52 protein-coding genes and 1 pseudogene (1 of these 53 running past the window's edge) are annotated in these 57,671 nt (G+C 64.5%); 34 read left to right on the top strand and 19 right to left on the bottom strand.

The window, feature by feature from the left end; genetic code table 11:
- Positions 1–535: the 3' portion of an SDR family NAD(P)-dependent oxidoreductase gene (locus DMB80_RS16430; RefSeq protein ID WP_111510839.1), read on the top strand. The gene continues 260 nt to the left of window position 1, outside the view; the window shows 535 of its 795 coding nt (coding positions 261–795); its start codon lies beyond the left edge, outside the window; it ends in the stop codon at positions 533–535.
- Between the two features lie 16 nt (positions 536–551).
- The gene (locus tag DMB80_RS16425; protein WP_111510838.1) at positions 552–773 is read left to right on the top strand and encodes a ferredoxin; all 222 of its coding nucleotides are present in this window, start codon (positions 552–554) and stop codon (positions 771–773) included.
- Positions 774–1,325: 552 nt separating this feature from the next.
- Here DMB80_RS16425 and DMB80_RS16420 read toward each other — a convergent pair.
- From DMB80_RS16420 to DMB80_RS16410, 3 genes are all read right to left on the bottom strand, one after another.
- The gene (locus DMB80_RS16420; RefSeq protein ID WP_111510837.1) at positions 1,326–2,531 is read right to left on the bottom strand and encodes an acyl-CoA dehydrogenase family protein; all 1,206 of its coding nucleotides are present in this window, start codon (positions 2,529–2,531) and stop codon (positions 1,326–1,328) included.
- A 140-nt stretch (positions 2,532–2,671) separates the two neighbouring features.
- The gene (locus DMB80_RS16415; RefSeq protein WP_111510836.1) at positions 2,672–3,232 is read right to left on the bottom strand and encodes a hypothetical protein; all 561 of its coding nucleotides are present in this window, start codon (positions 3,230–3,232) and stop codon (positions 2,672–2,674) included.
- Between the two features lie 131 nt (positions 3,233–3,363).
- Entirely contained in the window at positions 3,364–3,849 is a 486-nt protein-coding gene (locus DMB80_RS16410; protein ID WP_111510835.1) for a nuclear transport factor 2 family protein, read from the bottom strand.
- A 193-nt stretch (positions 3,850–4,042) separates the two neighbouring features.
- Here DMB80_RS16410 and DMB80_RS16405 point away from each other — a divergent pair, with 193 nt between their 5' ends.
- Positions 4,043–5,338, top strand: coding sequence for a cytochrome P450 (locus tag DMB80_RS16405; RefSeq protein ID WP_111510834.1), 1,296 nt, complete (start codon positions 4,043–4,045; stop codon positions 5,336–5,338).
- A gap of 71 nt (positions 5,339–5,409) precedes the next feature.
- Here DMB80_RS16405 and DMB80_RS16400 read toward each other — a convergent pair whose 3' ends face one another.
- From DMB80_RS16400 to DMB80_RS16385, 4 genes are read right to left on the bottom strand one after another with little or no spacing between them, the layout of a single operon-like run.
- On the bottom strand, positions 5,410–5,814 hold the full coding sequence (locus DMB80_RS16400; RefSeq protein WP_111510833.1) for a hypothetical protein: 405 nt from the start codon (positions 5,812–5,814) through the stop codon (positions 5,410–5,412).
- The gene (locus tag DMB80_RS16395; protein ID WP_111510832.1) at positions 5,811–6,545 is read right to left on the bottom strand and encodes an SDR family NAD(P)-dependent oxidoreductase; all 735 of its coding nucleotides are present in this window, start codon (positions 6,543–6,545) and stop codon (positions 5,811–5,813) included. The genes DMB80_RS16400 and DMB80_RS16395 overlap by 4 nt, the downstream gene beginning before the upstream one ends.
- 1 nt (position 6,546) lies before the next feature.
- Positions 6,547–8,055, bottom strand: coding sequence for an acetyl-CoA acetyltransferase (locus DMB80_RS16390; RefSeq protein ID WP_111510831.1), 1,509 nt, complete (start codon positions 8,053–8,055; stop codon positions 6,547–6,549).
- The gene (locus tag DMB80_RS16385; RefSeq protein WP_162938567.1) at positions 8,052–9,443 is read right to left on the bottom strand and encodes an NAD(P)/FAD-dependent oxidoreductase; all 1,392 of its coding nucleotides are present in this window, start codon (positions 9,441–9,443) and stop codon (positions 8,052–8,054) included. The genes DMB80_RS16390 and DMB80_RS16385 overlap by 4 nt, the downstream gene beginning before the upstream one ends.
- Between DMB80_RS16385 and DMB80_RS16380 the strand changes: the two genes are divergently transcribed.
- Genes DMB80_RS16380 through DMB80_RS16350 form a run of 7 tightly spaced genes read left to right on the top strand, consistent with a single transcriptional unit; the run spans position 9,406 to position 14,896 of the window.
- Positions 9,406–9,729 carry a putative quinol monooxygenase gene (locus DMB80_RS16380; RefSeq protein ID WP_162938566.1) on the top strand — a complete coding sequence of 108 codons (324 nt, stop codon included), beginning with the start codon at positions 9,406–9,408 and terminating at the stop codon, positions 9,727–9,729. The two genes, DMB80_RS16385 and DMB80_RS16380, sit on opposite strands and share 38 nt — an antisense overlap.
- Positions 9,730–9,760: 31 nt before the next feature.
- The gene (locus DMB80_RS16375; protein ID WP_111510828.1) at positions 9,761–9,952 is read left to right on the top strand and encodes a ferredoxin; all 192 of its coding nucleotides are present in this window, start codon (positions 9,761–9,763) and stop codon (positions 9,950–9,952) included.
- Positions 9,949–11,181, top strand: a complete 1,233-nt coding sequence (locus DMB80_RS16370) for an acyl-CoA dehydrogenase family protein (protein WP_111510827.1) — start codon at positions 9,949–9,951, stop codon at positions 11,179–11,181. Before DMB80_RS16375 ends, DMB80_RS16370 begins: the two co-directional genes overlap by 4 nt.
- 25 nt (positions 11,182–11,206) lie before the next feature.
- Positions 11,207–11,644 (top strand): Zn-ribbon domain-containing OB-fold protein, encoded by a 438-nt coding sequence (locus DMB80_RS16365; RefSeq protein ID WP_111510826.1) that lies wholly within the window; start codon positions 11,207–11,209, stop codon positions 11,642–11,644.
- Positions 11,634–12,818: a thiolase family protein gene (locus tag DMB80_RS16360; protein WP_240431226.1), complete on the top strand. Its 1,185-nt coding sequence runs from the start codon at positions 11,634–11,636 to the stop codon at positions 12,816–12,818. The genes DMB80_RS16365 and DMB80_RS16360 overlap by 11 nt, the downstream gene beginning before the upstream one ends.
- 8 nt (positions 12,819–12,826) lie before the next feature.
- On the top strand, positions 12,827–13,939 hold the full coding sequence (locus DMB80_RS16355) for an acyl-CoA dehydrogenase family protein (RefSeq protein WP_111510824.1): 1,113 nt from the start codon (positions 12,827–12,829) through the stop codon (positions 13,937–13,939).
- Between the two features lie 6 nt (positions 13,940–13,945).
- Positions 13,946–14,896, top strand: a complete 951-nt coding sequence (locus DMB80_RS16350; protein WP_111510823.1) for an LLM class flavin-dependent oxidoreductase — start codon at positions 13,946–13,948, stop codon at positions 14,894–14,896.
- 69 nt (positions 14,897–14,965) lie between these two features.
- On the opposite strand, the gene DMB80_RS16345 is transcribed toward DMB80_RS16350, so the two are convergent.
- The 3 genes from DMB80_RS16345 to DMB80_RS16335 are packed head-to-tail and all read right to left on the bottom strand — an operon-like array spanning position 14,966 to position 18,482.
- Positions 14,966–16,288, bottom strand: a complete 1,323-nt coding sequence (locus DMB80_RS16345; RefSeq protein ID WP_111510822.1) for an acyl-CoA dehydrogenase family protein — start codon at positions 16,286–16,288, stop codon at positions 14,966–14,968.
- A gap of 11 nt (positions 16,289–16,299) precedes the next feature.
- Positions 16,300–17,466, bottom strand: a complete 1,167-nt coding sequence (locus DMB80_RS16340; RefSeq protein ID WP_162938565.1) for a CaiB/BaiF CoA transferase family protein — start codon at positions 17,464–17,466, stop codon at positions 16,300–16,302.
- On the bottom strand, positions 17,463–18,482 hold the full coding sequence (locus tag DMB80_RS16335) for a Rieske 2Fe-2S domain-containing protein (protein ID WP_111510820.1): 1,020 nt from the start codon (positions 18,480–18,482) through the stop codon (positions 17,463–17,465). Before DMB80_RS16335 ends, DMB80_RS16340 begins: the two co-directional genes overlap by 4 nt.
- A gap of 227 nt (positions 18,483–18,709) precedes the next feature.
- On the opposite strand from DMB80_RS16335, the gene DMB80_RS16330 reads away from it, so the two are divergent.
- On the top strand, positions 18,710–19,510 hold the full coding sequence (locus DMB80_RS16330) for an enoyl-CoA hydratase-related protein (protein WP_420812189.1): 801 nt from the start codon (positions 18,710–18,712) through the stop codon (positions 19,508–19,510).
- Between the two features lie 3 nt (positions 19,511–19,513).
- Complete coding sequence (locus tag DMB80_RS16325) at positions 19,514–20,338, top strand: enoyl-CoA hydratase/isomerase family protein (RefSeq protein ID WP_111510818.1); 825 nt, start codon at positions 19,514–19,516, stop codon at positions 20,336–20,338.
- Between the two features lie 283 nt (positions 20,339–20,621).
- Here DMB80_RS16325 and DMB80_RS16320 read toward each other — a convergent pair whose 3' ends face one another.
- On the bottom strand, positions 20,622–22,181 hold the full coding sequence (locus DMB80_RS16320; RefSeq protein ID WP_162938564.1) for an AMP-binding protein: 1,560 nt from the start codon (positions 22,179–22,181) through the stop codon (positions 20,622–20,624).
- Between the two features lie 193 nt (positions 22,182–22,374).
- On the opposite strand from DMB80_RS16320, the gene DMB80_RS16315 reads away from it, so the two are divergent.
- From DMB80_RS16315 to DMB80_RS16285, 7 genes are all read left to right on the top strand, one after another.
- The gene (locus tag DMB80_RS16315) at positions 22,375–23,472 is read left to right on the top strand and encodes a phosphotransferase family protein (RefSeq protein WP_111510816.1); all 1,098 of its coding nucleotides are present in this window, start codon (positions 22,375–22,377) and stop codon (positions 23,470–23,472) included.
- A gap of 26 nt (positions 23,473–23,498) precedes the next feature.
- Positions 23,499–24,938: an aldehyde dehydrogenase gene (locus DMB80_RS16310; RefSeq protein WP_111510815.1), complete on the top strand. Its 1,440-nt coding sequence runs from the start codon at positions 23,499–23,501 to the stop codon at positions 24,936–24,938.
- 239 nt (positions 24,939–25,177) lie between these two features.
- Positions 25,178–26,416 (top strand): cytochrome P450, encoded by a 1,239-nt coding sequence (locus tag DMB80_RS16305; RefSeq protein WP_111510814.1) that lies wholly within the window; start codon positions 25,178–25,180, stop codon positions 26,414–26,416.
- A 1-nt stretch (position 26,417) separates the two neighbouring features.
- On the top strand, positions 26,418–26,969 hold the full coding sequence (locus DMB80_RS16300) for a nuclear transport factor 2 family protein (protein WP_111510813.1): 552 nt from the start codon (positions 26,418–26,420) through the stop codon (positions 26,967–26,969).
- Positions 26,966–28,420, top strand: coding sequence for an aldehyde dehydrogenase family protein (locus DMB80_RS16295; RefSeq protein WP_111510812.1), 1,455 nt, complete (start codon positions 26,966–26,968; stop codon positions 28,418–28,420). The genes DMB80_RS16300 and DMB80_RS16295 overlap by 4 nt, the downstream gene beginning before the upstream one ends.
- Positions 28,421–28,550: 130 nt before the next feature.
- The gene (locus tag DMB80_RS16290) at positions 28,551–29,702 is read left to right on the top strand and encodes a thiolase family protein (protein ID WP_162938563.1); all 1,152 of its coding nucleotides are present in this window, start codon (positions 28,551–28,553) and stop codon (positions 29,700–29,702) included.
- Positions 29,702–30,145: a Zn-ribbon domain-containing OB-fold protein gene (locus DMB80_RS16285; protein WP_111510810.1), complete on the top strand. Its 444-nt coding sequence runs from the start codon at positions 29,702–29,704 to the stop codon at positions 30,143–30,145. The genes DMB80_RS16290 and DMB80_RS16285 overlap by 1 nt, the downstream gene beginning before the upstream one ends.
- Here the strand turns inward: DMB80_RS16285 and DMB80_RS16280 are convergent.
- A complete protein-coding gene (locus DMB80_RS16280) occupies positions 30,137–31,660 on the bottom strand; it encodes an AMP-binding protein (protein ID WP_162938562.1) in 1,524 nt (507 codons plus the stop codon). The genes DMB80_RS16285 and DMB80_RS16280 overlap by 9 nt on opposite strands.
- 177 nt (positions 31,661–31,837) lie before the next feature.
- Here DMB80_RS16280 and DMB80_RS16275 point away from each other — a divergent pair, with 177 nt between their 5' ends.
- From DMB80_RS16275 to DMB80_RS16255, 5 genes are all read left to right on the top strand, one after another.
- Complete coding sequence (locus tag DMB80_RS16275; RefSeq protein WP_162938561.1) at positions 31,838–32,521, top strand: TetR/AcrR family transcriptional regulator; 684 nt, start codon at positions 31,838–31,840, stop codon at positions 32,519–32,521.
- A 97-nt stretch (positions 32,522–32,618) separates the two neighbouring features.
- Positions 32,619–34,808 carry a molybdopterin-dependent oxidoreductase gene (locus DMB80_RS16270; RefSeq protein ID WP_111510807.1) on the top strand — a complete coding sequence of 730 codons (2,190 nt, stop codon included), beginning with the start codon at positions 32,619–32,621 and terminating at the stop codon, positions 34,806–34,808.
- A 99-nt stretch (positions 34,809–34,907) separates the two neighbouring features.
- Positions 34,908–36,536 (top strand): AMP-binding protein, encoded by a 1,629-nt coding sequence (locus tag DMB80_RS16265; RefSeq protein ID WP_111510806.1) that lies wholly within the window; start codon positions 34,908–34,910, stop codon positions 36,534–36,536.
- Complete coding sequence (locus tag DMB80_RS16260; RefSeq protein ID WP_111510805.1) at positions 36,536–37,462, top strand: oxidoreductase; 927 nt, start codon at positions 36,536–36,538, stop codon at positions 37,460–37,462. The genes DMB80_RS16265 and DMB80_RS16260 overlap by 1 nt, the downstream gene beginning before the upstream one ends.
- 25 nt (positions 37,463–37,487) lie before the next feature.
- On the top strand, positions 37,488–39,158 hold the full coding sequence (locus DMB80_RS16255) for an FAD-dependent oxidoreductase (RefSeq protein ID WP_111510804.1): 1,671 nt from the start codon (positions 37,488–37,490) through the stop codon (positions 39,156–39,158).
- Between the two features lie 136 nt (positions 39,159–39,294).
- On the opposite strand, the gene DMB80_RS16250 is transcribed toward DMB80_RS16255, so the two are convergent.
- The gene (locus tag DMB80_RS16250; RefSeq protein WP_111510803.1) at positions 39,295–39,861 is read right to left on the bottom strand and encodes a TetR/AcrR family transcriptional regulator; all 567 of its coding nucleotides are present in this window, start codon (positions 39,859–39,861) and stop codon (positions 39,295–39,297) included.
- A gap of 404 nt (positions 39,862–40,265) precedes the next feature.
- On the opposite strand from DMB80_RS16250, the gene DMB80_RS16240 reads away from it, so the two are divergent.
- The gene (locus DMB80_RS16240) at positions 40,266–41,171 is read left to right on the top strand and encodes an NADP-dependent oxidoreductase (protein WP_111510864.1); all 906 of its coding nucleotides are present in this window, start codon (positions 40,266–40,268) and stop codon (positions 41,169–41,171) included.
- Positions 41,172–41,258: 87 nt separating this feature from the next.
- Here the strand turns inward: DMB80_RS16240 and DMB80_RS16235 are convergent, their stop codons facing one another.
- The 3 genes from DMB80_RS16235 to glnT are packed head-to-tail and all read right to left on the bottom strand — an operon-like array spanning position 41,259 to position 44,149.
- On the bottom strand, positions 41,259–41,996 hold the full coding sequence (locus DMB80_RS16235) for a TetR/AcrR family transcriptional regulator (RefSeq protein ID WP_240431225.1): 738 nt from the start codon (positions 41,994–41,996) through the stop codon (positions 41,259–41,261).
- Positions 41,997–42,015: 19 nt separating this feature from the next.
- Positions 42,016–42,756: a creatininase family protein gene (locus DMB80_RS16230; protein WP_240431224.1), complete on the bottom strand. Its 741-nt coding sequence runs from the start codon at positions 42,754–42,756 to the stop codon at positions 42,016–42,018.
- A 10-nt stretch (positions 42,757–42,766) separates the two neighbouring features.
- Positions 42,767–44,149 (bottom strand): type III glutamate--ammonia ligase, encoded by a 1,383-nt coding sequence (gene glnT / locus DMB80_RS16225; protein ID WP_111510800.1) that lies wholly within the window; start codon positions 44,147–44,149, stop codon positions 42,767–42,769.
- Between the two features lie 394 nt (positions 44,150–44,543).
- Here glnT and DMB80_RS16220 point away from each other — a divergent pair, with 394 nt between their 5' ends.
- The 9 genes and pseudogenes from DMB80_RS16220 to DMB80_RS16180 all read left to right on the top strand — a co-directional run bounded on the left by DMB80_RS16220 (position 44,544) and on the right by DMB80_RS16180 (position 53,099).
- Positions 44,544–45,722, top strand: coding sequence for a glutathione-independent formaldehyde dehydrogenase (locus tag DMB80_RS16220; RefSeq protein WP_111510799.1), 1,179 nt, complete (start codon positions 44,544–44,546; stop codon positions 45,720–45,722).
- A gap of 52 nt (positions 45,723–45,774) precedes the next feature.
- Positions 45,775–46,350, top strand: coding sequence for a type 1 glutamine amidotransferase domain-containing protein (locus tag DMB80_RS16215; RefSeq protein ID WP_111510798.1), 576 nt, complete (start codon positions 45,775–45,777; stop codon positions 46,348–46,350).
- Positions 46,347–46,841 carry a hypothetical protein gene (locus tag DMB80_RS16210; protein ID WP_111510797.1) on the top strand — a complete coding sequence of 165 codons (495 nt, stop codon included), beginning with the start codon at positions 46,347–46,349 and terminating at the stop codon, positions 46,839–46,841. The genes DMB80_RS16215 and DMB80_RS16210 overlap by 4 nt, the downstream gene beginning before the upstream one ends.
- Complete coding sequence (locus DMB80_RS16205; protein WP_111510796.1) at positions 46,838–48,013, top strand: zinc-dependent alcohol dehydrogenase; 1,176 nt, start codon at positions 46,838–46,840, stop codon at positions 48,011–48,013. Before DMB80_RS16210 ends, DMB80_RS16205 begins: the two co-directional genes overlap by 4 nt.
- A gap of 345 nt (positions 48,014–48,358) precedes the next feature.
- A complete protein-coding gene (locus tag DMB80_RS16200) occupies positions 48,359–49,507 on the top strand; it encodes a zinc-dependent alcohol dehydrogenase (RefSeq protein ID WP_111510795.1) in 1,149 nt (382 codons plus the stop codon).
- A 20-nt stretch (positions 49,508–49,527) separates the two neighbouring features.
- Positions 49,528–50,103, top strand: coding sequence for a hypothetical protein (locus tag DMB80_RS16195; RefSeq protein WP_111510794.1), 576 nt, complete (start codon positions 49,528–49,530; stop codon positions 50,101–50,103).
- Positions 50,104–50,120: 17 nt separating this feature from the next.
- A complete protein-coding gene (locus DMB80_RS16190; protein WP_240431223.1) occupies positions 50,121–51,275 on the top strand; it encodes a low temperature requirement protein A in 1,155 nt (384 codons plus the stop codon).
- A gap of 70 nt (positions 51,276–51,345) precedes the next feature.
- Positions 51,346–51,885 (top strand): annotated as a pseudogene (locus DMB80_RS16185) (type 1 glutamine amidotransferase domain-containing protein); the annotation flags it as partial.
- A 191-nt stretch (positions 51,886–52,076) separates the two neighbouring features.
- The gene (locus tag DMB80_RS16180) at positions 52,077–53,099 is read left to right on the top strand and encodes a hypothetical protein (RefSeq protein WP_111510793.1); all 1,023 of its coding nucleotides are present in this window, start codon (positions 52,077–52,079) and stop codon (positions 53,097–53,099) included.
- A 6-nt stretch (positions 53,100–53,105) separates the two neighbouring features.
- Here DMB80_RS16180 and DMB80_RS16175 read toward each other — a convergent pair whose 3' ends face one another.
- The 3 genes from DMB80_RS16175 to DMB80_RS16165 all read right to left on the bottom strand — a co-directional run bounded on the left by DMB80_RS16175 (position 53,106) and on the right by DMB80_RS16165 (position 57,495).
- Positions 53,106–54,170, bottom strand: coding sequence for a hypothetical protein (locus DMB80_RS16175; protein WP_162938559.1), 1,065 nt, complete (start codon positions 54,168–54,170; stop codon positions 53,106–53,108).
- Positions 54,171–54,290: 120 nt separating this feature from the next.
- Positions 54,291–56,468 (bottom strand): amylo-alpha-1,6-glucosidase, encoded by a 2,178-nt coding sequence (locus DMB80_RS16170; protein WP_111510791.1) that lies wholly within the window; start codon positions 56,466–56,468, stop codon positions 54,291–54,293.
- Positions 56,455–57,495 carry a glycosyltransferase family 4 protein gene (locus DMB80_RS16165; protein ID WP_205538725.1) on the bottom strand — a complete coding sequence of 347 codons (1,041 nt, stop codon included), beginning with the start codon at positions 57,493–57,495 and terminating at the stop codon, positions 56,455–56,457. Before DMB80_RS16165 ends, DMB80_RS16170 begins: the two co-directional genes overlap by 14 nt.
- Between the last annotated feature and the right edge of the window lie 176 nt (positions 57,496–57,671).

Here is a 57,671-nt window from a genome sequence, read left to right as displayed (position 1 = left end):
TGCGGGAATTCAATTGTGCGGCGTCATCGACGAGGTCAGCGACGAGGACTGGAACCGCGTCATCGGAGTCAACCTCAGCGGCACGTTCTTCGGTTGCCGCACTGCGTTTCCGGCGATACGCGCTTCGGGCGGTGGTGCGATCGTAAACATCTCGTCCAGTGGGGTGCTCCAGGGTTATCAGCAATACCCGGCGTATTCGGCGTCGAAGGCGGGCGTGATGGCGCTCACGCAGTCGATCGCCGCGTACTGCCGTAACAGCGGTTTTGCGATCAGGTGTAACGCGGTGCTTCCGGGTGGAATAGAAACCCCTATGGTGCATGACGCGCTCCGCCGCGATTTCGGCTTGGACCCGGGGTCAGAGGTCGCCACACCGATGTTGGCCGCTCTTGGGCGTCCGTCTCAAATCGCCGATGTCGTAGCGTATCTGGCGTCGAACGAAGCCTCGTATGTCAACGGTCAATCGATCCTCGTCGATGGTGCCTCGACGCTGACTGTGCCCGCTGCGTCGATGACCCAAGCGGTAGCAGTTGAATGAGCTAGGGAGTAGAGAAATGTCTGAATTGCGATCAGTGGATGTTGACGGTACGCACGTGACAGTCGACAGGTCGAAGTGTATCGGCAGCGGGAACTGCATTATGTGGGCCGAAGCCACCTTCGACTTGGATGAGAGTGAGTTGGTGATCCTCAATGAGGGTGCTGACGACTCGGCGGATGCGATTGTTGAGGCGGCACGCAACTGCCCGGCCGGAGCCATCACCGCCGAGCAGAACTGAAAGCGCAGCCCTGCCAACTGCTCGCGCACCGGTCGGCCGGATAGCGAGTGGTTGTCGGGGAATGTGACGCCGCAACCAGATCGCCTGCCACACAGTCCGCTTACTCCTAAGCTTCGCCGCGCACAATGGTGATTCCCGGTCGGGCGGGCGCGTCGACGCCCATCCCCCGAATGGTTCTGAAGGTCGTCCACGGAGTTGCGACCAGTCGGCCGGTGAGGCGAGCACGTGGCTCCCGACGCCGCGAATGCCCCCTCGCTGCCACCTCGTGGCGGTGGGGTACGCCGCTACGAGTTCAGAGCACTCACCACGCGGGTGCAAGCTGCCAGCTCGATGCTCGACGTTTGGAGAACACCCTCAGGGGCTGCGTGACTGTCGACGGTGTCTCGACGTGACCGAGTGACAGTGAGAGGGCCGTGTCACCGGACGCTCAAGAGGTGATCGCGTGCAACCACTCTCGCACACTTCGTGCCGCGAATCCCGCAGTGTGGCATCGATTGGTAAGTCACAACGGAATCAGTCTCGAAGCGCTCGCAGAGGGAGATCATCTACCGCTCAAGCCGAAGGTTGGGTCTGCTGAATTCTTCTCAGGGCTCGTTTCGCGAGCGCCCAGCGATGCACCTCGGAGGGCCCGTCGTAGATGCGGAACGGCCGCGACTCTCGCGCAAGCCGAGCGATCGGAAGCTCGTCGGACACGCCAGTGGCGCCGCACATCTGCACCGAGCGGTCGATGACTCGGCATACGGCCTCAGCGGCGAAGCATTTGGCGATCGCAGTCTCCTCAGCGGCTGGGCTGCCGGCGTCGAGTTCCCAGCACGCTTTGATCATGAGCGCGCGGGTCGCAGCCAGATCGATCTCGTTGTCGGCAATCATCTCTTGCGTCATGCCCAGGTGCCCCAGCCGTGATCCGAACGCCTCGCGGTGCGCGACGTACTCGAGGGCGACGTCATGGGCTCGGCGCGCGGCTCCGAGCCAGCGCATCACGTGAGTCATTCGCGCCGGGCCGAGGCGCACTTGGGCGTAGGCGAAGCCGTCGTCGACGTCGCCCAGAACGGCCTCAGGTGGAACGAGCAGCCCGTCGAAGACAACTTCGCAATGGCCGCCGAGCATCGAGCTATCAAGGGTGCGGAGGTGACGTCCCACGGTGATGCCCGGTGAGCTGGCGTCTGCGAGGAACATGGTGGCGCCGCCACGGTCGCCGGGTGAGCCGGAGGTACGGGCCATGACGATGAAGAACGCCGCACCGTCCGCGCCAGTGATGAACCACTTTCGCCCATCGATGCGCCAACCGCGGGGCGTCCTCGTGGCGGTTGTCCGCAGCGCAGCCGGATCCGAGCCGGCGCCGGGGGAGGGCTCGGTCATCGCGAATGCCGAGCGCACCGCCCCAGTCGCCAGGGGGCGGAGAAAGCGTTCCTTCTGCTGGTGGTCAGCAACGTGGGCCAAGAGGTGCACGTTGCCTTCGTCTGGAGCGGCGATGTTCAGCGCGGTCGGCCCGAATAGAGAATAACCAGCGGCTTCGAAGACCGGCGCCCGATCACTCATGCTCAGTCCTGCACCCCCGTATTCGGAGTGCGCATGTGGTGCGAAGATGCCGGCTTCGCGCGCGGCGTGCTGCATGCTCAGGCGGACCTTGTCGCCCCCCGCACGTGCTATATCGCCGTCACAGGAGTCTTCAATGGGCAGAATCCGATCGCGAACGAAAGCCCGTGTTCTCTCGGCGAGCGCCGTCACAGCGGCCGAGTACGCAAGGTTGATCGTCATTCGATGTCCATCTACCGCAGCACCTCTGTATTTCGTGTCGGCCGTAACGGAACCGCAGACTCATTGCGAGGCGGTCTCATTCGCGTGAGGCGGCGACGCTGCGGGCGCATGCGACGCCTGAGCAGCCAACGGCGAATCGATCAGGCGGGCGGGGGAGCACTCGGCGTTGATCCACCGTCAAAAATGTAGGTCTCTTCATTGAACGACACCGCACCGCTGGCGTCGATCCGTCGGAAGTTCATGGTCTGGTACATCGACCCCGCCGCACCCTCGAATTCACCTGTACCGCCGATGATTTGACCGCGGCCTCTGCTGGCGGGACCGTCGGTGGCAACTACGGGCAATTCACCCGACCACGGTTCCCCAGTACTGGCCACTTTGCCGAACAGTTCGATCAGGTCCGGATGAGCATAGTTCTTGGTCTGGTAGGACACGAGTACGCCGCGGCCGGGAAGCGTAATCGTGAACGCCACGTGCAGTGTCTCGCCGTCGGTCCACTCGAGCTCGCTGCCGATCCCGATTCCGCGTCCATCGGCATCGCGGATCTTGGTCAGAATCGCGACCTGATTCTTCAGCGGGGTATCGGCCAGGTTCTCGATTCCCGGTGGAAAGGGCGGTTGCGCCACCGATCCGTCGTGGGTAATGGCGATGACGTCATCGGGAGTGCTCCAGTAGAAACGCTTGACGACGGGTTCGTTCATGGCCTTCCTTTCGCTGATGCACCAACGCTGATATCGGTGCTACAGATCGCTGATGCGGCTTTGCAACCAGCAGAGCGGCGCGACAATCAATATACGACCGTCGCGGCGGTCGGTAAATGGTTTTTGGCTATCTAGTGCGCAGAACCCGTGGACTGGTCGTGCAATGGCGTGAGGATGCCGGCCGGGAACTGCTCGGCGCCGTGGACGAGCATACGGCGACGGGCAATTCGCCACGTTCCGTTCTCGCGTTGCAATCGGTCGACGTACCGACCGTAGACGACCGGTCGTGCGGACGAATCGCGCACCGCGTGCCAGGCCTGCACGTAGCACGTGGTGCGTGCGTGCTCGGGGTCGTCGAAGTGCACTTCCACGTTCGAGATGTGGTGACTGGTCGCGACTATGGAGCGCAGTTGGGCGGTGATCCACCGGGAAATTGCGTTGGGGGAGTCAAGGGTGTCCTCGACTCGAGAGCCGTACACGGCAATGCAGTCATCGGTGAACAGGTCGGCGACCGCGTCGACGCGTCGTTCGTCGATCAGGCGCGCGTAGCGGTGCAAGACGTCTGCGATCGCGACGCGGCTCCCGAGCTCGTCGAGAATTGATTCGTCGGCCGGCATACGTACTCCTTTCGGCGTTCGCGTGACATCGCGCGAACTGGGACCAGTCTGGTGCTTCCTTGACCGGCTGATGGGCTGTTGCTACGGTCACAATATTCGACCGACGCGCCGGTCGTGTTTATTTCGGTCGAGGAGTCGTGACCACGCAGGGCGTGGGCCGCCGATGCATCGTCGCAGTGGAAACGAGGATTAGATGACAGCCACCGAGCACCAGGAAGCGCCACTATCCGTCGATGGCGTGGACACGTCGCACGACGCCATCGAGCGCGCGTATACCGCGTTCGACACGGCCATCAACCAGGGGATCGTCGACGGCCACGCGATGATGACTCAGTTGGCGGCGCAGGGCACGGTGTTGCGCGGCAGGGGCAACGAGATCGGCGGCTGGACGCTGCCGACGATCTTCAAGCTGCCCAGCGACATGGACACCAGGATGGTGTTGTCCTACGACCTGGTCACGCAATGTCTGCGCGACGCGGAGACCTTCAAGCACAAAATGTATCCCGACGTGGGCGGCGAGACATTCCTGCACATGGACGGCCCCGAACACCGCCGATACCGCCTCCTGCTCGGCGAGGTGTTCAGCCCAGGGGCATGTAAACGATGGAGTGAGAACGTCGTCAAGCCGCTCGTCGAGAAGATGGTCGAGGAGATCGCCGGTCGGCAGGAGCGTCGCGCCGAGCTGCGTACCGAGTTCTGCGACCTGCTTCCGTCATACGTCTTCGGGGCCATCATGGGTGTGCCCGATGAAGATTACGAGAAGCTGAAAGCATGGGCCTACTACGTCATCGCGGCACCGGTTGACGAGAACTCCGCCCAGCAGGCCGCACTTCTCGGTCAGTATCTGGGGGCGCTGGTGGCGCAACGCCGAGCCCTGAGCGAAGACGAGCTCATGAGCCGTAACGATCTGGTCAGCGCCATGATTCGAGCCAGCCACCCCGATCACGGGTCGCTGTCTGACGAAGAGATCGTCAGCGCTCTGTTCATCCTCACTGCGGCGGGCAACGAAACGACGGGTCGAGGTCTCACCACGACGCTCTACTATCTGTTGTCGACCCCAGGTGCGATCGCCGAGGTCACCGACAATCGGGCCCTGATCGTGGCCGCGCAGGAAGAGGCCATGCGGTTGTCGCCGGCGGGCGGCAGCTTCGAGTTACGGCTCGCAGTGGCGGACACCGAGCTGGGGGGTGAGCCGATTCGCGCAGGCACAGGGGTCATCACCAACCTGTACACCGCCAACAGGGATCGGGCACGCTGGGAGCGGCCCGACGAGTTCGACCTGCACCGTAAACGGGCCCAGACCGTCGCGTTCGGCTACGGACCGCACATGTGCATCGGTATGCATCTGGCCCGCACGGAGATGTCCGACGGCCTCAACGTACTTCTGGACAGGCTGCCAAACCTCCGATTCGACAGCGACGCCGAGATTCCACAGATCGAGGGCATGTGGTTTACCGGGGTGTCGAAGCTACCCGTGGTGTGGGGTTAACCGGCGCGCTGCCGGTTCGGCGTCGTGCGGCGGGACATGCGTTCATGCCGCTTTCTTCACATTCACGCTCGTCACCGGATACGCCGATCGCTCTTAGCCGGAGATCTCTCGGGACTCGCGCAGACGTGGGTAGCCGAGTCGGCGGTCCTCAGCTGGCCGACCAGCGCTCTCAGCCCCGGCTCGCTCGGCGTGCCCACGTATCCCTCGACCCAACGAATCAGCGATGCGCAGAGATCCGTCGGCACCGGATGGTGTAGCTGTACTGCCCTGACGAGCAGTACTTCTATGGCCGTGAACGACTCCCCTGCGCCGAGATCGGCGTAGATGCGGTTGCGCGTCGTCTTTCCAAGACTCGGTGCGAGAGCGGCCGCCAGATCCCAGGCCAGCTCAGCCTGGGTGCAGGGCGGCGCGACAGCGGATTGAGCTTCGCGCTCCGGTTCCGGCGGGAACGGCATCATGGCCAGGTGCGCGGTCACGGTCGACGGGGTTCCGCGCCGTGGCGTGCGATGACGATGTTGCCCACCGCGGCGTTGGCCGATAGTCGGCTCACCGCCATCACCAGTTCCGCGACATCGGCGGTCTTGATCATCGCGCTCCTCGGCCCGTCGATCCACGCGGTCATGTCGGTATCGACGAATCCGGGTGACAATGCGGTGGCGGTGATGCCGTTGTCGCACTCTTCGAGGGTGACCGTCTCACACAGGGAGATCAGCGCCGATTTGCTGGCGCCGTAGGCGGCCAGGCCGGCTTCGGGATGGACTCCGGCGATCGAGGCGAGGGCGATTACCTTGGCGCCGTGGTCGGGATTGGACGACGCTGTCGAGCGGAGCAGTGGCAGAAGTTCCTGCAGAAGTATGTACGCTGATCGGACGTTGAGATTGAATGTCAGGTCGTAGCTTTTCAGGGTGCTCTCGGTGATGGGCGCGTAGTTGCCAAGGCCCGCGTTCAACACGAGTAAGTCGAGGCGGTCGTAGACGGCGCGGTGTTCGTGGGCCACGCGCCGCACATTGCCTTCAGCGGACAGATCAGCAGCCACGTGGTGAGTTCGCACGTCGTAGTCGGCGCGTATCTCGGCGGCGAACGTTTCCAGGCTATCGTTGCGCCGCGCGACCAGCATGAGGTCGTATCCTTGCCCGGCGAGCCGGCGGGCGATCTCACCGCCTATGCCGCGTGACGCTCCGGTGACCAGCGCGCAGCGTTGGCTCATTTCAGTCGACCTCGATTCCTTTGTCGTGCACTGTAATATCGCGCCCAATGAATTCTTCGAGCTCCATAGCTCGGACGAGGTGCTCATCGACGGTGCGCCGCCAGCAGCGTCGACCGTCGGGGGTGCGACCCACGATGGTCGCGGTTGAGGGGGTTTCGTTGGCGACGCCAGGGGTGACGGTGTATGACTCGAGAATCGCTCGGCCTCGGTAATCCAACGCCACGGCGCGCTTGGGGAGACCGTCAACCTCGCGCTGCACGTTCGACCAACGGAAACTGGAGCTCGGCGGATCAGTGGAGTACAGGGCCAACGCGTGCTTGGTGAGGAACATGCCGTTGGCCGTGCACAATCCGACCGCGCCGGGGTCGTTGCGTAGTGCGACCACCAATGCCGAGACAGCATGGGTGACGTAGTTGTTGCCGGGCCCGCCCGCGAAGGTGAGCCCACCGGTGACCGTAAGCGGCAGCGAAGAATTATCCGACCGCAGACCGAGTTCGGCGGCGGCGATCTGCACTGCCGACGGAAAGCAGGAGTACACGTCCGCATAACTGATGTCGTCGGGCTCGAATCCCGCAGTGTCGAGGGCGGTTCGGCCATTGGCCGCAATGGCCACCGAGCGGTGCAGTTCATCGCGCTCGCTGACGAACCAGTGCTCGTGGCTTTCAGCAGCGGAAAGCGGGAACACCCAACGATCTGTGGGCACGCCGACAGCGCGGGCGACCGCCGCTGAGGTGACGATGACCGCTGCTGACATGTCGACGAAGATGTTGGACGTGAGAAGCTTGGTGTAGGGGTAGCGGATCATGCGGTTCGACGGCGAGGGGGTAGCGATCTCTAGGGCAGACGGAGCGGTCTGGGACCACGCGTGCTCGTTGGTCTTCGCGACTTCGGCGAAGCGGTGCCACAGCTCGCCGAGGTGTGTGCGGTGCTCGGCGAGGCCTCGGCCAGCGGCGGCGCGGAGGGCGTTCTCGAAAATGGCGTAGAAATCCAACGGTATTGCGGCGCCTGCATCGCGCTCAGCGGCTAGCGCGGGCTCGCGATCGAGTAGGTGACGGGGATAGCCTGCAGGCTTTCCGTGTGGTTGAGGAGTCCAGTTCAACCGCGTGCCGGTGGTTTTGGCCAACCGGCGGCTGCGGAAGGCTTCCGCTCCGGTAATGACGACGACGTCGTGTTCACCGGCGGACACAGCGCGTGCGGCTCTGGAGATGAGCACCTGGGGCTGTTCCCCGCCGATGGGGGAGTTGGTGCGGTGACGCGGTGAGATGCCAAGTGTCTCAGCCACGGTGGATGCGGCGTCGTCGTACACCCAGCTCGTGAGTGCGACTGTCCACAGGCCAGTAGCCAGCTTCAGGAGTCGGTGACCGGGGCCGGCGTCGGCGGCGGCTCGCCGCACCGTCTCTGCCATCATGGCTGCCGGCTCGGGCGAATCGGCCGGGTCAGTCGGGTGATGCGTCCATTGGCCGACTCCAACAATGACGGGGGTGTGGTCGGCGACGCGTGCGGTGCTCATGAGTGGGCGGCGAGGTCGAGCACTTCGGTCCACGCAACGTCGCCGCGTTCGAACAGGCGGCGGTAGGCGAGTAGCGGACGGGCCATGTTCACGCTCAACGCCGCAGACAAATGGTCACCTCTGCGGTAGAGCGCCACGAATTTGCGTTCGGACAGCGTTCCGGCCGAGATCAGTACTTCGTCGTGACCATCGGTGGAGCCGTAGATCTGAATCTTGCGGTCGAACTGGTCTGACCACACCCAGGGCACGGGCATGTATCCGTGCTCGGGTCGCGGCGAATCGAGCAGTGTGGCGGCGGCGTGAGAGGCTTGGCGTCCTGCGTTGTCCCAGTGCTCGATACGGCGAAACTGCTTGGTGGAAGCGTTCGGCCATCGAGCGATGTCACCTACGGCAAGTACACCGGGTGCGGCGATCAGGTCCTTGTCGCAGACCACCCCGTCCTCAAGGCTCAGCCCCGAGCCGTGAAGCCATTCGGTGTTGGGCTGCGCCCCGATCGCGACGACGGCGACGTCGCAGGCGACCGATGAGCCGTCGGAGAGATCCAGCCCCGTGAGTCCGCCGCCAGCGTCAACCGTCCAGCCGGCGACGCTGATGCCCAGCCGCACATCGACACCGTGATCGCTGTAGTGCTCGGCGAGGCACCGCCCGACCGTCGATCCGACCGCGCGGACCAGCGGAAACGGTGCGGGTTCGATGAGGGTTACCGGCAGGCCCCGCTGGCGGCAGCTGGATGCGACTTCGGCGCCGATGAACCCGCCGCCGACGACGGCTACGCGGTTCGGCGACTTGTCCAGGTCGGCGAGCAGCGAGGTGGCGTCCGTCAGGGAGCGGACGACGTGGACGCGGCGCACGTCGCACAACGGCAACCGGCGAGCCCGTGTGCCGGTGGCGATGACGAGCTGATCGAAGTGCAGCTCGTCTCCGGTGTGCAGAGTGACAGTACGGGTGTCCAGACTCAGCTTGACAGCTCGAGTCGCCGGCAGCACGTCGGCATCCACGTCGAGATTGGCCGTGAGCCGGTCCGGAGTCCACTGTCCGGTGAGCACTTGTTTGGACAGCGGAGGGCGGTCGTAGCCAACGTGGTCTTCATCGCATACGAGCACTACCCGACCCGTATAACCCCGCTCGCGCAGCATGTGAGCTGTCTTCACGCCCGCCGCGCCGCCGCCGACGATGACGACGTCGCGGTCCTTCATGCTGTGATGCTGTGAGCCGAGAATTTCACGCCCGCAGATTACCAGACCGACGCGACGGTCGGATTTTGTTTCGCCAATCCGTTGACGACGTCCTGGCACAGTCCCTAAACTTCGACCGACCCGCCGGTCGTTTATTGAGCAGCGAGGAGGCAGCGTGGCCCACAACGTGGTGATTTCCCGAATCAGGATCAAGGACGGTCAACGCGAGGCGGCGCTCGAGGCGCTCCGCGAGGAGATCGTGGCCTCCCACGAAGAAGACGGCGTCCTGAAGTTCACCCTCCACGAACATCCCGACAATCCTCTCGAGTTGTTGGCGGTGGAGGTGTACCGGACGCCCGAGGACATCGCCACCCACTATCGTCAGCCGCACTGCGTCAAACTCATCTCGCGCATGGGAGAGCTTTTCGACGGCGTTCCTACCGCCGATCGATTCGTCAGTCTTTCGGTGGGGACTTCGGCCAAAGGCGTCATCGCGTGAACAGATCGCAATCGCATCTGGGGGACCCGCAGTGAAGGTCAGCGTCGACCGTGACCTCTGCCAGGTCAATGGAGTCTGTATGGCTCTCGCACCAACGGTTTTCGAGCTCGACGACGATCTCGATCTGCACGTTCTGGTGGACGAAGTGCCTGCAGATGCTGAAGCCGACGTGCGAGAAGCGGCCCTACAATGCCCCCGGTCCGCATTGTCGGTTACCTCATGAGTGAGCTCGCCGACGAAGCGACCTCACTCGCGGACTTCGACTCCTCTGTGCGCCAGTGGTTTCAAGCCCAAGGTGTTGTACCTCGGACACCTTCGGCGACGAGGGTCTGGGGGCAGGGCTCCGACGACGTCTCGGTATTCGACGACGTCGACGATGCGGAACTGGCCGACCGTTTGGCGGCTATGGCGGCATGGCAACGTGCAAAATTCGACGCCGGCTACGTGGACTCGTTGGGTGCAGCCGAACACCCAACACCACTGCCGCAGCGGTTACTGCGCCGATACAGAGAGCTCGAAGCCGAGTATGAGGTTCCCGAGGCCGGGGAACTCCCGGTGGTGTCAATTGCTCTGATCGCCCCGACCATCGCCGCGCTGGGCCACGCCGACCAACGCAAGCGATTCCTGCGTCCGCTACTACGGATGGAGGAAGTGGCGTGCCAGCTGTTCAGTGAGCCCGATGCCGGCTCCGATCTCGCTGGCGTCCAGACCCGTGCGGCCCGTGACGGCGACGCCTGGTTGCTCAACGGTCGTAAGGTGTGGACCTCCGGGGCGCGATTCGCTCAGTGGGGCTTGGCTATCGCCCGCAGTGAACCCGGCTCTGATCGGCACCACGGACTCACGGCGTTCCTCGTGCCGCTCGACGCCGACGGGGTCGTGATCAGACCGATACGCCAGATCACGGGGGGAACGAGTTTCAACGAGGTCTTCCTCGATGAGGTACGCGTTCCTGACGACTTGCGTCTCGGCGATGTCGGTGCCGGCTGGACGGTCGCTATGACCGTCCTGGCGTTTGAACGGGACCATTCCACTGGTGGAGGTCACAGTGCTGGAGGACAATTCAGCGATGTTCTCGCTGCGGCGCGGCATTTCGGCCGCACCGACGACCCGATGATCCGCGATGCCCTGGCGGACCTGTTCATCCACGCCCGGATCGAGGAGCTGACCAACCAACGCGCAGCGGCCAAGGCGCAACACGGTGCCGCCCCGGGCGCCGAAGGTTCGATCAGCAAATTGCTCTGGACTCAGAACATGAGCCGCATCTCGGTCGTGGCCGCGAAGGTGCTCGGTGAGCGGCTGATCGCCGACACGGAGGAATGGGGCACTTTCGCGTGGACGTCCCATTTATTGGGCGCACCCGGCTACCGCATAGCCGGAGGCACCGACGAAATTCAGCGCAACATCCTCGCCGAGCGGATCCTGGGCCTACCGCGCGAACCCAGGCCGTCGTGACGACGACGAACGAAGGAAACCTAGCATGAGTCTCATCGAGACCGTCGTCGCCGAAGAACACCTCGAGGTGACCGATGGCCAAGTGTCGCTCGTTGCGGCGAGGTGCCGCGGCTGCGGGGCGACCGTCTTCCCAAGCCAGCCGAGCTGTCCACGATGCACCGCTTCAGATATGGCGCGGTGGGTCCTGCCGCCTCAAGGACTGCTGTGGTCCTACACCATCCAACGGTTCCCGCCCAAGGCGCCCTACGACGGGGCTGGCCGAAGCGAATTCGATCCCTACGGCGTCGGTTACGTCGACTTCGACGTCGTCATCGTGGAGGGCCGGCTCACCACGGCGGCTCCCGCAGAGTTGCGCATCGGCCAAGCTGTGAAGGTCGTGCTCGCTCCTTACGCAACCGACGAGGATGGGCGAGTGTTGCATACGTTCGCCTTCGAGCCCGTGGGAAACCTCGATGATGAGTGACGCCAGCGAGAACGACCAGCAGCGCGACACGGGCGGCGTCGCAATCGTCGGTATCGGCATGCACCGATTCGGTCGTACTGACGGGGTGAGCGGCAGACAGCAGGGAGCTTCCGCCGTGCGTGCCGCACTGGCTGATGCGGGAATTGGCTGGCACGACGTTCAGGTCGCCGCGGGAGGGAGCATGTCCGCCGGCGCCGCCGACACTCTCGTCTCCGACCTCGGCCTGACCGGTCTGACGTTCATCAACGTCACCAACGGCTGCGCCACCGGCGGAAGTGCCCTGACCGTAGCAGCCAATGCCATCACCAGCGGCTCCGCCGATGTCGCGATGGCCATCGGTTTCGACAAGCACGATCGCGGTGCCTTCAACGCCGAGCCCGCAGACTGGGGACTGGGGCAGTGGTATGGCCGAGTCGGCCTGATGCTCACCACGCAGTTCTTCGCCCTGAAGACGCAGCGCTACTTGTACGAACACTGTCTCGACGCCGCGTTGTTGGCTAAAGTCGCGGCCAGGGCCTTTCGGAACGGGTCGATCAACGACATGGCGTGGCGACGAAAGCCGTTGTCCGAGAACGATATTGCCGAGGCGCCCATGGTGAGCGACCCTCTCACGCAGTACATGTTGTGCTCACCGGGTGAGGGGGGTGTGGCCCTGGTGCTGTGCCGGGCCGACCTCGCCCGCCGCTTCACAACGCGTCCCGTCTTCCTCCGAGCGGTCAGTGCCAGAACCCGCCGCTACGGTTCGTTCGAAGTTTTCAGCCCGTGGCTGTCGTCGCAACGTGGCTCGGGGCCCACCGAGGACGCCGCCCGCGCGGCCTTCGAGCAAGCCGGAGTTGACCCCGGTGATGTCGCCGTGGCGCAATTGCAGGACACCGATGCGGGTTCGGAGCTCATACACATGGCCGAGACGGGATTGTGCGAGCACGGAGAACAAGCCGCACTGGTCTCATCTGGCGCGACGGAGATTGGTGGCGCATTGCCGGTGAACACCGACGGAGGGTGTCTGGCGATGGGCGAGCCGATCGGCGCCTCAGGGCTGCGACAAGTCTACGAGACCGTGCTCCAGCTGCGTGGTGACGCCGGGCGACGGCAGGTCCCCGGGGACCCTGGCGTTGGCTTCACCCACGTCTACGGCGCACCCGGTGTCAGCGCCTGCACCGTCCTGACCCGTTGAGAGGCGACATGACAATTACGACGAGCACCGACGACGTCAACGAGCTGAAGTCCGTCCTACGCGACTTCCTGACAGCAACGGCGTCGAGCGAGCACGTCCGGCGCACCATCGAAACGGCCGACGGCTTCGATGCCACGCTGTGGGGACGTATGGTGAACGAGCTCGGACTGCCCGGCCTGGCGGTCCCGGAGGACTACGGCGGCGGAGGCTACGACGCATCGGTCCAGCTCGCCGTTTTCGAGGAATTGGGTCGATCGCTGGCCTGCGTCCCCTACCTGTCGACGGTAGGTCTGGCCATCCCGGCACTGCTCGCCTGCGCGGCAAGCCCCGTTCGGTCGGAGCTACTGCATCGCCTGGCGGCGGGCGAGATCACCGCAGCGGTCGCGCACACGGCCACCGATGGAACACCGAGCGGGGTGACTGCGAAGGCAGAGAATCCCGACTCCGACCGGGCCGTGTTGCACGGCGAGACGAGCTTCGTCATCGACGGCGCGTCGGCCGATGTGGTGCTCGTTGCGGCCCATGACGGCGCCGAACTGCAACTGTATGTGGTCGACGCGTCATCAGCTGGCGTCAGCCGCAAGCCGATGCGGGTACTGGACCAGACTCGGCCAATGGCCCACATCGTCTTCAACGCCACACCGGCGAGACGGATCAGTGTCGGCGACGCGGGGGCAGTGCTCGATGTGGCTGTCGACGAGGCCAACGCCATGATTGCGGCCGAACAACTCGGCGGCGCTGCGCGCTGCCTCGATATGGCAGTGGAGTACGCCAAGATCCGCCAGCAGTTCGGTCGGCCGATCGGCAGCTTCCAGGCAGTGAAACACAAGTGCGCCGACATGCTCGTCGCCGTGGAATCGGCTCGATCCGCCGTCGATCATCTCGCCGCCGTTCTGCGATACGACCCGAGCGCCCTTCATACCGCAGCGCCACTGGCGAAAGCGTTCTGCTCTGAGGCGTACACCTTCGTCGCAGGCGAGAACATCCAGGTGCACGGCGGCATCGGATTCACGTGGGAGCACGATGCGCACCTGTACTTCCGCCGAGCCCATAGCACCGCGATCCTGCACGGCGACAGTGCGTTCCAGCGACGCACCCTCGCCGACCGTCTCAAGTTCTGAGCTCAGGTGGCCCCACCGCCACGTCGGCCCTTCGCTGCGGGCAGCGTATCGCTGGGTCTACATCCGGACACCGAACTGTCCGCACGCGGCCAGATCGACCTACTGCTGCAACAGGCGGTAGTCGCCGAGATTGCCGGTTTCGACGGCGTGACGCTCAGCGAGCACCACAACGGGTTCCCCGGATATCTGCCCCAGCCCCTCCTGGTCACCAACTGGCTGCTAGCTGCGACATCGACGGTGTGGTCGGGACCCGCGCCCACAATCCTCTCGGTGCGCAACGGACGCCTATTCGCCGAAGAACTGGCGTGGACGGCAACCAAATTTCCCGGCCGCGTCACCGCTGCACTCGCCCCCGGTTACGCGCGCGCCGATTTCGATTATCTGAACGTGCCCTACGGTGAAAGAGCGCAACGTTTCGAACGGCAGCTGCGCGCCCTGACACAGACCCTGCATACGTCCGGAGATTGCTCTGATGGCGACGCGGCGGCACGGGGCTGGCCGGCCTCCGGGGCGCCTGTTCTCGTCGCTGCCAACAGTGCCGGAGGCGTTGCTCGCGCTGCACGCTTTGGTCTAGGCGTGATGTTCCCCGGAGGGGAAGATCCGGTTCGTCTTGCCAGACTGTCGCAGCAGTACCGCGCTCTGGGAGGGCCCGGCCCGGTCGTGTGGACTCGGACAGTGTGGCTGGGTGAGCTTCCCGCGGATGTGAGCGCGCGATTCCGTCGCCGCTATCAGGACGCGGCAGACACGACGATGCGCCAACACAGCGGCTTCCGAATCGGAATTGCGTGTGGGGATGCGCGTGATATCGCGGCGGAACTCGCCGAGGAACACCACACGATCGGTGCCGACGCCATCGACGTGCGCCTGCACCTTCCTGGTGTCCCCTCCGAAGACATCACCGCCATGATCGACAGCGTCGGAACACAGATGGTTTCGCTGTTGCGCGCTTTGATGTAGCGCGCCGCGTTGTGTCTCAGAGCGCACGGCGTCCTTGCCCGCGGACAGCATTCCGAGGTGCGCTCGCCCCTATACGAAGGCCACGGTTTCACCGTCCGACGACCTTGCAACCTCGGCTATCTCGTCGGCGAACTTCTCGCGAGCTGCGTCCTGCAAGCGTGGAAGATGCTGGGTGGGGAACAGGTCCTGCGTGCCCTCGTACTGGCGCAGTAGTTGCCGCGCGAGGGTGCTCTTGTGCACCTCGGTGGCTCCGTCGACGAGGCCCATCTGAAATGAGTTCATGATCATCTGCCCGAATGGCATCTCCTCGGAAGCGCCTAGGGAGCCGTGGATCTGCAGCGCGCGAGCAGCCACATCGTGCAACACCGCGGGCATCGCCGCCTTCACGGCCGAGATGTCGCCGCGGACTTTTCGGTAATCGTTGTACTTGTCGATTTTCCACGCTGTTTGCATCACCAGCAGTCTGAATTGCTCGATCTGTATCCACGAATCAGCGATCATGTGCTCGACGGCCTGCTTGCGGGACAACTGGCTGCCGTCGGTGAAACGTGAGAGTGCGCGTTCGCAGAGCATCTCGAACGCGTACCGGACCAGCCCCACGGTACGCATGGCGTGGTGGATTCGACCGCCACCCAATCGGGTCTGAGCGACGACGAAACCGTCGCCTCGTTCTCCGAGTATGTGGTCCCGCGGAATGCGTGCACCCTCATAGCGAATGTAGGCGTGGGTTCCCTCAGCTTCGGCAAACCCGGCCATTCCCACATTGCGTACGATGTTGACGCCTGGCGTCTGGGCGGGCACGACGAACATCGACATCCGGCGGTGCGGTTCGGCATCGGGGTCGGTGACGGCTAGGACGATAAGGAAATCGGCGAACCGAGCGTGCGAAGTGAACCATTTTTCGCCGTCGAGAACCCAAGACTCGCCGTCCAATTCGGCTCGACACGTGAACTGAGTGGGGTCCGACCCGCCGCGCGGCTCGGTCATCGAGAAGGCCGAGACGACCTCGTTGTCCAACAGCGGCTGCAGATAGCGTCGCTTGAGCTCGTCGGTTCCGTAGTGCGCGAGGATCTCGGCGTTCCCGGAGTCGGGTGCGTGGCAGCCGAAGACAATGGGCGCCCAGGGGCTTCGGCCGAGTACTTCGTTCAACAGCGCCAATTTCAGTTGCCCGTAACCCGGCCCTCCGAGCTCGGGGCCGAGGTGGCAGGCCCACAATCCTTCCCGACGAACCTGGGCCTGCAGGGGCGGTATCAGCGCCTGACGCAGGGGGTCGGCCATGTCGAAACCGTGCTCGAGTACGTGGTCGAGCGGTTGCACTTCACTACGCACGAACCCCTCAGCCCAGTCCAGTTTGGCCTGGAAGTCGGTATCGGTTTCGAATCCCCATGACATGTTCTGCCTCCTCAAGCATCCGCGGGGGTGGTTGGTTGACCGATGACTCCCGCGCGGGCAAGAGCCTCGATGTCCTCGTCGCCGAGTCCGGTCATCATCGCGACATCGTGTCGTGTGAGTTGCGTCCCTGTCGGTCGGTCTTGCTGTTTCGGTCGCTGCCCTCCGTATTGCACGGGATGAGCCACTTCGAAGCCTCGGCTTCGTGCCCGAATCGCGTCGCGATGGCGCAAGTGGGCGTCGAGGCGGACGTCGTCGACCGTGTGCAACGCTGAGACGGGAATGCCGTCTGTGTGGGCTCGGTCGACCAATGTCGCGCAGTCCCACTGCACGATGGTTTGCCTGAGGCGCTCAGTCAGCATGCGGCGGTGCGTCATTCGTCCGTGGTGGTCGTTGAAGGGGGCGCCGGTGAGATCTTCGACGCCGAGTGCGTTGCACAGGCGGTCCCAGAACTCGTCCTCGACTGCAGCTACCGCGACGCGTCGTCCGTCACGGCAACGGTAGATGCCGTAGCCGGGAGCCAGACTGCCGACGTCGTCGGGCCTGATCGGCTCGCCTTGCATGGCGCGCCCCCATCCGACCGCCGACAGCGCCAGCGAGGCCTCACTGAGTGACACATCCAGGTGCACCGGTTGTGAAGGGATGCCTGCGAGTGTGGCGCAGATTGCCGTCGCAGCGTAGAGCGCTCCACCGAGGTCCGCTGCGGCGAACGGTCCCTGTTGAGGATCGTCGTCGACGGCGAGCTGGACGGCGAACCCGCCCGCGACGGCGGTGTAGTTCACGTCGTGGCCTGCGTCGGCGGCTCGCGGGCCTTCTTGCCCGTATCCAGTCAACGAGCAGTACACGACCGCCGGCGAAAGTGCCGACACGTCGGCGAAGCCGATTCCGAGGCGGTCCATCACGCCAGGGCGAAAACCTTCGACGACCACATCGACGCCGTTGAGCAGGCGACGGCACACGTCCAGTCCGCGAGGATCCTTAACATCGATTGCGAGGACCCTTTTGGCGGAATTGAGTCCTTCGTAGAGTCCCGGCATAAAGCGGCGGACGGGGTCTCCGCCGAGGGGCTCGACCTTCACCACGTCGGCCCCGAGTTCGGCGAGGATCTTGGTGCAGTGGGGCCCGGGCACGTACAACGAAAAGTCGACGACGGTGCGGCCCCGCAGCGGGGTTGTCGTCACCCCGTCGACTCGGTCTGGGGGTAGAAGCGGCCGCACCAGTCGCGCACTGACTTGACGAGCAGCCCCTCGGGCTTCGTGTAGGCCGCCTTGTCCAGGTATTTCATGTTGTTCCAGATGGGCATGTCGCGATCGGCCTGCTTGATTTGCTCCTGCACTCTCTTGAGCGCGCGCCCCTTCGGGCGGTCACCGTCCTCATTGGGGTCCTGAATCGTCAAGACCGTGATGAACAGATCGGAGTGGTCCAGATCGACGGGTGTCTGGGTCTGTAGCAGCACGGCGTTGTCGAGCAGCTCCCCGAACTCGACCATGACCGTTCCAACGCCGAAAAGCAAAGTTCGGCCGACATTTTCGATGGGCCCGTCAGGGGTGAGCCACGTGCTCTTCTTGCCGTGCCCGATGATCGTCTTGTGGCGTACCTCCATGGTGTCACCGAGGTCGTTGAGTTCCAGGACGTCAATCTTGCCGGTGTTCTTGTGCACCCAGCGGAGGTGATCGAGGTCGGTGACGTTCTCGGTGACATATTGCGGTCTAGCGTGCACCTTGTCCCACTTGTAGACGCAGTCGGGAAAGACGGGCAGGAACTCCTGATCGTTTCGCCGTTCGGTGGGCGGTTCACAGGTCGGGGATCGCCGCAGTTCGTCGTGCCAGATCCACACGATGCCGTTGGTCTCGGCGGTTTCCCACACTCGGATGCTTCGGCCGCTCGGCTTGTCTTGCGACGGCACATCAAGGTTGAGGCCATCGGGTGCCCATCGCCATCCGTGAAAAGGACAGATGACGTCGCAGCCTTCCACCCAGCCGCCGTGGCCGATGTGCGCTCCCATATGTGGGCAGTGCGCGGCCATCACCACCGGTCGGCCGTCTTCGGTGCGGTACACGATCAAATCGCGGCCGAAGTAGTGGATGGGCTTGATGGTCTTGGGTTCGACCTCGTCGCTCCACGCCACCTGGAACCATCCCGTGGGGTAGGTGTCGTGCGGGAAGGTGTCGTCGAGCACCTCGTATTCTCTAGGCATCGCACATCCCTCTCGTGAGTGCGCGGCCAGATGAAAAGCCGACCGTCGCGTCGGTCTATTCGATCACTAGGAGATGTCGACTGTCAACGCATCAGGCCGCGGCTCCGGCGGGAGGGTGGTGGCTGGATGGTAAGTTAACACGACCGACGGGACGGTCTATCGCGGCTCGAACGAAGCCGTGCGACGCGACGTTGGCCGTTGGGCGCAGCCAGTGAACAGGACGTCACGTGACAACAGCACCCGGGGAACCACGACCCGTATTGGTAACGGTTCGGGACGGGATCATGGTCATCACCTTGAACCGGCCGCAGGCGCGTAACGCCGTGAACCGGGACGTCAGCCTCCTGGTCGGCGACGCACTCCACGCCGCACACGATGATCGTTCGGTGCGTGCGGTGATCCTGACCGGCTCAGGTGAGCGGTCCTTCTGCGCTGGTGCGGACCTGAAGGCAACGGCGCGAGGCGAGGACATCTACCACCCCGACCACAACGAGTGGGGATTCGCTGGTTACACACGCCATTACATTGACAAACCGACTATTGCTGCCGTCAACGGCGCAGCACTGGGCGGCGGTACGGAGCTGGTGTTGGCCAGCGATTTGGCAGTCGCGGTCATCGGTGCCTCCTTCGGGCTGCCTGAGGTGAAAAGAGGACTCATCGCAGGAGCAGGCGGCGCGTTTCGGTTGGCGGAACAGATCCCAAAGAAGATCGCGGCGGCCGCCCTGTTCACCGGCGATCCGATGAGCGCCGAGGAGGCGCGCCACCGGGGGTTGGTCAACGCGGTGGTGCCCGCGGATGCGCTACTCGACACGGCGTTCGCGCTCGCCCGGCAAATTGCGTCGAACGCCCCCTTGGCCGTGCGGGCCAGCAAGCGCATCTCCTACGCCAACGACGATGACGGTGTTCCCGATCGCGTTCAATGGCGAAGATCGTGGCGAGAGTTCAAGACCGTACTCGCGTCCGAAGACGCGAAAGAGGGTGTGCGCGCCTTCGCGGACAAGCGATCACCGATTTGGCGCGGGCTCTGACCCATGGCCGATGACGACCCTCGCTTGATCACTGTTCTCATCGAAGCCGGGGTTGCCTACGTGACCTTCACCGCGCCACCGATGAACATCATCACCGCGGAACTGTTCTCGGCCTTGTCGCATACCTGGCGAACGTTGGAAGGCGACCCCACAGTACGAGTCGCCGTCTTTCGCAGTGGGGATCCGGAGTTCTTCCTCGCGCACGTGGACGTGAACATGATCTTGGACACCGATGTCGAGGAGTCGACTTCGGTGAAGCTCAATCCGTTTCAACGCCTGTGCGCGCGAGTGCACGCAAGTGCCATCGTGTCTATCGCCGAGATCGCCGGCCGTGTCGGCGGCGGGGGCAGCGAGCTGTGCGCGGCCTGCGACATGCGTTTCGGTGCGTCCCAGCATGCGGTGGTCAATCAGATGGAGGTAGCGCTCGGATTCATCCCGGCCGGGGGAGGGACGCAATTCATCACTTCCTTGATCGGGCGCGGGCGAGCGCTCGAGGTGATCCTCGGCGCCGACGACATCGACGCGGATACGGCTGCAATGTGGGGCTATCTCAATCGCGCGCTTCCGCGCGACGAACTGCCGTGTTTCGTGTCGCGCCTCGCTGAGCGTATCGCGAGATTTCCGCCCGACGCCGTGCGATTGGCGAAGTCGTCGGTTCGCAACGCGGCCGCGATGCCACTGCACGAGGGTCTAGTGCAGGAGTCGGCACTCTTCGTCGAAGCGTTACGCTCGCCCGCAGCGCGGCCGGCGATGCGCGCCTTCCTTGAGGCCGGTGGACAAACCCGCCGCGCGGAAATGCGTATTGCAGATCTGTTGAGGGAGCTGTGATGTGCGTGCAGGCCTCGCATATCGACGATGGCTAGCGGGTACAGGTGCGGTCTGTAGCGCCAAGTCCAGAACCCTTAGTGCACAACGAGTATGACGTTGCGATCTCCGTTCATGACCCGTAGTAGGCCGCACGAGCTGCCGGAGCGAGATTGTGAACTGAGCGGATTGGCGAGGCGAAAGCCGGCATTCGATGCCGTCACCGGTGGGCCTGTATCACGGCCGTTCGATCGCCTCCGGTACTCAATAGTGGCAGCACGCTTGGCCGAACGGGTTCATCGCTGTGTCATGTCGATGCGGCGACGGCGTCGGCACCGGTGGATCGCGCTGCTTCGAATAGCTTTCGGACCTGTTCGCGGTCAACCTTGTTGGCCGGTGTCACAGGTAGCGACTCGACGATCTGCACATCGTGGACGCCACCGGGGAGGCCGTCTATCGGAAGCGCTGCGAGCTCGGCAATCGTGACACGTGCGCCGGATTTGAGCGTGACCGCGGCGCATACGCGATGCTCCACTTCGTTGTCGGCGACGCCGACGACCGCTGCGCGGATCACGTCGGGATGTCGAGACAGCTCCTGCTCGACGAGATGGGGGTACACCGTGGCGCCCGCAGAGCGGAACACGAACTTGGCACGGTCGAGGACATGCACGTACCCGTGGGTATCGAGGTAGCCGATGTCGCCGGTGCGTACCCAACCGTTCTCCATGGTTTTCCGGGTCGCCTCCTCCATGCCGAGATAGCCCACCATGCAACCCGGGCTCGAGATGACCAGTTCACCATGTGAACCCACGGGTACCGGCCCGGAGTCCCCCCACACCTCGATCCGAACACCGGTGATGGCCCGGCCAGCCGCTTCGAGCAGTTCCGGCCGATTCGGATCGTGGTCCTCGGGGTGCAGAAACGCTGCCGTGAGGGTTTCGGTCTGGCCGTAGGCTCCGACGAAGATCTTCCCGAAGACTTCGGTCACGGAACTGAGGCGAGCAGCGCTCATCGGTTCGCCGCCATAAAAGATCAATTCCAAGGATTTCTCGATGCCGCCGGTGTCGTCGCGCTGAGCAAGTTCGTAGATGTCGGAAGTGGTGAGGAACACCGCCCTGGCTCGATGCCGGATCGCGGCGGCGATCACCTTGCGCGACGAGTAGTGCGCCACCGTGACGACCGTCCCGCCCAGCATCAACGTCGGAACGAAGAGGAACTGGAGTATCAGCTGGTGCGTCACCGGAACGATCGTGACCGGCGCCATCGGATAGCGCAGGGTGGCCATCACCATCACTGCGTGCACGCCGGCTCCGCGCGACGGAATGAGCACCGGCTTCGGTTTTCCGGTGGACCCGCTGGTGAACATTATTCCGCAATGCGCTGCGGGCTCGGCGGCGACGACCTCGCGTGGGGCAACTTCCGCCTGGCGCGCCGTGAGATCACGCGCGCTCCAGCGCGGCGCTTCGCCGCGACCGATCCACGCCAGCGTGTCCTGCAGTGCGGCGCGGAGTTCGTCGCCGCGCGTCTCCGACGTGCCATCGTCGACAATGAGAATCCGCGCGTGCGTCGTTGCAATTCTCTCGAGGACAACGTCGACGGGCAGATGCGGCGGCAGTTCGGTGGTCCACAGACCGGCTACCTGACATGCGATGTAGACCGCTGCGAACTCCAGGGTCATCCCGGTCATGCCCAAGCCAATGCCATCGCCCGGGGCAAGGCCCCATTCGTCGAACACCGCGAGGAGTCGTCCGACCTGATCTTGCAGCTCCGCGTAGGTCACCTCGCGGTCTCCGTCGACGACGGCCGTGCGCTCCCCGTTGCGTGAGAGTGACTGGGAGAACAGAGTTCCCAGCGTCGGAATCGTCACAACTGAGGATCGGCCCGCCATCAGTGTCTCCCGGATCTGGTCGTTGCTTCGTGCAGGTCATTGCAGCGCCTTGACCGCACCGTATCGTGTTGCTAGCGTCACACTAGCCGACCGTCGCGTCGGTCGTAAATAAAATTCGGTACTCGCGGTGGCACGCATCCGACAGCGAGCGGCGGAAGGGCGACTCACCCAGATGACGGTGCAGAACAACTCGCACGAGCGCACGGCCGCATCGGTGACGTCCTGGCTACTGGACAACGGCATCGCGGTGTCATCGCCGCTGGAGATGACTGTGATCACCGGAGGTCAGTCCAATCTGACGTACCGGTTGCAGGACCGCGAAGGACGGACCTTTGTCTTGCGACGTCCGCCGTCGGGCAATGTTCTCGAAACGGCGCACAGCATGAGCCGGGAATGGCGGTTCCTCACCGCGCTGCACCCGACCGACGTTCCCGTTCCGACTCCTATCGCCGCGTGCGAGGACGACGCCGTGATTGGCGCGGGCTTCTACGTCATGGAGTGCGTTGAGGGCCTTGTGCTGCACACCGCCGAGGATGCGGCGGCCATCGACGCGGCGGCCCGTCGCGCGTTGACGGCGAACCTCGCGCAGGCTATGTCGCAGCTGCATACGGTCGACGTCGAGTCGTGTGGCCTCTCCGACATTGGTCGCGGCGAGGATTACGTGGCCCGGCAGCTGAAACGCTGGCAGGGGCAGTGGGACAAGACGCGGTCGATGGCCAACCTCGACGTCGGCGCGATCGACGCCGCGCACCATCAGCTGGCGCGCGACATCCCACAACAGCGTTCGATCAGCGTCGTGCACGGTGATTTCAGGCTGGGCAACGCGATCGCCAGCGAGGACGGCCATGTCCGCGCCATCCTCGACTGGGAATTGGCCACACTCGGCGATCCACGGGCAGATCTGGGTTGGCTTCTCTTGAGCTGGGAGGAGCCCGGTCCGCCGCGGGTGAGCAATCCGACGGGCGTGGCACCGTCGACCCTGACCGGCTTTGGCTCGCGCGCGGAATTCGTTGCCGCCTACGCAGCCTCGCTCGGAGAAGAAGTCAGCGGCGAGGAATTGAACTACTTCGTCGCCTTTGCCGCGTGGCGCTGGGCTTGCATCTCCGCCGGCGTCTACGCGCGTTATGAAGCCGGCGCCATGGGCGGGCAGGAGGCCGACCTCGACGCGATCCTGCGCGCCGTCATCGACCACGCCGAGTACGCGCTTGATCTGTTGAGTCGTCGCGCCGACGCGGCCGGCGCTGCGACTCACAGAGCCGGGGCGTCTTGATGGTTGAGCTGCGAGATGGAGGCGTAATGGAAAAGCGGGTGCACGACACGATCTTCGTGGGCGGGCGGTGGGTCACCCCTGTGACAGGCCGGGTAATCAGTATCGTTTCCCCGGCTACCGAAGAGGTCATCGGCCAGGTGCCGGATTGCGGCGCCGACGACGTGGGCCGTGCAGTCGCCGCGGCTCGTGCCGCCTCGGATTGGTCGCAGGTCGACCCCAGTGAGCGCGCGTCGGTCATGGATCGGTTCGCCGACGAGATCGACCGCATCGCAGGTGATCTCGACACCTTGGTGTCCAGTGAGATGGGTATGCCCATCACGCTGTCGCGGATGGCGAACTCTGTGGTGGCCTCTACGTTGCTGCGGTACTACGCGGGCCTCGCTCGAAGTCTTCAGTGGGAGGAGACTCGGGCGGGCGCAATGGGTGCCACCGTCGTGCGGCAGGAGGCGGTGGGCGTCGTGGGAATCATTGTCCCCTGGAACTTCCCGATCAGCCTGCTGTTCATGAAGTTGCCCGCGGCGCTGGCAGCCGGTTGTACGACAGTCATCAAGCCATCGCCGGAGACGGCGTTGAGCGCGTACATGATCGCCGAAGCAGCCGCGGCTGCGGGAGTGCCCGAAGGTGTCATCAACATAGTCACAGGCGGTGTCGAGGCGGGGCAGGCGCTCGTCGAGCACGTCGCGGTCGACAAGATCGCGTTCACCGGTTCAACGGCTGTCGGACGCACGATCGCGGCGCGGTGCGGCGAGCTGTTGAAACCGGTGACCCTCGAGTTGGGGGGGAAGTCGGCGGGCATCGTATGCGAGGACGCCGACCTATTCGCCTCGGCTGAACAATTCGTCGCCTCAACGCTGGTGAACACGGGGCAGACCTGCTACGCCAGCACCCGCGTGCTCGCCCCGCGCAGCCGATACACCGAAACCGTTGAGGCGATCACAGCGATCGTGGCGTCTCTACGAGTCGGCGACCCACTGGATGCCGACACCCACCTCGGCCCTCTCGTCACCGAACGCCAACGCGACCGCGTCGAGGGCTACATCGCCGCGGGGCGTTCGGCCGGCGCCCGCATCACCACCGGCGGTGTCCGCCCGCCGGACGCGGCCCGCGGCTGGTTCATCGCACCGACCGTTTTCGCCGACGTCGACAACACCATGACCATAGCCCGGGAGGAGATCTTCGGGCCCGTCTTGTCGGTCATTGCCTACGACGACATCGACAACGCGATCGCGATCGCCAACGATAGTGAGTTCGGCCTGGCCGGCACTGTGTGGACAGCCGACGAACAGCGGGCACTTGACATCGCCCGCAGAATCAAGACGGGCACGTTCGGCATCAACGGCTATCTGCTGGATTTGTGGGCGCCTTTCGGCGGCGTGAAGTCCAGTGGCCTCGGGCGCGAACTCGGACCCGAAGGTCTTAGCGCCTACCTCCACTCGAAATCGATCTATCAGCCCGGAAGCCTATGACGATTCGCAAGAAAGTTGAGAGTCCCCGGGCGAACCACTGGCGGTGCGCTGGCGGTGGGCGCTCGACCATGTGTGGAGCATCGCGCCGCAGGCCCATCGAACGGCTCTTCGTGTGCGCGATTCGGTAGCTGTCGCCCTCGAATCGACGCCGGCGGCATCGTTCAGCCGTTACATCGGTCGACCTATTGTTTTCCGAGCACCACGCGTGTGCCCGTTCGCCACACCGAGGAGGACCAAATATGCGCCAGATCGACGACCTGCCACGCCTCGACTATTTTGATCGCGCAGTGGCTGCAGACCCGGACGCTGCTGCCCTGAAGATCGCCGAAACCGACTGGATAGCACGCACCCCGTTCGGCGTGGCCGTGCTTCGCTACAACGAGTGCTTCCGTTTCCTCCGCGACCAAAGACTCAGCGCACCACCGGACTTCGGGATGAGCGAGCACGGCGTCAAGGAAGGCATCGCTCAGAAGGCCATGGCCAACAGCCTCATGGTTCTTCACGGCGAGGAGCACCGTCGCCTGCGCAGTCTCATCATGCCTGCGCTGAGTCGGGAGAACGCCGACAGATTCCGACCGGCAATCCGGGAGTTCCTCACCGAGCTCGTCGACGGCATTGAGGGCCGCGGGCATGCCGACCTGGTAGCCGAGATCGCAGTCCCGCTACCGCCGCGGGTCATGTGCGTCTGGCTGGGTTTCCCCGAGTCGGCAGCCGGACAGATGAGCGAGTGGGCCGACATACTCGGGATGGTGATGAGCATCGACGTCCGAAAGCACTTGGCTCAAATCGAAGAGACAATGAAGGACGTCACCGACTACGTGATGAAGCGCATCGAAGAACTGCGCGGAAACGAGGGCGACGACACCTTATCGCTGCTGATCCGCGCCGAGGAGGAGGGTGACCGACTGTCGAACCAGGAGATGGTGAACTTGGTGTTGCTGTCCATAGTCGCCGGCTCCGACACGACCAGGCTTCAGCTGGCGAATGCGCTGTGGCTGTTCGCCCATCATCCCGACCAATGGGCCGCGCTCGCCGACGATCCCAGCCTGGTGTCCTCCGCGGTGGAGGAGGTACTGCGCTTTCGGCCGGTGACGTTCAAGTCACTGCGATACACACGCGAGGCGATCGAATACAACGATGTTGTGCTTCCCGAGGGAGTGTTCGTTGAAGTCATCAATCCCGGAGCGCATTTCGACCATTCCGTGTACGCCGACCCCTACGAGTTCGACATCCGGCGATTCGGCGAGAAGAAATTGCGACCGCAGCTGACGTTCGGGGCCGGGCCACACCAGTGCGCGGGTCAGTTCCTGGCGCGGGCCGAACTGGAAGAGGCGCTGACGATACTTTCACGACGGCTCCCTAACCTCCAGTTGGACGAAACGGATACTCAGGGCGTGCTGTGGAAACCGCCCTTCGGAGCGGTGCAGGGGCCCACCCGGCTCCCGATGAAGTGGGCGACATCAGCGGTGGCGGTCTGAGGTGACGCAATCCGATGAGCTCAGCGCCACGGCGGGCATCCTGGCGCGCGTCGAACGCCTCGAAGCGGAGCGCGACGTCCGGTGCGCGCTCAATGAATACTTCTACGCCATCGACTCGGGACGGGTCGACGACGTCATGGACCTCTACCGTGACGACGTCGAATGGTCGGCGAGCAACATTCCATTCGGATCCGGCCGAAACCTCGTCCTCCACGGGCGTTCTCAAGTCCGGCCCGTTGTCGAGAGCCTCGGCGTGGGGGGGTACCGGCACCACGGTGTGAACGCCGACATCCACATCGGACAAGCCGGCGACACAGCATCGACAGCGAGCTACATGCTGGTCGTCTCACGTTCCGCGGAGACACCGGAGCGTGTGATGCTGCTGGGTGGGCTCTATGAAGGAACCTGGGCGCGTGAGCCACAGCGCTGGCGGATCACGAGCTGGCACATCAGCCACCAATGGTTGGTCGACGACGTCGGCCGAGAGAAGTTCTTCGACGGGTTGAACGCGGGAACGCTGTGGGACGGACGCCGACGAGCGGAGAATCAATGACGATCAGCCCCATCACACCTCCCGTTGGACTTCTCATCGGAGAAGACTGGCGCACATCGGCAACCGGCGGCAGCCGCCCGCATGTGAACGCCGCCAACGGCCTGGCCCAAGCCGATGTCCTGATGGCCGGGGCTGCGGAGATCGACGAAGCGGCCAGTGCGGCGCGCGCGGCCTTCCCGACGTGGCGGCGGTGGCACCCGACCGAACGGCGACGGGTTCTGCAGCGACTCGTCGGGCTGATGGAGCGCCATCGTGACGATTTCGTGGCGCTATCCGCTCAGGAATGCGGGATACCGGTCCAGATCGGCGACGCGATCGTCCAAATGGGAATCGACTGGGCTGACAGCGCCGCCACATGGGCTGACAAGTTGGCCGGCGAAGTCGTGTCGTCGCCGGCCGATGTCTTCGACTACGCACTGGCCGAGCCGTACGGGGTTGTCGGCATCATTCTGACCTGGAACGGTCCCGCGGCCTCCATGGGGATCTCGGTGATGCCGGCGCTCGCAGCCGGGTGCTGTGTCGTGGTCAAGCCATCGGAACTGGCGCCGTTCAGCGCGTTGCTGTTTGCACGGCTCGCACGTGAGGCGGGTGTTCCGGCCGGTGTGGTCAACGTGGTCACCGGCGACGGATCCGCGGGCGCGGCCCTTGTCTCCCACCCCGAGATCGACAAGATCAGTTTCACCGGTGGAGTCACGACCGCCCGCGCCATCTCGGCGGCCTGCGCGCGCCGGCTGACACCCCTACTGCTTGAACTCGGTGGCAAATCGGCCAACATCGTCTTCGACGACGCGGACCGGAAGAAGGCCCTCAAGTCTGCGCTGGGGATCATCGTGCTTTCAGGGCAGGGCTGCATAGTGCCTTCTCGATTGCTGGTGCAGGACACCATCTACGACGAGTTTGTTGAATCGGTGACAGCGGCTCTGCGGCACGTGCGCGTGGGAGATCCGTTCGACCCGAAAGTGACCATGGGCCCCGTCATCACCGAGGCCGCGTGCGAGCGCATCCTCGGCTTCGTCGACCGCGCACATGAGAGCGGCTCGGGAAAGCTCCTGATCGGCGGCGAACGCCTGCTAGGTGAGCTCCGCGACGGATATTACCTTCCACCAACGGTTTTCGGTGACGTTGACAACGGAAGCGAGTTGGCGCAAGAGGAGATCTTCGGACCGGTCCTCGCAGTTTTGCGATTCGCGGACGAGGAGCAGGCGGTGGACATGGCCAACGACACCCCCTACGGACTCGCAGGATTCGTGCACACTCGGGACCTGTCCCGAGCGGTGCGAGTCGCCGCGGCGCTCGACGTCGGCAACGTCGGTGTCAACGGCGGCGGAGCGATGGGCGGCCCGGAGGCCCCGTTCGGCGGGGTGAAGCAGAGCGGCTACGGGCGTGAAGGGGGCAAGGGAGCACTGCTGGAATTCCTCCGGATGAAAAACGTCATGGTCGACCTGGAGTAAACGCACGTCCGTATGGGGCAGCACCACCCCGCCAGTGGCGGCGGTTGCGTGTGGTGACGCCCACATGATTACACGACCGACGCGTCGGTCGTGTAAATTCGGAGATGTCGGGGAAACGGAGTCGCAGGCCATGGGCACATTGCAAGCCATGTCGATCGTGGGGATTGGCGCAACGCGCCCTGCGTGGTCGCATCACAGTTCTGTGAGCAAACTCGTCGTGGAGGCTGCGCTCGCCGCGTGCGACGATGCCGGCATCTCTCCGGAGAGCCTCGACGGCGTGCTCAGTGAGGCCTACAGCACCCCGCATATCATGCCGGACCTCCACGCTGCGTTGAACCTGAAACCCGATGTGTTCACTGCGAACATCGGCCTTGTCGGATCCGGCGCGGTCGCCACGATCGCCTTGGCCCAAGCAGCCGCCAGCACGGGCCAAGGATCGACGTTCCTGTGCGTGTACGGTCTGAATTTGAGCCTGATCGGGGGTCCCGGAACGCATCACTCCTCAGACCCGTACAAGGCCAACATGGAGATGCCCTTCGGGTTCTATCCGCAGCCGGTCTACATGGCGACCATGGCCAAGCGCTACTGCGCGGAATACGGCGTGGACGAGGATTTGATCTCCGCGGTTCCCATCACGACCAGGGCGTGGGCCGCACTCAACCCCTCCGCGCTGTGCAGGGACCCGTTGACCGCCGACGATTACGCGGCGTCCCCGATGATCGCTGATCCGCTACGAAAACTGGACTGCTGCTTGATCAGCGACGGTGCGTGCGCCTTCATCGTCACGACCAAGGAGCGCGCGATCGACGCCGCCCACCCGCCAGTGGACATTCTGTCGCTGGCGCGCGCTGTCGAGCCCATTCCGTCGCAGGAGTACCTGGGTGTCCGAAACGACCATCTGAACCTACCGTCGAGATTGTCCGGGCCGAACGCGCTCAAGCGCGCCGGGCTCGCCACGCGAGATGTGAACATCGCCTACCTCTACGACTGCTTCAGCATCATCCCCGTCTTGCAGCTGGAGGACATCGGATTTTGCGGCGCCGGAGAGGGCCTGGACTTCTTCGCGTCCGGTGCCGCCGCGCCCGGGGGATCACTACCCGTCAACACCCACGGCGGCCTGCTGTCACATTCCTACGTGCCTGGCATCAACATGGTCATCGAGGCCGTGACCCAATTGAGGGGCGATGCGGAAGACTCCCGACAGCAAACCGGCGCCGAGGTGGCGCTCGTGGCAGCGTGGGCCGACACGGAGCACACTACCGTTCTACTGGGCAAGGGCTGATGCGCGCGATCTCCGAACTGCTCCCCGACGTGAGCTGGGAGCCACTGAAACCCTTCTGGGCGGCATGCGCGCAACGTGAAATGCGTTTCCCGCAGTGCGTCCGTTGCGGCCGGTTCCAGTGGTACCCGCGAGATTTCTGCGCCGGCTGTATGGGCGAGGAATTCATCTGGGCGGCAATCGATCCAGTTGGGACGGTCTACAGTTTCACCGTCGTCCGTCGCGCCTTCCTTCCAGGATCCCGGGCGAAAGTGCCCTTCACCGTGCTGCAGGTGCAGTTCGACGAGGCGCCGGGAGTGACGCTTCTGACCAACCTGGCCGATGAGTCGCAGGCACCCCTGGTGCGCGTCGGCTCGAGGGTGGTGGCGAGCTTCACCGACGTCGACGACCCCAAGGGTGGCGCCCCGGTCACCATGCCCTGGGTGCGTATCGTCGAATCAAGCTGAGCCGGGGTAGTTTCCGCCGCCGAACCGCGCGTCGAGTTCCTGGTAGTCCTTGGTGCCGTTGACGGTCGGCATGTCCTCCACGAAAATCACCTGTCTCGGAGCTTTGTATCGGGCCAGCTTGTCCTGCGCATAGGCGATGAGCGTTGGTTCATCGACCTCGCCATCAGTTTCCCTTACGGCGATGGCGGCGACGACCTGACCCCACGTCTTGTCCGCAACGCCCACCAAAGCGGCGGACTTCACCTGTGGGTGCGCCTCGAGGCAGGCTTCAACCTCTGCGGGATAGACGTTCTCACCGCCTGTCTTGATCATGCGGCGATTCGGACCGATGAACGTGATCACCCCCGCGTCGTCACGTCTACCCAGATCGGTTGTTCTCCACCACACGCCTCGGCGGCGTTCGTCGTTCTCCGCAGGTCGATTCCAGTACCCGACCGTGACGGTCGGACCAGAGACCAGCAGTTCCCCGGTCTCATCGACTGCGACATCACGACCGCTGTCGTCGACCACCCGCACCCGCGCGACGGGCGAGGGGCGACCCTGGATGGGACCGCCCAGTCGCGCCCCCGGTAGTGCCAGCAGCACAGGGCCACCCGTCTCGGTCTGTCCGTATCCGCCGACCATCGTTCCAGGCCTCGTCATGTCGCGCCATCCGCGTACGCGAACCGCAGACCGGAATCGGCTCAAATCGTATCGCCCGTCGGCATTCAATTCGCCTATCTGCAAAGCGGTTTGAGGCATGACGGTTCCCGTTGTGCCCCCGTTGGCGACGATGGCGCGGCAGATGACCTCGGCGTCGGGTCGGGGGATGAACACGTTCGTCGATCCGCAGACGAAGAATGTCAGCAAGGAGACCCACCCGAGCACGTGGAACAGCGGTGTGGCCACGAGATTGACATCGTCGGCGGTGGCCTCCAGGACCGGAATATGAGCAAGCGCTTGCAAGTAGAGGCCGTGCTCCGAGAGCAACGCCGCTCCGGGATGGCCGGAGAACGCCGCGGTGTACAGCGCCAGAATCGGTACGTCCGAGGGCTGAGCAGTGCCCACATCGGTCTGCTGTTCAAGGGGCAGTCCAGCTATCGACCGCATGTCGTATTCGCCTGCAACGTCGACTGGCAGCCAGACCGCACCCGGCGCCGCTGCGCGTGTTCGCGCGTCCGTCAGACGGTCCTCGCCGTCGATGGACTGCCACACCACGACACGGGGAGCCCAATCCCGCAGGACGAACGCGAGTTCGTCGGGCGACTGTCGCCAGTTGACCGGACACAGCGTCGCGCTCAAACGCGAACAGGCGATCATCAATTCGAGGATGTGATGGCTGTTGCCCCCCACCCAGAGAACTCGTTCACCGGCTCCGATCCCCTCGGCGGCGAGATGACGGGTCAGCCTTTCGATTCGCGTGAAAAGATCGGCGAAAGAATGCTGCTGATCGCCGGTGATCACCGCGATCTTGTCGGGATGGTCGTCCTTCAGCTGAAGCAGTCGTTCGTACAGTCCAGGGCTTGCAGTGCGCACGGAATCCACCACGGGGACGAAGGAAGGAGGTAGCGAATCGACAGCCCCTCCAGCGACACGAAGGACGGTATGCTCCTAGTCAACCAAAAGTCAACCGACAAGACGGTCTATTATCACCGGGGGTGCCATGGGCGGCGTCGTTCGCAATGGCACTGGTCGACTAGCGATGGGACGAACATGGCGCGCAAGCCGGGTGTGACCGCTGCCGGGGTGCAGCGACGAGCGCAGATACTCCAAAAGGCGGAGGAACTCATCGCCCGTGGCGGATTCCACGAAATGACCATGGACTCAATCGCAGAAGCGCTCGACGTGTCGAAGTCCAGTCTCTACCACTACTTCCGACTGAAGGAAGACGTGCTGTTCGCCATCCGCACCGAGACGCTTGCCGGTCTCATCGCCAAGCAGCGAGAGCGTATGCAAAGTGGACGGCCCTACATCGAGTTGGTTCGGGAGATGATGCAGGAGGGACTGAAACTCGTCAGCGACTCGCCGGCGAAGTACCGCGCCATCTTCGAACTCAAGATGAAGTCCTCGACGGATCGCGAGGCCGAGATCCGCGAACTCGAGCGTGAGTACTTCCATATGATGGTGGCCACGGTTCAAGGTGCAATCGACGAAGGCAGCCTGCGAGCGGTAGACCCCCGGCTCGTCGCCCAGGCGATCCTCAGCATGGCGAACCACGCCCAGTACTGGTTCAAGCCGTCGGGGCGGATGTCGCACCGCGCGGTCGCCGATGCGTTCTGGGACATGCTGTCTTCCGGAATCGCCGCAGACGACCACCGGGGCACCCTGGATGGGGCGAAGATCCCGCGCGCCCTCAAAGTCGAGTTTTCACTGGCAAGCGAGTCACCGGTTCCGTAGAAATATTGATCGGCGGTGGTTGACCGCCCCGTCGCCTCTCGCTACGTTCTCAATGACCGACCGTCGCGTCGGTCTTGAGTAAAAGTCGGAGGCGGGCATGCAGGTCGAGAAACCCACGTTCTGTCGGATCTGCGAACCGATGTGCGGACTGATCGCGACTGTCGACAACGGCCGATTGGTCGGTGTGCGCGGTGATCGCTCGAACCCTTACTCCCAGGGCTTTGCGTGCAGCAAGAGTTCGGCGATGGTGGAGATCACCCACGATCCCGATCGACTTCTCCAGCCGGTACGTCGCTGTGGCGGGCCGGGATCATTCGAACCTGTCACCTGGGACGAGGCGCTCTCCGACATCAGCAGCCGGCTCAAACGCATCATCGGTGACCACGGTGCGCACGCGTACGCGTCCTTCTTCGGCAATCCGCCGGTCTTCCATCACGCCAGTCTGCTTGCACTGGAGGGTTTCCAGTCGGCAGTCGGGTCGCCCTGGAAGTACGGCGTCAACGGCGAAGATGGCGCTTCCCGCATGGTGGCGGGAGCGATTCTCTACGGGTCGACCGCCACCGGCCCGGTTCCCGATTTATGGCGAACGCACTTCGCCCTGATCGTAGGCGCAAATCCCTACGTATCGCGCGGCTCGACGGTGAGCGAGCCACAGCTGCGCTCGGCGCTCAAGTCCATCGTTGACCGCGGTGGACGCGTTGTCGTCGTCGATCCCCGCCGTACGGAGACCGCGCGAAATTTCGAGCACATCGCGATAAGGCCGGGAACCGACGCGTGGTTACTGGCGGCCATGCTTCAGACCATCATTGCGAAAGGGTTGATCGACCGCCGACTCATCGACGAGCACACCCATGGTTTTGACACGCTCGCCGCGAGTCTCGCTGGATTCACGGTGGAACTCGCATCGGATCGCTGCGGAATACCGGCAGAGATGATTCGCAAGCTCGCCATCGACTTCGCCGAAGCCGACTCGGCCGTTGTCTACGGCCGTACCGGCACCTGCACACAGCTTTTCGGCACGCTGAACAACCTCCTCCAAGAAACCATCAACATTGTCACCGGGAATCTCGAACGCGAGGGAGGATCGAATTTCGGCTGGGGGCCCGTCGATTTCGCGAAGTTCGCCGACAGCGCGGGCCTTTCATCCTTCGGAAGGAGCAGAAGCCGAACGACTGGCCTTCCTGATGTCGCCGGCATGCTGCCCTCTCAGGCACTGGTGCCTGATATCACCGAACCGGGTGAGGGCCAGATTCGCGCGCTGCTCACTTTCGGCGCCAACCCAGTGTTGAGCAGTGGACGTGGTGGTGCCGAACTCGAGAATGCCCTCGCAACACTCGACCTGCATTTTTCCTGCGACCTGTATGTCAACGAAACCAATCGATTCGCCGACTACATCTTGCCGGTGCCGACCTTCTACGAACGTGAGGATGCCCCATTTGCACTGATGGGCAACATGCTCCGGCCGAGCCTGTTCGCCACCGAGGCAGTCCAGGACAGGATCGGCGACACTCGAACCGAATGGGAGATCCTCAACGAGATCGCCCGGCAAATGGGGTACGGCGGGGCGTATTCCGCTGCACCGCTGAGGTGGTTGGCGAGGCTCGGAATCTGCATCACACCTCGCGCGATGGTCGACGCTCTCATTCGGACGAGCCCCGTCGGCGACTGGTACGGACTACGGCCCAAAGGGTTGTCGTGGGGCAAGCTCCTCTCACGCCACTCGCACGGAGTGATCCTCAAGGAGCACCTGCCGACGGGACGTATCAAAAGGCACGTCCATCACGCGGATGCCAAGATACGTCTTGCGTCGCCAGAAGTCCTCGCCGAGCTGGATCGGCTTCACAGCTTCAGTGAGCAATCGGAGTATCCCTTGCGCGCGATCGGGATGCGCGAATTGAGTTCACAGAACACATGGATGCACAACGCGGCTCGCCTGATGCCGGCCGGTCGGCGCCACCGGGCGCACGTGCATTCCCACGATGCGGCGTCGATCGGTCTCACCGAGGGCGAATGCGCGCGCATCGTCTCCGCGGACGGGGAACTGACCATTCCCGTCCACCTGAGCGACGACATGCGGCCGGGAACGGTAGCCATTCCACACGGGTGGGGGCACAAGGGCGGTTGGCGGCGCGCAAATGCCGCCGGCGGAGTCAACTCCAACGCGTTAACGGCCAAGGGGCCATCGCGGACCGAGCCTCTCAGTGGGATGTCGGTGCTCAACGGGATACCGATAAGGATGGAGAAGACGGATAACTCAGCGGGAATCGACACCAAATCGACCAGTTGACCGCTTTCATTGACCCTCGCCGAGGCCGCTGGTAGCTTTTAAACGACCGACGCGTCGGTCGGCTATAGCCCGGGATGATCAGATTGGGGTAGCGACGCCATGGAGTTGCAGTTCGCGACCATTTGGGAAGCGGTCGCTGAGGCATTGCCGGACCAGATCGCGGCGGTGCAGGGCGATCGACGTACGACATGGCGCGACTACGAGCGGCGCGCCGCGCAACTGGCGAATGCGCTCGCTGGACGGGGAATCGCTGCGAACTCGAAGGTCGCTCTGCTGCTCTACAACGGCATCGAGTACCTCGAAGCGCAATTCGCAGCCTTCAAGCTGAGCGCAGTACCAGTGAACGTCAACTACCGCTACCTCGACGAAGAACTCAGTTACGTCATCGACAACTCAGACGCCGAAGCAGTGGTCTATCACTCGTCACTTGGTGAACGAGTCGCGCGTGTCCGCGATCTGCTCGTCGACGTCAAGGTGTGGATCGAAGTCGACGACGGCGGGCCGCCACTGGACGGATCCGTGCCTTACGAGGCGCTGCTCGCCGCGTTCAATCCGCTGCCGCCGGTTCAGCGCAGTGGAGATGACACCTACATGCTCTACACCGGAGGTACCACCGGGCATCCGAAAGGCGTGCTGTATCAGCAGGCGTCGTTCATCTCCCAGTATCTTCGACAGGTTCCCTCGCTCATGGGGCATGCACCGTGTGAGTCCACCGAGGAGGCGGTGGCATTCGCATGTGCGCTCGCCGCGCGGGACGCACTGCCGATTTCGATGCCGGTATGTCCGCTCATGCACGGGAGCGGACAATGGGCAGGAGTCTTCGCGTCGCACCTTTTCGGTGGTGCAACCGTACTGCTGTCCTCCCGCAGCCTGGAGCCCGCCGAAGTATGGATGACAGCGGACCGTGAGTCGGTGACGTCGATGGTCATAGTCGGAGATGCGTTTGCCCGGCCTCTGCTACAGCACCTCGACGATTGCCGTGACCTCTACGACTTGACTGCTCTGAGGACGCTCTACTCGTCGGGCGCGATGCTTTCCGCCGACATGAAGGATCGGCTGCTAAACCACGTCGAGCATCTGGCAATCATCGACACCATCGGCGGTAGCGAGGGGGCCTTGGGCGCGGAAGTCACCGTCCGGGGCGGATCAGTGGAAACCGCTGCCTTCAAGCTGTTCCCGACAACCAAGGTGTTCGCAGAGGACGGACGTGAGATCGCACCAGGGTCCGGAGAAATCGGATTCCTCGCGGCCAGCGGCAGCATCCCCTATGGCTATTACAAGGACCCCGCGAAGTCGGCGACCACATTCCGTGAGATCGGTGGCGTTCGGTACTCCTTCCTCGGCGACATGGCGACTGTGCGCTCTGACGGGTCGATTCATCTCATCGGGCGCGGCAACACCTGCATCAACACCGGTGGCGAGAAGGTCTATCCCGAAGAGGTCGAGGAGGCTGCAAAGACTTTCCCTGCGGTGGAGGACTGTCTGGTCTTCGGGGTGTCAGACGAGCGGTTTGGTCAACGTGTTGTCGCAATCGCCGAGCTGAAGCCCGGTGCAGAGGCTAGCGCGGAGGGCCTCATCAATCACGTCCGTGACAAATTGGCGGCCTACAAGGCACCCAGGGAAGTGCGGTTCGTGAGCAAGGTTCCCCGGACACCCACCGGCAAGGCAGACTACCCCTCGGCGCGAGATCTGTACGCGGCGGCGGAAACACGACTCGCCGACGTCTGATGCGCGACCGTCGCTGGAACGCACAGTCCATACCCGACCAGACCGGACGCATCGCCGTGGTGACGGGTGCTAACTCCGGTATCGGCTACGAGACCGCCGCGGCGTTGGCCCGCAACGGAGCGCACACGGTGCTCGCCGTGAGGGACGCCAAGCAGGGTCAACTCGCCGTGAAGAAGATCCGGCTCGCTGCTCCGAATGCCGATGTGACGACCCAGCTGCTGGATCTTGAGTGCCTTGAGTCGATCCGGTCAGCGGCCGCCGACTTGCGCGCCAGGTACCCGCGAATCGACCTGCTGGTGAACAACGCCGGACTCGTGTCGTTCGCAAGGCAAACCACGCAGGACGGGTTCGAGCTCCACTTCGGCGTGTGCCACCTAGGGCACTTCGCCTTCACGGGGCTACTTCTCGAAACCCTGCTGAACACGGCGGGTTCTCGTGTAGTCACCGTGAGCAGCCTCGGGCATCGACTCCGCAAGGCGACGCTCGACTTCGATGATCTCGACTGGACCACGCGACCGTATAACTGGATGCACGCTTACGGCAGTGCAAAGCTTGCGAACCTCCTGTTCACCTATGAGCTGCAGCGGAGGCTCGCCGAGGCGCGGAACGCCGAAACGATAGCTACCGCAGCCCATCCCGGTACTTCGAAAACCAGCCTGGTACGTGGTGAGCCGCTCTGGGTGAAGCTGCAGAACCTCCTATTCTCCGGCCTCCACCAGGATGCTCGCATGGGGGCACTGCCGACCCTGCGGGCCGCGACCGACCCCACCGTGGCCGGCGGTCAATACATCGGCCCGGGGGGACTGGGTCAGCAGCGCGGTTGGCCAGAACTCGTTCAGTCCAGCGCAGCGTCACGCGACACCGCAGCACAACGCCGGTTGTGGGAGGTCTCGCAAAAGCTGACCGACGTGTACTACCCCGTATAGCGAAGTCCACGGAGGCGAACTCATCATGACCTACGTCATCACGCAGAACTGCTGCAAGGACGCAAGCTGTATCTCGGTGTGCCCCGTCGACTGCATCCGGCCTGATCGAGACGTGCATGAGTCAGGGCTTCAGATGCTCTACATCGATCCCGACACGTGTGTCGACTGCGGCGCGTGCGAAGTCGAGTGCCCGGTTGACGCGATCTACTACGAAGACGATCTGCCGCCAGAGCAGGTGCGCTACGGAGACATCAACGCGGACTACTTCCGGCGGCATCCTCTCGACGCGAAACCCTCCCTCAATTCCCGCGAACGGGACAGTGTTGATCCAGGCTCGCTTCGGATCGCGATCGTCGGCGCAGGGCCCGCTGCGTGCTACGCAGCTGCCGATCTGCTCGATATCGAAGGCACGGAAATAAGTATCTTCGATTCGCTGCCAACACCTTTCGGTCTCATTCGGGCCGGTGTCGCACCCGACCACCAGCGGACCAAGGGCATCATCGATTTGCTCGGTTCCGCGTTGGCCAATCCCCGCGTCCGGTGTCACTTCAACGTGGAGGTTGGCCGAGACGTCACCCCCGACGAGCTCCTCGCCCACCACCACGCTGTGATCTACGGCGTCGGAGCGTCGAAGAGTCGACGTCTCGGAATCCCCGGTGAAGAGTTGAACGGCAGCGTGGCCGCAGCCGATTTCGTAGCCTGGTACAACGGCCACCCCGACCATTCTGATGCGCAATTCGATCTGTCGTGCCAGCGCGCCGTCGTGATCGGTAACGGGAACGTCGCTTTGGACATCGCGCGAATCCTGCTCGCCTCTGACGAGGATCTCACAGCGACTGATGTGGCCGATCATGCTCTGTCTGCGTTGTCGAGCAGCATGATTGAAGAGGTCGTCATCCTCGGGCGGCGTACACCACGGCACGCCGCGTTCTCGGCCGCAGAGTTCCTCGCGCTGGGCTACCTCCCCGGGGTTGATGTCGTCATCGAAAGTGACGACCTCGCACCAGATTCAGGTGACGACGACGAGACTGCACTGAAACTTCAGTTGGCTCGCGAATACGTCGCCCGCACGGTGACGCCGGGAAACAAACGGATAGTCTTCCGCTTCATGACCTCCCCCGTCGAGATGAGTGGCGCCGGCCGGGTTGAGGCCCTGTACACGACGTCCAACACCTTCGATGAGACCGGCACCCTCATCAGCGGCGATCGTAGCGAGTCCCATACGATCGAGACGGGCCTGGTACTGCGGTCCATCGGGTATCACGGAACACCAATCGCGGGAGTTCCTTTCGACGCTGACGCCGGTCGAATTCCGAATGTTCATGGTCGCGTACATGACGAGTGCGGAACTGCACTGCCTGGCGTATATGTCACGGGATGGGTCAAGCGGGGGCCTCGCGGCGTCATAGGAACGAATCGCGCGTGCGCTCGAGAGACCGTCGCTGCTCTCTGGGAGGACTACCAAGCCGGTGTCCTGTCCAAAGACGTTCCTCACCACCACCAGATGCCGCAGGTTCTGGAACAACGCGGCGTGCAGGTCGTCGACTGGAAGGGCTGGCGTGCCATTGATGCAGCAGAACGTGCCGGTGGTGCCGACATCGGGCGGCCGCGCGTGAAGCTCGTCGACCGTCGACGCATGCTGTCCGTCGCGCAGGCGTCGCAGGCCAGCGGTCGTACGTGTTTCCCGACTGAGTAGCCGCTGTGCGCCCACGTCGGATGAAGGTGCCAAGCCGGCGTTGGAGTTCTGCTTCGAATGCGTTGCCTGGCCTTCTCCGGTGGATGCGGTCTCGGCCGCTCGTGCGAGTCGATCCGTTGAGGGTGCCCGTTGCAGGTCAGTTGGTGCGCAGGCCGTCGAGCATGATGTCTAGCGTTCTTTCGGCCAGCTCCGGGCGGTAGTGCTGCATCGCTTGGCATCCGACGATGAGGGTTTCCACCTCGTCGCTGGTCACGTCAGCTCGAACGACCCCTTCGTCTCTGGCGGCCCGCAGCAGCACGTCGACACTGGAGGCGAAGTCCTCGCGCGCGCTCCGTGGGACGCACTCGTGTGGGCCGACGGCGCTGGCCAACGACTCCACCAAGCCGCGGTCGGTGGGCCCCCACTCCAGGACGGCCTTGCGCAGCAGCATGAACAGGGCCTCACGCGGCCCGGTGAGATCCAGCAGCTCTCTGCCCTCACGAGCCAGCTCGCGGATCCGCTCGTCCAGTACGGCGGCGACCAAGTGGTCCTTGGTGGGGAAGTGGCGGTACAGGGTGCCGGCCCCCACGCCGGCAGTTCGGGCGATGTCGTCCATCGAGATCCCCAGGCCGCGGGTCGAGAACGCGTCGGCGGCCGTCGCCAACAGCTTGGACCGGTTGCGGGCGGCGTCGGCCCTCAGTGGTCGCGGGGTGGTGGATGTCATGTCCCTGCCTGCATTGACAAACGGAGAACCGTCTCCGTATGTTCAAGGAAACGGAGAGTTGTCTCCGCCTCGCGACGATAGCAGCCTCATGCTCGCTCGACACCTCTTACAGCGGCGTCGACCCGCAGCGACAGGACGCTGAACGCGACCCTCCCAGCACCAGGAGCTTGGCGTGATGCCTTCGACCGGGGAACACGCGCCGGGTCCGCCCGACTTCGGCCGCAGGGAGGCCGCAACCCACAAGTCATCCGCAACCCCACTGACGCCGGTCGAGCACCACGAGACATACGTCCCCATGGGTTCTTTCGGTGGCGCGCCGCGCAACCCGATGTGGTGGGAACACCCCGCTTCGCCTACTGATCTCGACAACGGCCTTCTCTGGCCGCGTGGAAAGGAAGAACCTCATGCGTGCAGTCCGCTATCACCAGTTCGGCGGTGTGGAGACCCTTGTGGTCGAGCAGGTGCCGGAGCCCCGTCCCGGGCCGGGCGAGATTCGCATTCGTGTCGCAGCCGTCAGCGTCAATCCGGTCGACTGGAAATTGCGTTCCGGTGCCGGGCGCGAGCTGATGCCCATCGACCTGCCGGCGATTCCTGGGCGGGACGCCGTCGGTGTCGTTGACCAGATAGGTGTGGGTGTGCGCGGGGTGAGCATCGGTGACCGTGTCTTCGGGTTGGGCGGCTTCACCGGCTCGACCGCGGAGTTTGCGGTGCTCTCGGCCTGGGCCCACGCGCCTGCCACGTGGACCGACGAGGAGGCCGCTGGCGCCCCTGTGGCAGCCCTGACCGCGCTGGCCGGATTGAAGGTGCTCGGTCCCCTGTGGGGCCGCACGCTTCTCATCGAGGGCGCCGCCGGAGGCGTGGGCAGTGCCGCCGTCGAGATAGCGGTGGCTCAGGGTGCGTCCGTGATCGGAACGGCCAGTGAGCGCAACCACGCCTTCCTCACCTCGCTCGGCGCCGTTCCCACCACCTATGGCGAGGGCCTCGCGCAGCGCCTCGCCACCCTGGCTTCGGGCGGAGTCGATGCCGCGTTCGATACTGCGGGTTCGGGGTCTCTTGCCGATCTCGTCGCGATCGTGGGCGACCCCGCACGCGTGTCGACAATCGCCGACTACGCCAATGCGCATCCCATGGGTGTGCACCTGGTCATGGCGGAAAACGACTCCACGCTCCTGGCCCAAGCAGGCGAACTCGGTCGGCAGGGTCGCTACACCCCGCGCATCGAGCGGACGTATCCGCTCGAACAGTTCGCGGAAGCACACGCACACGTCGAGCGCGGACACACGCGGGGAAAGGTCGTCGTCCGCGTGTGAGCAGCTGGCCGCATATGGTGTCGGGCTCGAAAGCCAGGCGTGGCCCGCTGCGCGCCCTCGGCCCACTCCTAGAGACGTTCGGATTCCTCAGTCCGCCGACGGTTCAGCAGCCCGCAGCGCGACGGCCGCATCGTCGAATCGTGCCGCCTGCTCTTGAATCCGCGCGATCTCACTCGGCCGCTTGAGTAGGCCGCGCACCGCGATGATGGCGACCTGTTCGCCGACTCGCACCGCTTCCTCGGCGCGGTCGCCGTGGTCGGTGTGCAGACGCGTGCGCTTCTGCGCGCCCTCGTCGAAGTTGAGTAGCAGCCCGGCCGTCTCCTCGCGATCGCACTCGATGAACTTGCCCTCGCTGATCGCCGCGCCGATGAGGTCGACCACCCAGTTCTTGAGTCGTTCGTAGTCGGCCCAGAATTGGTGGAAGTCGGCGCGCTGCGTGTGGGCGATGCGCTGGATCTCGTTGAAGTCGATCGGCGAGAGCGCCAGCTGCATGGTGTCGAAACGCAACAGCCGGTAGAGCTTCACTGCCGGCGACCCGGATCCAGCGCCGACCTCGGCGATGAACTTCAGCGGTGCGCGGTTGACGACCAGCGTCTCGCCCAGCAGTTGCTCTTTGTTGCGGAACCAGTAGTACAGCGACGACTGTTGCAGACCCGCGGCGCGCGCGATGTCGCTCATCGTCGTTTGCGCATAACCCTTTTCGCTGAACAGCCGAGTCGCGGCGCTGACGATGCCCGCGCGGGGCGATCCCGCGGGTACTGATTCGGCGTCACGACGGGGCCGTCCGATTGCGCGGACGTGTGCGCGCCGCTCGGGTGGTGGCACGGGGGTCACTCTACGACGGTCAGCTGACCGGCGGCTGCTCGACGTGGGCACGGCTGACGACGTCGCGCGCTGCGGTCACGACATCGCGCCACAGTTCGAGCCCGAAGCCCTTGGACGCGCGCGACGGATGGCCGGTCACCCCGTTCGTCGATACCGATCCCACCGGGTAGCGGAAGACCAGCCCCTCGGTGCGGTCCGGATCGTCAGCCCGCGCCATCGCGTCGACGTCCACCAGTTCCGGCCGAACAGCCAGCATCAACGAGGTCTCCGCCGCGTTGGCGTGCCAGTCGAGCGCGTCGGCGGTGGCGCGTCGTGCGATGTCGGCCGTGAGGTCCCACCACTGCATGACCCCGATGCGCGCCTGCGGTAGGTCGCGCCGGAAGTGATCGCAGGCAATCCACAAAGCCGCGGCATTTCCGACGTGGCCGTTGACGAACAGCACACGTCGCACACCGGAGTCGACGCAGGCTCGGGCAACTCGGTAGGCGGTCGCAGCGGTCTCCTCGCCACTGAACGCCACCGTCCCGGCCAGTGCTGACCCGTGGAACATGCTGGAGCCGTACGTAATCGGCGGAAGTACGAGCGCGATGTCGCCAGCGGCGGCATCGGCAACCGCGGCGGCCAGGATGGTGTCGGTGCCGACCGGCAGGTGCGGGCCGTGCTGCTCCGTCGCACCCACCGGAATGAGCGCGACGCAATCCGGGTCAGCGGCCAGCCGGTGCGCCAGTTGCGTCGAGGTGTGTTCCTCCCATCGATGCATCATTGCGCCGTCACCAGAACCTCAGGTAACGGTCGGTCTCCCATGACGAAACGTGCGCGGTGAAGGAGTTCCACTCCGCCTTCTTCTCAGCGATGTAGGAGTCGAACATCGCCGCGCCGAACACGCTGCGAACTAATGGATCTGCCTCGAGCGCGTCGATCGCCTCACCGAGCGAGCGAGGCAGCCAGCCGATCTGCCGGGCGGTCAACTCCTCCTCGGTCAGGCTGTAGAGATTGTCGCGGTTGGGTTCTCCGGGGTCCAGACCCTCGCGGATGCCTTCCAGGCCGGCGGCCAGCATCAGTGCGGCACCGAGGTACGGATTGCTCGCGCTGTCGGCGGCCCGGCATTCGACGCGTCCTCCGCCCCTGGGGATGCGCAGCATGTTGGTGCGGTTGTTGTCGCCGTAGCAGGCAAAGATCGGCGCCCAGGTCAACCCGGACATGCTGCCCTGCTTGACCAACCGCTTGTAGCTGTTGACCGTCGGGGCGACCACCGCGCAGATCGCCGACGCGTGGCGCAAAACACCGGCAGTGAAGTGGTAGCCCAGCTCGGACAGGCCGCAGCCACGGGCGTCGTCGCTGTCGGCGAACAGGTTCTGCCCGTCGGTGTCGGCCAGCGACATGTTGTAGTGCGCTCCGCTGCCGGTCCGGTCGGCGAAGGGTTTGGGCATCCAGGATGCGAACAGACCGTGCTTGCGAGCGATCTCGCCGACCATCATGCGAAAGAACACCAGCCGGTCGGACATGGCGACCGCGTCGGTGTAGGTGAAGTCGGTCTCGAACTGCCCGTTGCCGTCCTCATGATCGAACGAGTAGACATCCCAGCCCAATTCGTTCATCGCCGTCACGATCTCGTCGACCACGGGGTAGTTGTGCAGCAGCCCGCGCAGGTCGTAGCACGGCTTGTCGAGGTTGTCGTCGGCACTGGCCGGAGCCGGTGTGCCGGTGGCGTCACTGAGCAGGAAGAACTCGGTCTCGATACCCAGGTTGAACGTGTAGCCCAGCGCGGCTGCCTCGGCGGTGACCCGCTTGAGAATGCCTCTGCTGCAGGCTTCGAACGGCGTGTCACCGATGTAGAGGTCGCCGGGGAACCACGCCACCTCGCGATTGAACGGCGCGATGATAGCCCCGCCGAGGTCGGGGTGGGGGGAGACCTCATCGTCGTTGACGTCCTGCGGCACGCCGTCCAGGGCGGCACCGGTGAACATCTCCGAGCCGCGCGACGCCTGCCCGAGATGGCCCAGCGGCACCATCTTGGCTTTCGGCTTCCCGTGCATGTCGACGAAGCTGATCGCGGCGTACTTCACTCCCGCCGCGGTCAACCGCTCGGCGACCTCGGCCACGTCGGAACCGCTGTCGGTGTGTGCGGTCTGTCCGCTCAGCGTCGCGGTCATGTGTTCTCCTATCCGGCCGATGCGAGATCAGCTGTGCTGTTGTCCATTCCGAGCTCACGGACGAGGTACCTGTGGAACTCGCACAACGCCGACCAGGGAGACGTTAAGCGCGCTCTGTTGCTGCAGTGTTTCGCCGCAGTAAATGGACCATTGAAACTACTCAGGCGTCCGCAGCGGAAATGTGGGCGTCTGAACACGGTAAATGTGCGCCGTCTCGATAGGTCATCGAAAAATGCTTGATCGGCCGTCTCCGGCCACCGCGGTGGTGTATCAGGCTCCTCCTGGGTCCCCGGGGCGGTCCACAACCCACGGTGAAGAGCATGCGTATATCGGACGTTTGCGGCCTCTACAGCCGGGCATGTGCCCGCCGCAATCCAAACCGAGGAGGCTCGCTGTGAAAGCAATCGTGTACGACGGACCGCGCCAGGTCAGCGTGAAGGATGTGCCGGACGCAAAGATCGAACGGCCCACCGACGTGTTGGTGAAAATCACCGCAACCAACATCTGCGGCTCGGATCTGCACATGTACGAAGGCAGGACCGACTTCGAGACCGGCCGCTGCTTCGGCCACGAGAACCTCGGAGAAGTCGTCGAGGTCGGCGACGGTGTCGACAAGGTCAAGGTCGGTGAGCGGGTAGCCATACCCTTCAACGTGTCGTGCGGGTTCTGCAAGAACTGCGAGCGAGGATTCACCAACTACTGCCTCACCACCCAGCCGGATCCGCAGATGGCCGGGGCGGCGTACGGCTTCGCCGACATGGGGCCGTGGCAGGGCGGCCAGGCGGAATTCCTGCGCGTGCCCTACGGCGATCACAACTGCCTTCGGTTGCCCGAAGATTCGGTGGACAAAGAGAACGATTACGTCATGCTGGCGGACATCTTCCCGACGGGATATCACGCCACCGAGTTGGCCGGGGTGGTTCCTGGTGACTCTGTGGTGATCTATGGGTCTGGACCGGTCGGTCTCATGGCGGCCCTCTCCGCGACGGTCAAGGGCGCCTCCAAGGTGATGGTGGTGGATCGCCATCCTGACCGGCTGCGGCTCGCCGAGGAGATCGGTGCCATCGCCATCGACGATTCGAAAGTCGACCCGGTGGAATTCGTGATGGATCAAACGATGGGCCTGGGCGCGGACCGCGGTTGCGAGTGCGTGGGCTACCAGGCGCACGATCCCGAGGGCACCGAGCATCCGAACATGACGCTGAACAGTTTGGTGAAGTCGGTTCGCTTCACCGGTGGCATCGGCTCCGTCGGCGTGTACGTCCCGCAGGATCCCGGCGGCGCGGACGAACTGGCCAAGAAGGGCGAGGTGGCCTTCGACTACGGACTGCATTGGTTCAAGGGCCAGACCCTGGGTAGCGGACAGTGTCCGGTCAAGCGGTACAACCGGCGCCTGCGCGACCTCATCGCCGGCGACAAGGTCAAGCCGTCCTGGATCGTCTCGCACAACCTCTCCCTTGACGAGGGCCCCGACGCGTACCAGCACTTCGACAGCCGGGACGAGGGCTGGACCAAGGTCGTGCTGCACCCGAACGGCTCGAGCAAGCAGAAGGTCGGGGCCGGCGCGCACTGACGCGTCGACCGCACTCACCAGTACGGACAACAGGCAACGAAAGGAACTCACAATGGCAGACCAATTGCGCGGCAAGCGGATAGCGATCCTGGCGGCGGACGGCGTGGAACGGGTAGAGCTGGAACAGCCGAGACAGGCCGTACACGACGCCGGAGGTACCACCGATCTGCTGTCGTTGCACGACGGCGAAATTCAAGCGCGCGACCACGACCTGGAATCGGCAGGCACGTTCTCCGTGGACGGCCTGGTCGAGTCGGCATCGGCCGACGACTACGACGGGTTGTTGCTGCCCGGCGGCACGGTGAATCCGGACCAGCTGCGAATGAACTCCGCAGCGGTCGCGTTCGTCCGCGACTTCATGTCCGCGAGCAAGCCGGTCGCTTCGATCTGCCACGGACCATGGACGCTGATCGAGGCCGGCGTCGCGAGCGGCCGGACGCTCACCTCCTACCCGAGCATCCGCACCGACCTGCGCAACGCCGGCGCCAACGTGGTCGACGAGGAGGTGGCGCGGGACGGGAACCTGGTCACCAGCCGGTCCCCGGACGACCTCCCGGCCTTCTGCGCGGCGATCGTGGATTTGTTCAGTTCGGCCGCACAGCCCGCCGGCGCGGGGAGCGGCTCGTGAGCACCCCTGTCGGCAAGGTGGCGCAGGCCGGTCTGGACGCCGCCGGTCAGCTGGCCCGCCAGCTGCAGCGCAGACTCGGTGGCGAAACGTCTGGGGCCGGGGACCCCGAGCCGCGATCGCGGTGGCGCAGTGTGACGATCAACAGGCCTGCGGAGGAGGTCATGCCGGGCGGCCGGGTGCCCGAACCTCTCGCCGCGCTCGGCGACCGCATCGAGGTGCACGTCCGCACAGCCCCCGGCGGTAAGGGCACGGAACTCGCCGCGCGGCTACGCCAGGCGGAGCCCGGCGGGCTCGGCTCGGTCGCCAGCCGTGTGTCGGGGGAGGACCCGCGCCAACAGCTCCGATCGGCGTTGCGCCAAGCCAAACAGCTCATCGAGGTGGGTGAGGTGCTGCGGGTCGACCCCGCACCGCACGGCACCCGCAGCGCCGCCCCGACCGGCAAACTGGTCGACTTGGCGACCCGCCGTGCGGGTGGGGAGGGAGTCCTGTGAAGGCCCTCTGTTGGACAGGAGTCAACGAGACGTCGGTGGAGACCGTTGACGACCCCACGATCCTCAACGATCACGACGTCATCCTCCAGGTCAGGTTGTCGACGACCTGCGGGTCGGACCTCCACCTGCTCGGCGGCTACATCCCGACCATGCGCGCCGGCGACGTACTGGGACACGAGTTCATGGGCGAGGTGGTGGAGGTCGGCTCGGCAGTCCGCAACCATCAGGTGGGTGACCGGGTCGTGGTCTGCTCGTTCGTCGCCTGCGGCCAGTGCTGGTACTGCCAGAATCAGCTTTTCTCGTTGTGCGACAACGGCAATCCCAACCCCGCGCTCACCGAAGCGATGTGGGGTTCTGCGATCGGCGGCTGCTTCGCCTACAGCCACGCGCTGGGTGGCTACGCCGGCAGTCACGCCGAGTACATTCGCGTGCCGTACGCCGACCACGGCGCATTCACCGTGCCGGACGGAGTTTCGGACCTGGCGGCGCTGTTCGCCTCCGACGCCGCCCCCACCGGGTGGACCGGCGCCGACGGCGCCGGCGTCGCTCCCGGCGACATCGTCGCCGTGTGGGGCGCCGGCGGGGTGGGGCAGATGGCTGCGCGCGGCGCAATGCTCATGGGCGCAGAGCAGGTCATCGTCATCGACCGGTTCCCGGAACGGCTCGGGCAGGTTCGTCAATACATCGGCGCTGAAACGCTGGACTACTCCAAGGACAGCGTCTTGGCCGAGCTGAAGGAGCGCACCGGCGGCCGTGGCCCCGACGTGGTGATCGAGGCCGTCGGCATGGAGGCACACGGCACCGGGCCGGCGTATCTCTACGATCAGGTGAAACAGCAGCTGCGCCTGCAGAGCGATCGCCCCACCGCGCTCCGTGAGGCCGCGTACGCGTGCCGCAAGGGTGGCAGCATGTTCATCCTGGGCGTCTTCGGTGGTGTCGTCGACAAGTTCCCGGTCGGCGCGATCATGAACAAGTCCATGACTGTGCGTGGAGCGCAGCAGCATGGTCAGCGCTACATTCCCAGGATCTTGCAGCACATGGCGGACGGGGAGCTGGACACCGAACATCTCGCCACCCATGTCATGCCGCTGGACGAGGGCCCGCGGGGCTACCGGATGTTCAAGGAGAAGGTGGACGGCTGCGTTCGCGCGGTCTTCCAGCCCAGCAAGTGACGACGACGCAAGCGGGCTGCTGCGAGAAGTAAGACGGGGCTTTCGGTGAGATCGACTGCGTGACAGCACCCGTGAACCACGGCCTGTTCGCGAGTCACAAGCGCATCTTTCGGCCACGCGTGCGACGCACGCGTGGCCGAAGGTGTGCGCGCGAAATCCAGCGGGCAGAACGCCCACCGCTAGCGCGCTGACCACAGCCACACAGCCCGCTCGCCGGTAGGTCCCGCTGACGGTCCACGTCCCGCCAGGTCGAACTTCCGTGCTGCTTTTCGCCACCGGAGGTCCGTTTTCCCGCATGGGTGCCGGGTATGTGGCGCGCCGAACACCGATCCTCCAGGAGGCGCAATGAAAGCAATGACATACCGCGGTCCGTACAAAGTCCGTGTCGAGGACAAAGACATCCCGGCTATCGAGCATCCCAACGACGCCATCGTCAGGGTGGAGCTCGCCGCCATCTGCGGATCGGACCTGCATCTCTACCACGGCTTGATGCCCGATACCCGAATCGGGCACACCTTCGGGCACGAGTTCGTCGGCGTGGTCGAGAAGGTCGGTTCGTCTGTGCAGAACCTTGCGCCGGGAGACCGGGTGATGGTCCCGTTCAACATCTATTGCGGGTCCTGCTACTTCTGCGCCCGGGGTCTGTACTCCAATTGCCACAACGTCAACCCGAACGCCACCGCGGTGGGCGGCATCTACGGCTACTCGCACACCTGCGGTGGATACGACGGCGGTCAGGCCGAGTTCGTGCGGGTGCCCTTCGCCGACGTCGGTCCGTCGGTGATCCCGGACTGGATGGAGCTCGAAGACGCGTTGCTGTGCACCGATGCCCTGTCGACCGGCTACTTCGGTGCACAACTCGGCGACATCGTCGAAGGGGACACCGTCATCGTGTTCGGCGCGGGACCGGTCGGTCTCTACGCGGCGAAGAGTTCATGGCTGATGGGGGCGGGGCGCGTCATCGTCATCGACCACCTGGAGCACCGGTTGCAGAAAGCCCGCACCTTCGCCCATGCCGAGACCTACAACTTCGGTGAGTACGGCGACATCGTGCTGGAGATGAAGAAAGCCACCGATTTTCTCGGCGCCGATGTCGCCATCGATGCGGTCGGTGCCGAAGCCGACGGCAACCTCCTCCAGCACGTCACCACAGCCAAGCTCAAGATGCAGGGCGGCTCGCCGATTGCGCTGAACTGGGCCATCGACTCTGTGCGCAAGGGCGGCACCATTTCGGTGATCGGCGCTTACGGTCCGATGTTCAGCGCAGTGAAGTTCGGCGACGCGATGAACAAGGGCCTGACCATCCACACCAACCAGGCCCCGGTGAAACGGCAGTGGCCTCGACTGTGGTCACACATCGAGAACGGCTACATCAAGCCCAATGACATTGTCACCCATCGCATCCCACTGGAGCACATCGCCGAGGGCTATCACATCTTCTCGTCGAAACTGGACAACATCATCAAGCCAGTCGTCGTCGTCAACCACAACTGATCCGACCTAGGAGAACTGCCATGACTCAGACATCGCCACGAGTGCCCGCCTACACGGTCGACCATCCGCCGGTGCCGGACAGCGAGGCACTACGGGCCCGGATCCCCGGGTGGGGCGCCGACCTCGACAAGGCTGATCGCCCCTCGGTGCCCAAGCTGAAATTTCTCGACACCGGCGCGCACTGGGACTTCCCGGAGCGCCAGCCCGAGAAGTGGCCACGGGAACGATCGGTCGAACATCGCTTCCTGACCCCGGTTTTCGGTACCGCGCAGCCACCCAGCGGGTTGGCCGGAGCACTGCGCAAGTTCGCGTACAAGAAATACAGCGAGGGCCGCGCCGCGCACTGGATGATCCTGCTGTACGCCGATCGTGTCGACGCAGCCGAACACCACCTGCGTTCCCTGGTCTCCCTTCGGCCCGACAACCCGATCACCGAGACCGGCTTCAAGGCCGAATTCACCCACAACGGCATCAAGTCCCGAACCGGAAACAAGCGCGTCGACGTGAAGCACATGTGGATCGACCCCGTCATCGTCGCCGGCCCCTGGGTCCTCGGAATCTATCTGCTGCGCAGGATCTTCCGGCGTCGCAAGTAACGCATCGGGGCTCAGCCGTGAGTGACGACCACACAGACACCACGACGCAAGAGGCCACATCGGAAGGCAACCTCGAGCTCTTCTTCGATCTGGTGTTCAGCTTCGCGATGTCGCAGGTCACGCAGTTGATGTTGCAGGATCTGTCTCCCGCCGGGTTCGGTCGGGCGGCGCTCGCGCTGCTCGCGGTGTGGTGGGCCTGGGTCGGATACACCTGGCTGATCAACACCTTCGACAGCCAGGGAGTCCGGCACCAGGCGGTGGTGATCGCGGCGATGGCTGCGATGCTGGTCGCTGCGGCGGCGCTGCCGATGGCGTTCTCGTCCGCTGCGCTGGTGTTCGGACTGGCCCTGTTGGTGGTGCGGGTGATTCACGTCGTGAAGCTCGTGGCGTACTCGTCGGGCGACAACGCGGAGATGCGGCGCAGTGTGTGGCGACTGGCGCCCTGCTTGGTCGCCGCACCGGCCTGCATCGTGGCGGCCGCGTTCGTGGACTCACCTGGCCGCGAGGTGCTGTGGGTCGCGGCGGCGGTGATCGACTACGGTGCGCCGGCTGTGTTCGGCATGGGCGGATTTCGTGTGTCGCCGTCGTACTTCGTTTCCCGTCACGGGTCCATCATCATCATCGTCCTGGGTGAGGCGATCGTCGAATTGGGTTCCGGGGCAGAGGATCTGCATCGTGCTGCGGTGATCGCTGCCCTCGTCATGGGGGTTGCCATCATGGCAACCTTCTGGTGGACCTACTTCGGTCTGGCGGAGGGAGCCGAGAAGCGGCTCGAACAGGTCACGGGTGACGAACGAGCCGACTTGGCGCGAGACGCTTACAGCTACCTGCATTTACCGATGGTGGCCGGCGTCATTCTGTTCGCAGTGGGCGCGCACACCGCCGTTGCCCACACCTCGGACCCGCTCCCGACGCTGCCTGCGATTGCTCTGTCGGGGGGTATGGCGCTGTTCTACCTCGGCGATGTCGCGTACCGGTGGCGAGATCACCACCAGGTGCCCATGGACCGCGCCGTCACGGGGTGCGCTGCCGCTGCGGTGTTGCCGGTGCTGCTCCACCTTCCGGCAATCGCATCGCTGGCGCTGCTCACCGGCATCGGATGGGTCCGGCTGGCCTGGGAACTGTGGAAGCAACCTCGTATCGGTACGGGCGTGGCCGGGCAGGTGCGCTGACCGAACGTGCCGCGCGGAACGAACTCGAAATCGAAACGACAACTGCTACAGGATAGTTGAAAGGAACATGATGGCACACTCACGACGCCTCTCGGGGCGAAAGATCGCGGTGCTGGCTGCGGATGGGTTCGAAAAGGTCGAACTGGTCATTCCGATGCGGGCCCTGCAATTGGCCGGCGCGAAAGTCGACGTAGTTTCCCTGCGTGAAGGCCGCATTCGCGGGGTCAACCTCCACATGCCCGCCACCCGGGTCGGGGTCGACAAGGTCGTCACCGCCGCCGACCCGGACAGCTACGACGGACTACTCCTTCCCGGAGGTTTCATCAACCCCGATCTCCTGCGGCAGTCCGCTGCAGCACGGGATTTCGTGCGTGCGTTCGACCACAGTGGGAAGCCGATAGCGACGCTGTGTCATGGCCCATGGGTGCTGGCGTCGGCGGGGCTGCTGACCGGGCGCACGCTGACATCGTGGCCCGGTATCCGGGACGATCTGGTCAATGCCGGCGCGACGTGGCTCGATCGTGAGGTCGTCCGGGATCGCAATCTGATCACGAGCCGGGGACCGCAGGACTTGAGAGCGTTCGTGCCGGCGATGCTCGATGCCTTTGCCGAAGGGGCGGGTCAACTGCAGACCGCGCCGATCGTCACGAGCTCGGACCCGGCACTGGACAAGCCGATCGGCTGGGCGGTGGCTGCACTGCGATGGTCGCCGAAGCCTTCGGCCGCAGCACTGGCCGGCGCGGCGGTGGCTGCGCTGGCGACACCTCTGCGCGCGCGGAAACTGATTCGGAAGGTGGCTTGATGGCGTCCTCTGTTCTGTTGGTCGCCGATCCCGGTGCTCCAGCCGCCCTGGCAGAGGACCTGTGCAAAAAGCTCAAGCACAGTGAGGCCAACGCTGATTTGACGGTATCGGTGCACACAGGCACGTACCGGCTCACCGAGCAGGACGCGCTGACCGAGGTTCTCGACGAAGTGGCCCCGGCGAGCCAACGCGAAGACGTTGTCGTCTATGTGACCGATCTGCCGCGCCGCGACGGCACTCAGCCGGTGGTCGCCGACATCAGCATCCCGCAGCGCTTCGGCGTGATCTCCGTTCCGAGCGTGGGCGGTCTGTTCGTCAGTCGACGAGTGCGCGCGATGGTGGAGTCGGTCATCGCCGAAGTCGCCGAAGAAGTCGAGGATCCCACTGTCCCAGGCCGGCTGACCAGAACCGAGGGGAACGGTGTGGTGCGCTACGCGGCGTCGCCACGGTTCGCGCGGGCACGTCTGCTGATGGGCATGATCTACGCGAACCGACCGTGGAAGCTGGCGGCCGGGTTGTCGCGTGTGTTGATGGCGACATTCGCCACGGGCGCGGTCAGTTTGGCCTACCCGACGATCTGGCAGCTGTCGTCGACGATGGGCCCCTGGCGGATCGGTGTCACGACGGTGTTGGCCACCGCGGCGATGGTGGGGTGGCTGATCGTCAACCACAAGCTCTGGGAGCGGCCGAGGTCACCGACCGAGCGGGAGCGCGCCGTTCTGTACAACGCGTCGACGGTCCTGACACTGACGATCGGCGTCGTCGTCCTGCACGCGACATGTTTCGTGTTGCTCTTGGTGACGGCATGGTGGACGTTGCCCCCGCAGATGTTGGAGCAGAACCTCGGCCATCCCGTGGGTGTGCCGGATTTTCTCCGACTGGCGTGGTTGGTGGCCGCCATCGCCACGCTGGGTGGGGCACTGGGATCGGGTCTCGAGGATGACAGGGCGGTCAAGCAAGCCGCGTATGGTGCGCGCCAGCAGCAGCGGTTCGATGAAGATGACGACAAGGCTGACGGCTGATGCGACTCACTGCCACTCTTTGCCTCGTTCGGCCTCGCGCTGGCTGTAGGCCGCCTCGCGGACATCGTCCTCGGATTCGAACCCGGTCCCCAGCGCGCCGACGACTGACGCCCCCGCGGTGGCCATCCAGCTCAACTTCATGTATTCGATGATGCCGGGTGGCGAACCGAGCTGCTGCGCGAGCACGTTGTCTGAGAGCAACATTCGTGCGCCGAGGAAGTTGACGACGGCCAGGGCAATGAATGCCATGGTCAAGCCGAGCGCGAACGTGAGAACGGTAGATGCGTTGAACAGAAACACCTTGTGGCGTTCCTCGGGTTCGTCGCCGAACACCCAGAGATGGTGATAGAAGATCAGCCAGGCCACCATCGCAGCGACCACGCACAGCGAGATGATCAGCAGACGCAACGAGCTCTGCCCGATGCCTAGTTGCCACACCGTCGGATTGATGAGCAGGAGAACGCTGAAAGCCAGGGCAGCGACGGCACCCCGCCGCAGGCCCAGCAGCAAGCGCCATGGGCGGTTGTCCCTGACCATGCCGGCGAGTTGCCGCCACAGTCCGCGGGTGGCGACGACCTGCGCGTCGATGTCGCGGCTCTCGGGCTTGATGAGGCGGAAGGGCCCGGGTAGGTCCCGCCGGGCAAAAGATGCCGCCGGCCCGTGATCAGTGGGGAGCAGCTCCTGCAGGATTTGGGCCGTCACCTCGGTGACTCGCCGCCGTACTCTGGGAGCGCCGAACGCTGGAAGCGAGAGGACCGCGACGCGGCTGTCAGCGCTCAAGTCCGCGACCAGCGGCTCGTTGTTCTCACCGCACAAGGGCAGGTCCGTCACACAGACGGCAGCGTCCCAGCCGTTCTGCCGTTTCATCTCCTCCGCGTGCTTGACCAACGTCTGCTGACCACCCTGTTTACCGATGGGAAGTCGTTTTCGATGGACACACATCTCGAACAAGGCTGTGTCGCCGTGCAACTCGGTCATCTTCGCCGGCAGCTCCCGGCGGAGGTGATCGGCGATCTCAGCGGACGCGCCCTCGGGATCGCAGATCACCGCGACCGTTCGAACAGGTGACACGTGCCGTGGATGACTGTGACTCACGCCCTTCATGGTTCCCGCCGTCGTCGCACGATGCACCGGCACAGAGGCGCCATCCGAACGCCGCATTTTCGTCCTCGCGGGACGGGGCCGAACGGCTCATCGAGCATCGTGGACACGCTGACGGCGATCGGTCTCGAGTTCGATACCGGCTGGTAAACCGTCGATCTCAACCGATCCGTCGGTGCCGACGGCGATGTCTATGCGTGCTCCCGCCAGCGGCATGCCTTCCAGGCGCAACGGGAGCAGACGATCGGGAAGCGCGGGAGAAATCTCGAGAGTGCCCTGCGGCACATCGGGATTGAACTGCAACAGGCTTCTCAGTAGCAGTCGGGGGGCCGCCGATGCCCATGCTTGCGGCGAGCACGATGTCGGATAGGGCACCGGACGGGGGAATGCAGTCCGGTCCAAACCGCAGAACAACTCGGGCCATCGGCCACCGAAGTGCACGGAGGCGTCGATCAGGTCAAGGGAAATCCGTTGTGCCTCTTCGAGGAAGCCGTAGCGGGCCAGACCCGCGACGGCTATGGCGTTGTCATGCGGCCAGATGGAACCGTTGTGGTAGCTCATCGGGTTGTATGCGGTCATGGTCGCCGCCAGCGTTCGTATTCCGAAGCCCGAACTCATGGCAGGTCCAGCCACATGCGCCGCCACAGCAGCTGCTTTGTCGTCATCGGCGATTCCGGTCCACAGGCAGTGGGCCATGTTGGACGCGACGGCATCGACCTGATGCTTGGCGCCGTCGAGCGCCAGGGCGTACGCGCCGACCTCGGGCATCCAGAACGCACGATTGAAGGCCTCCTTGAGCTCGGCTGCCCGCACACGCCACGACGCGGCGAGGTCCAGGTCGGCATCGTGTTCGGCCAAGGCGGCTCTGGCCAGGTACGCCGCATACACGTAGCCCTGAACCTCACAGAGCGCGATGGGCGGCACGGCAGTGTGGCCGTCGGCGTGTGTCACGCCGTCGAACGAATCTTTCCAGCCCTGGTTCAGCAAGCCGCTGTCCGTGTGCCGTTGATACTCGACGAACCCGTCCCCGTCGGCATCGCCGTACTCCGTGATCCACTCCAGCGCACGGTCAGCCGCCGCGACCAGAAATCGGCGATCCCCATCGGGCAGTGCGCCCCACCTGTCGAGTTCGCCCAGCAACATGACGAACAGTGGTGTGGCGTCGACGGTTCCGTAGTAGGTGGTGCCGCCGCCCAACGCGATCTTGGCTTCTCGGCCGAGGCGAACCTCGTGGAGGATCCGGCCGGGCTGCTCTTCGTTGCGCGGATCGATCCGGGTGCCCTGTAAACGTGCCAATGTCCGCAGCGTGCACAATGCGAGACGCGGATCGAGCCCGAGCGCCATCCATCCCGTCAACAGCGAGTCACGCCCGAAAAGAGCCATGAACCACGGCGCCCCGGCAGCGAGGATCGGACATCCCGGCTGTTCGGGGTCGTCGATCTGCAGGGAGCCGAGATCTTCGGCTCCGGCCCTCAGGGCTGCGTTGAAAGCCGCATCGGGGGTGGTGACCACCGGGTTGGACAGCCGCCACGCCCGCAGCCTGCGCTCGGGCGCGCTGACGTCGAGCGGCGCACCAGGACGGTGCGGGTCTTCGGCCTGTCTGTGCGGCGAGGCCGTGGTGACATCGAGGGACGCGGACCACTCGCCTCGCCCTGGCACCAGGACCTCGAAGGTGAATCTGCCTGGCGTGACGGTCGGTTCGCCGGTTGCGGTGATGCGGGCGACATGGGAGTGGCCCGGTGCGGTCATCGTGTACGTCATCGAGTCCGATCCGAGATCCACAGTGATTCCATGCGGCGCGGTGACTCGTCCCTCCTTCACGGCGAACAGGTCGGCGAAGTCGCTGTCGACCGCCACCGTCAGTGTGATCCCTACGGGTTCGGGCCCGAAGTTGCGGAGCACGATGTGCTCCCGCATCCCGTCGCCGATATGGCGGGTACGGAGCACCAGCATGGTGCTGTCGGCGGCCCACCGCCGAGGCGGGGTGCGTCCGATGAAGGTGGCCCGGTACGGTTCGGTGGGTTCCTGCACGGTGGAGAGGCTTTCGACCGGCTGACCGTCGATCGCCAGCCGCCAACACGACAGGACGCGGGTGTCCGCCATGAACAGGCCGTGCGGTCGGTCACGCGCCACGTCGCCGGAACGGGAGGAGATGCAGAACGTGCTGCCTTCCAACAAGGTGACCGCGCCGACGTCGGTGGTGACCGGTGGGCCGGTGCCTGACGCCCAAGCGCCGGCGGCACATTCTTCGCCGTCAACGAACGTCATCGCTCACCAATTCCCGGTACAGCGCGAGGTGGTCTCTGACCATGCGGTCGGTGGAGAATCGCTTGACCACCGCGTCGCGGCACGCACGTCGGCTGAGTTGATCGACGTTGCCTATGGCGCGGACGAGGGCGTCACCGTCGCTGCACAAGAAGCCCGTGACGCCGTCGTCGACGATTTCGGGTGCCGCCCCGGTGGGGGAGGCGATCACGGGCGTGCCGCAGGCCAGTGCTTCGATCATGACGAGTCCGAAGGGCTCTGGCCATTGGATGGGATTGAGAAGTGCTGTGGCCGCGCCCAAGAGCTCCAGCTTCTCCTGTCCGCCGACCTCACCGATGAACTCGACGTTGTCGCCGAGCAACGGCTCGACCTGATCGTGAAAATAGGCCTGCTCGGAATTCTCACGAGACTTCGCGGCGACGACCAGGCGCCGGCCCGCAGCGCGTGCAGCGAGGGCGGCCTGTCGCACTCCCTTGTCGGGTGTCATCCTGCCCAGGAACAGAAGAAATCCGCCGTCGCCGTTGCCGACGGGGTACGACGCCGGGTCGAGGCCGTGATGAATCACCCGGTCCACCATGACCTCCGGTGCCCGTTGCGCCTGGTCGCGAGAGATGGCGATGACCGGGATCCGCTTGGCGTAACGACGGTAGATCGCATTGAGCTCCCCGTTCAGAGGTCCGTGCGAAGTGGTGACGACGCGGTGGTGACCACTGGCGAGGGCCCAGGATGGACCCAGCAGCGTGTGATCGTGGATGATGTCGCATCCGGTGAGCGCCTCGTAACCCTCCATCACGTGAGGCAACTCGACTTCCCCGTGGCCTATCCGGTCCCACGTCGATCGTGCGGTGGCGCGCACGAGAGGTACAGGAACAGTGCTGTCGGCGGTGGCGTAGAGGATGACCTCCTGGCCGGCCGCTGCCAGCCCCGCGACGAGTTCTGATACCACCGATTCGGTGCCACCGTAGGCCGGAGGCGGCACCGACGCCCACGGGGGCGCGATGATGCCGATTTTCAAAGGTCCGAGTCTCATAGCGCAATAGTGGATTTGCGCGGCTGCCCAGACACCGACCCGTCGGAACCAAAACCACGGGAAACGGTAGTACCGGCGGGTCAGTGTGGCCATAATCGATTGCATCGCTGGGGCTTACGCGTCCGCACCGGATGGCTCAGGTCGGGCATGAAGGGGGGGCGGGCGCGGGGGGGGGG

It is taken from the genome of Mycobacterium kyogaense (assembly GCF_003254575.1).
GTDB lineage: Bacteria > Actinomycetota > Actinomycetes > Mycobacteriales > Mycobacteriaceae > Mycobacterium > Mycobacterium kyogaense.
Note: the sequence above shows the minus strand (reverse complement) of the source record. Positions and strands in the feature narration are given on the sequence as shown.

Excerpts from the sequence above, each read along its gene's own strand:
- DMB80_RS16275 (WP_162938561.1), top strand. The coding sequence starts at position 31,838 with ATGGCGCGCAAGCCGGGTGTGACCGCTGCCGGGGTGCAGCGACGAGCG.
- DMB80_RS16180 (WP_111510793.1), top strand. The coding sequence starts at position 52,077 with ATGGCGTCCTCTGTTCTGTTGGTCGCCGATCCCGGTGCTCCAGCCGCC.
- DMB80_RS16215 (WP_111510798.1), top strand. The coding sequence starts at position 45,775 with ATGGCAGACCAATTGCGCGGCAAGCGGATAGCGATCCTGGCGGCGGAC.
- DMB80_RS16285 (WP_111510810.1), top strand. The coding sequence starts at position 29,702 with ATGCGCGCGATCTCCGAACTGCTCCCCGACGTGAGCTGGGAGCCACTG.
- DMB80_RS16305 (WP_111510814.1), top strand. The coding sequence starts at position 25,178 with ATGCGCCAGATCGACGACCTGCCACGCCTCGACTATTTTGATCGCGCA.
- DMB80_RS16425 (WP_111510838.1), top strand. The coding sequence starts at position 552 with ATGTCTGAATTGCGATCAGTGGATGTTGACGGTACGCACGTGACAGTC.
- DMB80_RS16170 (WP_111510791.1), bottom strand. The coding sequence starts at position 56,468 with ATGACGTTCGTTGACGGCGAAGAATGTGCCGCCGGCGCTTGGGCGTCA.
- DMB80_RS16360 (WP_240431226.1), top strand. The coding sequence starts at position 11,634 with ATGATGAGTGACGCCAGCGAGAACGACCAGCAGCGCGACACGGGCGGC.
- DMB80_RS16415 (WP_111510836.1), bottom strand. The coding sequence starts at position 3,232 with ATGAACGAACCCGTCGTCAAGCGTTTCTACTGGAGCACTCCCGATGAC.
- DMB80_RS16195 (WP_111510794.1), top strand. The coding sequence starts at position 49,528 with ATGACTCAGACATCGCCACGAGTGCCCGCCTACACGGTCGACCATCCG.
- DMB80_RS16365 (WP_111510826.1), top strand. The coding sequence starts at position 11,207 with ATGAGTCTCATCGAGACCGTCGTCGCCGAAGAACACCTCGAGGTGACC.
- DMB80_RS16410 (WP_111510835.1), bottom strand. The coding sequence starts at position 3,849 with ATGCCGGCCGACGAATCAATTCTCGACGAGCTCGGGAGCCGCGTCGCG.
- DMB80_RS16310 (WP_111510815.1), top strand. The coding sequence starts at position 23,499 with ATGGAAAAGCGGGTGCACGACACGATCTTCGTGGGCGGGCGGTGGGTC.
- DMB80_RS16290 (WP_162938563.1), top strand. The coding sequence starts at position 28,551 with ATGGGCACATTGCAAGCCATGTCGATCGTGGGGATTGGCGCAACGCGC.
- DMB80_RS16230 (WP_240431224.1), bottom strand. The coding sequence starts at position 42,756 with ATGCATCGATGGGAGGAACACACCTCGACGCAACTGGCGCACCGGCTG.
- DMB80_RS16255 (WP_111510804.1), top strand. The coding sequence starts at position 37,488 with ATGACCTACGTCATCACGCAGAACTGCTGCAAGGACGCAAGCTGTATC.
- DMB80_RS16295 (WP_111510812.1), top strand. The coding sequence starts at position 26,966 with ATGACGATCAGCCCCATCACACCTCCCGTTGGACTTCTCATCGGAGAA.
- DMB80_RS16355 (WP_111510824.1), top strand. The coding sequence starts at position 12,827 with ATGACAATTACGACGAGCACCGACGACGTCAACGAGCTGAAGTCCGTC.
- DMB80_RS16260 (WP_111510805.1), top strand. The coding sequence starts at position 36,536 with ATGCGCGACCGTCGCTGGAACGCACAGTCCATACCCGACCAGACCGGA.
- DMB80_RS16420 (WP_111510837.1), bottom strand. The coding sequence starts at position 2,531 with ATGACGATCAACCTTGCGTACTCGGCCGCTGTGACGGCGCTCGCCGAG.
- DMB80_RS16200 (WP_111510795.1), top strand. The coding sequence starts at position 48,359 with ATGAAAGCAATGACATACCGCGGTCCGTACAAAGTCCGTGTCGAGGAC.
- DMB80_RS16165 (WP_205538725.1), bottom strand. The coding sequence starts at position 57,495 with ATGAGACTCGGACCTTTGAAAATCGGCATCATCGCGCCCCCGTGGGCG.
- DMB80_RS16390 (WP_111510831.1), bottom strand. The coding sequence starts at position 8,055 with ATGAGCACCGCACGCGTCGCCGACCACACCCCCGTCATTGTTGGAGTC.
- DMB80_RS16250 (WP_111510803.1), bottom strand. The coding sequence starts at position 39,861 with ATGACATCCACCACCCCGCGACCACTGAGGGCCGACGCCGCCCGCAAC.
- DMB80_RS16335 (WP_111510820.1), bottom strand. The coding sequence starts at position 18,482 with ATGCCTAGAGAATACGAGGTGCTCGACGACACCTTCCCGCACGACACC.
- DMB80_RS16345 (WP_111510822.1), bottom strand. The coding sequence starts at position 16,288 with ATGTCATGGGGATTCGAAACCGATACCGACTTCCAGGCCAAACTGGAC.
- DMB80_RS16240 (WP_111510864.1), top strand. The coding sequence starts at position 40,266 with ATGCGTGCAGTCCGCTATCACCAGTTCGGCGGTGTGGAGACCCTTGTG.
- DMB80_RS16265 (WP_111510806.1), top strand. The coding sequence starts at position 34,908 with ATGGAGTTGCAGTTCGCGACCATTTGGGAAGCGGTCGCTGAGGCATTG.
- DMB80_RS16370 (WP_111510827.1), top strand. The coding sequence starts at position 9,949 with ATGAGTGAGCTCGCCGACGAAGCGACCTCACTCGCGGACTTCGACTCC.
- DMB80_RS16395 (WP_111510832.1), bottom strand. The coding sequence starts at position 6,545 with ATGAGCCAACGCTGCGCGCTGGTCACCGGAGCGTCACGCGGCATAGGC.
- DMB80_RS16315 (WP_111510816.1), top strand. The coding sequence starts at position 22,375 with ATGACGGTGCAGAACAACTCGCACGAGCGCACGGCCGCATCGGTGACG.
- DMB80_RS16405 (WP_111510834.1), top strand. The coding sequence starts at position 4,043 with ATGACAGCCACCGAGCACCAGGAAGCGCCACTATCCGTCGATGGCGTG.
- glnT (WP_111510800.1), bottom strand. The coding sequence starts at position 44,149 with ATGACCGCGACGCTGAGCGGACAGACCGCACACACCGACAGCGGTTCC.
- DMB80_RS16270 (WP_111510807.1), top strand. The coding sequence starts at position 32,619 with ATGCAGGTCGAGAAACCCACGTTCTGTCGGATCTGCGAACCGATGTGC.
- DMB80_RS16325 (WP_111510818.1), top strand. The coding sequence starts at position 19,514 with ATGGCCGATGACGACCCTCGCTTGATCACTGTTCTCATCGAAGCCGGG.